At 42.6% G+C, this 57671-nt stretch carries 37 protein-coding genes and 2 pseudogenes (1 of these 39 running past the window's edge); 23 read left to right on the top strand and 16 right to left on the bottom strand.

Annotated features, from left to right (window positions below):
- Both gltS and Q4546_RS13710 read right to left on the bottom strand, forming a co-directional pair.
- Positions 1–728 carry the 5' portion of a sodium/glutamate symporter gene (gene gltS, locus Q4546_RS13715; RefSeq protein ID WP_076538815.1) on the bottom strand. Its footprint begins 496 nt before the window's first position, so only the first 728 of its 1224 coding nucleotides appear in the window; the start codon lies at positions 726–728; its stop codon lies beyond the left edge, outside the window.
- A gap of 567 nt (positions 729–1295) precedes the next feature.
- Positions 1296–1505, bottom strand: a complete 210-nt coding sequence (locus tag Q4546_RS13710) for a molybdopterin-binding protein (protein ID WP_076538818.1) — start codon at positions 1503–1505, stop codon at positions 1296–1298.
- A gap of 462 nt (positions 1506–1967) precedes the next feature.
- Between Q4546_RS13710 and Q4546_RS13705 the strand changes: the two genes are divergently transcribed.
- Positions 1968–3176: a tetratricopeptide repeat protein gene (locus Q4546_RS13705; protein ID WP_102530675.1), complete on the top strand. Its 1209-nt coding sequence runs from the start codon at positions 1968–1970 to the stop codon at positions 3174–3176.
- Positions 3177–3250: 74 nt separating this feature from the next.
- Here Q4546_RS13705 and Q4546_RS13700 read toward each other — a convergent pair whose 3' ends face one another.
- Positions 3251–4258 carry a class I SAM-dependent rRNA methyltransferase gene (locus tag Q4546_RS13700; RefSeq protein ID WP_303446435.1) on the bottom strand — a complete coding sequence of 336 codons (1008 nt, stop codon included), beginning with the start codon at positions 4256–4258 and terminating at the stop codon, positions 3251–3253.
- 430 nt (positions 4259–4688) lie between these two features.
- On the opposite strand from Q4546_RS13700, the gene Q4546_RS13695 reads away from it, so the two are divergent.
- A complete protein-coding gene (locus tag Q4546_RS13695; RefSeq protein WP_303446434.1) occupies positions 4689–6647 on the top strand; it encodes a tetratricopeptide repeat-containing diguanylate cyclase in 1959 nt (652 codons plus the stop codon).
- 1 nt (position 6648) lies between these two features.
- Here Q4546_RS13695 and Q4546_RS13690 read toward each other — a convergent pair whose 3' ends face one another.
- The 3 genes from Q4546_RS13690 to arfB form a co-directional block, all read right to left on the bottom strand.
- Positions 6649–7041, bottom strand: coding sequence for a DUF3859 domain-containing protein (locus Q4546_RS13690; RefSeq protein WP_102437633.1), 393 nt, complete (start codon positions 7039–7041; stop codon positions 6649–6651).
- A gap of 37 nt (positions 7042–7078) precedes the next feature.
- Positions 7079–7522, bottom strand: coding sequence for a type II 3-dehydroquinate dehydratase (gene aroQ, locus Q4546_RS13685; protein WP_076538836.1), 444 nt, complete (start codon positions 7520–7522; stop codon positions 7079–7081).
- A gap of 129 nt (positions 7523–7651) precedes the next feature.
- Complete coding sequence (arfB, locus tag Q4546_RS13680; protein WP_076538839.1) at positions 7652–8068, bottom strand: alternative ribosome rescue aminoacyl-tRNA hydrolase ArfB; 417 nt, start codon at positions 8066–8068, stop codon at positions 7652–7654.
- A 172-nt stretch (positions 8069–8240) separates the two neighbouring features.
- On the opposite strand from arfB, the gene Q4546_RS13675 reads away from it, so the two are divergent.
- The 7 genes from Q4546_RS13675 (at position 8241) to Q4546_RS13645 (ending at position 16556) form a co-directional block, all read left to right on the top strand.
- Positions 8241–8594: an STAS/SEC14 domain-containing protein gene (locus tag Q4546_RS13675; protein WP_102437635.1), complete on the top strand. Its 354-nt coding sequence runs from the start codon at positions 8241–8243 to the stop codon at positions 8592–8594.
- A gap of 36 nt (positions 8595–8630) precedes the next feature.
- Positions 8631–8816 (top strand): DUF3012 domain-containing protein, encoded by a 186-nt coding sequence (locus tag Q4546_RS13670; protein WP_102437637.1) that lies wholly within the window; start codon positions 8631–8633, stop codon positions 8814–8816.
- Positions 8817–8974: 158 nt separating this feature from the next.
- Positions 8975–9385, top strand: coding sequence for a hypothetical protein (locus Q4546_RS13665; protein WP_241903494.1), 411 nt, complete (start codon positions 8975–8977; stop codon positions 9383–9385).
- Positions 9386–9610: 225 nt separating this feature from the next.
- Positions 9611–10978, top strand: a complete 1368-nt coding sequence (locus Q4546_RS13660) for a TolC family protein (protein ID WP_241903495.1) — start codon at positions 9611–9613, stop codon at positions 10976–10978.
- A gap of 162 nt (positions 10979–11140) precedes the next feature.
- Entirely contained in the window at positions 11141–12490 is a 1350-nt protein-coding gene (locus Q4546_RS13655) for an efflux RND transporter periplasmic adaptor subunit (protein WP_241903496.1), read from the top strand.
- 13 nt (positions 12491–12503) lie between these two features.
- Positions 12504–15671 carry an efflux RND transporter permease subunit gene (locus Q4546_RS13650; RefSeq protein ID WP_102437641.1) on the top strand — a complete coding sequence of 1056 codons (3168 nt, stop codon included), beginning with the start codon at positions 12504–12506 and terminating at the stop codon, positions 15669–15671.
- 252 nt (positions 15672–15923) lie between these two features.
- Positions 15924–16556, top strand: a complete 633-nt coding sequence (locus Q4546_RS13645) for a hypothetical protein (RefSeq protein WP_102437643.1) — start codon at positions 15924–15926, stop codon at positions 16554–16556.
- A 112-nt stretch (positions 16557–16668) separates the two neighbouring features.
- On the opposite strand, the gene Q4546_RS13640 is transcribed toward Q4546_RS13645, so the two are convergent.
- Both Q4546_RS13640 and Q4546_RS13635 read right to left on the bottom strand, forming a co-directional pair.
- Positions 16669–20610: a rhombosortase-dependent M36 family metallopeptidase gene (locus Q4546_RS13640; RefSeq protein WP_303446433.1), complete on the bottom strand. Its 3942-nt coding sequence runs from the start codon at positions 20608–20610 to the stop codon at positions 16669–16671.
- Positions 20611–20945: 335 nt separating this feature from the next.
- A pseudogene (locus tag Q4546_RS13635) lies at positions 20946–21107 on the bottom strand (ISAs1 family transposase); the annotation flags it as partial.
- Between the two features lie 864 nt (positions 21108–21971).
- Between Q4546_RS13635 and Q4546_RS13630 the strand changes: the two are divergent.
- The 6 genes from Q4546_RS13630 (at position 21972) to Q4546_RS13605 (ending at position 32059) form a co-directional block, all read left to right on the top strand.
- Positions 21972–23528 (top strand): ammonia-forming cytochrome c nitrite reductase subunit c552, encoded by a 1557-nt coding sequence (locus Q4546_RS13630; protein ID WP_303446432.1) that lies wholly within the window; start codon positions 21972–21974, stop codon positions 23526–23528.
- Between the two features lie 401 nt (positions 23529–23929).
- Positions 23930–24304, top strand: a complete 375-nt coding sequence (locus tag Q4546_RS13625; RefSeq protein ID WP_102436565.1) for a BlaI/MecI/CopY family transcriptional regulator — start codon at positions 23930–23932, stop codon at positions 24302–24304.
- Complete coding sequence (locus Q4546_RS13620; protein WP_241903462.1) at positions 24301–25527, top strand: TonB family protein; 1227 nt, start codon at positions 24301–24303, stop codon at positions 25525–25527. Before Q4546_RS13625 ends, Q4546_RS13620 begins: the two co-directional genes overlap by 4 nt.
- Before the next feature lie 138 nt (positions 25528–25665).
- Positions 25666–25935, top strand: a complete 270-nt coding sequence (locus tag Q4546_RS13615; RefSeq protein ID WP_102436567.1) for a hypothetical protein — start codon at positions 25666–25668, stop codon at positions 25933–25935.
- A 455-nt stretch (positions 25936–26390) separates the two neighbouring features.
- Complete coding sequence (locus tag Q4546_RS13610; RefSeq protein WP_303446431.1) at positions 26391–29225, top strand: hypothetical protein; 2835 nt, start codon at positions 26391–26393, stop codon at positions 29223–29225.
- A 161-nt stretch (positions 29226–29386) separates the two neighbouring features.
- Positions 29387–32059 carry a TonB-dependent receptor gene (locus tag Q4546_RS13605; protein ID WP_303446430.1) on the top strand — a complete coding sequence of 891 codons (2673 nt, stop codon included), beginning with the start codon at positions 29387–29389 and terminating at the stop codon, positions 32057–32059.
- A 339-nt stretch (positions 32060–32398) separates the two neighbouring features.
- Here Q4546_RS13605 and Q4546_RS13600 read toward each other — a convergent pair whose 3' ends face one another.
- Positions 32399–34333: a radical SAM protein gene (locus Q4546_RS13600; protein ID WP_303446429.1), complete on the bottom strand. Its 1935-nt coding sequence runs from the start codon at positions 34331–34333 to the stop codon at positions 32399–32401.
- Between the two features lie 547 nt (positions 34334–34880).
- On the opposite strand from Q4546_RS13600, the gene Q4546_RS13595 reads away from it, so the two are divergent.
- Positions 34881–35885: a hypothetical protein gene (locus Q4546_RS13595; protein ID WP_303446428.1), complete on the top strand. Its 1005-nt coding sequence runs from the start codon at positions 34881–34883 to the stop codon at positions 35883–35885.
- 47 nt (positions 35886–35932) lie between these two features.
- On the opposite strand, the gene Q4546_RS13590 is transcribed toward Q4546_RS13595, so the two are convergent.
- From Q4546_RS13590 to Q4546_RS13580, 3 genes are all read right to left on the bottom strand, one after another.
- The gene (locus tag Q4546_RS13590; RefSeq protein WP_303446427.1) at positions 35933–36520 is read right to left on the bottom strand and encodes a protein tyrosine phosphatase family protein; all 588 of its coding nucleotides are present in this window, start codon (positions 36518–36520) and stop codon (positions 35933–35935) included.
- A gap of 23 nt (positions 36521–36543) precedes the next feature.
- On the bottom strand, positions 36544–37557 hold the full coding sequence (locus Q4546_RS13585) for an aldo/keto reductase (protein WP_102436579.1): 1014 nt from the start codon (positions 37555–37557) through the stop codon (positions 36544–36546).
- 80 nt (positions 37558–37637) lie between these two features.
- Positions 37638–38000 carry a DUF4156 domain-containing protein gene (locus Q4546_RS13580; RefSeq protein ID WP_303446426.1) on the bottom strand — a complete coding sequence of 121 codons (363 nt, stop codon included), beginning with the start codon at positions 37998–38000 and terminating at the stop codon, positions 37638–37640.
- Between the two features lie 166 nt (positions 38001–38166).
- On the opposite strand from Q4546_RS13580, the gene Q4546_RS13575 reads away from it, so the two are divergent.
- Positions 38167–38484, top strand: a complete 318-nt coding sequence (locus Q4546_RS13575) for a GRAM domain-containing protein (protein ID WP_102436583.1) — start codon at positions 38167–38169, stop codon at positions 38482–38484.
- A gap of 115 nt (positions 38485–38599) precedes the next feature.
- Here the strand turns inward: Q4546_RS13575 and Q4546_RS13570 are convergent, their stop codons facing one another.
- The 3 genes from Q4546_RS13570 to Q4546_RS13560 all read right to left on the bottom strand — a co-directional run bounded on the left by Q4546_RS13570 (position 38600) and on the right by Q4546_RS13560 (position 42908).
- Entirely contained in the window at positions 38600–39526 is a 927-nt protein-coding gene (locus tag Q4546_RS13570; RefSeq protein WP_102436585.1) for a manganese-dependent inorganic pyrophosphatase, read from the bottom strand.
- 178 nt (positions 39527–39704) lie between these two features.
- Positions 39705–42080 (bottom strand): aminotransferase class V-fold PLP-dependent enzyme, encoded by a 2376-nt coding sequence (locus Q4546_RS13565; RefSeq protein ID WP_303446425.1) that lies wholly within the window; start codon positions 42078–42080, stop codon positions 39705–39707.
- Between the two features lie 366 nt (positions 42081–42446).
- Positions 42447–42908, bottom strand: coding sequence for a YhcH/YjgK/YiaL family protein (locus Q4546_RS13560; protein ID WP_102436589.1), 462 nt, complete (start codon positions 42906–42908; stop codon positions 42447–42449).
- A 158-nt stretch (positions 42909–43066) separates the two neighbouring features.
- Here Q4546_RS13560 and Q4546_RS13555 point away from each other — a divergent pair, with 158 nt between their 5' ends.
- From Q4546_RS13555 to Q4546_RS13530, 6 genes and pseudogenes are all read left to right on the top strand, one after another.
- On the top strand, positions 43067–44122 hold the full coding sequence (locus Q4546_RS13555) for an alpha/beta hydrolase (protein WP_303446423.1): 1056 nt from the start codon (positions 43067–43069) through the stop codon (positions 44120–44122).
- Positions 44123–44460: 338 nt separating this feature from the next.
- Positions 44461–45063 carry an LON peptidase substrate-binding domain-containing protein gene (locus Q4546_RS13550; protein ID WP_102476537.1) on the top strand — a complete coding sequence of 201 codons (603 nt, stop codon included), beginning with the start codon at positions 44461–44463 and terminating at the stop codon, positions 45061–45063.
- Positions 45064–45240: 177 nt separating this feature from the next.
- Positions 45241–46206 (top strand): pseudouridine synthase, encoded by a 966-nt coding sequence (locus Q4546_RS13545; protein WP_303446422.1) that lies wholly within the window; start codon positions 45241–45243, stop codon positions 46204–46206.
- Between the two features lie 120 nt (positions 46207–46326).
- Positions 46327–46554, top strand: a pseudogene (locus Q4546_RS13540) (pseudouridine synthase); the annotation flags it as partial.
- A gap of 74 nt (positions 46555–46628) precedes the next feature.
- Complete coding sequence (locus tag Q4546_RS13535) at positions 46629–48134, top strand: EAL domain-containing protein (RefSeq protein ID WP_303446421.1); 1506 nt, start codon at positions 46629–46631, stop codon at positions 48132–48134.
- Between the two features lie 351 nt (positions 48135–48485).
- Positions 48486–49475: a lipid A deacylase LpxR family protein gene (locus Q4546_RS13530; RefSeq protein ID WP_241904054.1), complete on the top strand. Its 990-nt coding sequence runs from the start codon at positions 48486–48488 to the stop codon at positions 49473–49475.
- 94 nt (positions 49476–49569) lie between these two features.
- Here the strand turns inward: Q4546_RS13530 and Q4546_RS13525 are convergent.
- Positions 49570–57671: VCBS domain-containing protein (locus tag Q4546_RS13525; RefSeq protein ID WP_303446420.1), on the bottom strand; the 8102-nt coding region annotated here is incomplete at its 5' end.

Raw genomic sequence — 57671 nt, 5'->3', positions numbered from 1 at the left:
AATTTGCCGAACCACTTAGCCCCTGCCACACATAGCAGCAGAATGAATAGCACTTCTAAAATTTTCTTACCGGTAACGCGATCAATTTCTAATTGGTCATAGGTTACTAAGTCAGGATGATCTACGTGATGATTACCACCCACACCATATGAAGAAACAAGATTATGTTTATTGATAAGGCGCTGGGCAACTGGACCACCAATAATACCGCCCATGACTAGACCAAAGGTGGCCGCTGCCATGGCAAACTCTAAAGTATTAATACCATAGTTGTCTTGGAAGGTTTGCGCCCAAGCAGCACCCGTGCCGTGACCACCTGATAAGGTAATTGAACCAGCGATTAAGCCCATTATCGGCTCTAGCCCTAAAGCGCTGGCTAAGCTAACGCCCACCGCATTTTGAATAATGATATATAAAGATGCAATGCCTAAAAAGACAATGACCTTAGTACCGCCTTTCATTAATAGCTTATAACTTGCCGCTAACCCCACGGTACTGAAAAACATCAGCATCAAGGTATTTTGCATTGAAAGAGTAAATTCTAAACTGATTTTGTTGAAGTGTAATATGGTGATTACGCCTGCAACGATAAGTCCACCCACGATGGGTTCTGGGATATTATATTTTCTGAAAGAAGGTACGTGTCGATTAATTGTATGGCCAATGAATAGTACCAAAATTGCCACGAGGAAAGATTCAAGCTCTCCAATAGAATAAACAGTATTCATGGAACTCCTTTTGTTTTGCACTGAATGAGTTACACAATGTGATTAGATATCACAATTAGATATGCATAAATATTTTGCTTTAATTTATTAGTTATATTGATTATAGAGGAACTTAGCGGTAAATATCATGGGGATTGCCTTAAAAGGCCAAGTGTCGTTCATTTGTTGAGCTGATTTAACAAGTTATTAAAAGCTAAACCCTTGATGTTAATTGTAAAGGTGGTTTTGTTAGCTTAATTGCACTGCTTATGTTGTGAATTTGCAGGTGGAGAATCTGAGTTTTGAGGAATAAAAAGTCACTTTAGTGACTGTATCTGGCTCTGTTTAAGATAAATAATTGCCGCTAGACTCAATCAAAGCAGATTACATAGTATGTTTTATGGTGTGTGCTATTTATTCTAAAACTGAAAAATTGCTCATTGGAGTGGTTTGCCGATGCTGATGTTTATAGATATATGAGCGAAATAAAAGGAAGTTCATTTCGCTCATATAGCGCTGGCTAAAGCGGGCTAATAGGTACTTTTATGTACTTTAAATAAACCTGTAACAGCCAAATGGTAAAGGGTATTAATCAACAGCAACCATGACATTGCTAGCTTTAATAATCGCGTAAGCATTACCGCCCACAGTTAAACCAAGTTGCTGACAAGACTTTTTAGTGACTACTGATGTGATCTCAACTCCTGGTGCAAGTTCAATGACCACTTCATTGTTTACAGAACCCTCTTCGATTGAGGTGATTTTACCAACCAGTGAATTACGAGCGCTGATTTTCATAATATTTAAATTTCCTATTAATGAGTCAATATGCTGATATTAATTATAAAAATAAGGTATTTATAATTTTTAAAGCGAAATGTATGGCTCGTTCCACTGTGCGTAAAAATGAACCATGAGCCTAAGTTTAATTGATAAATTCAATTTTGCTTGTTCAGAGGTTAACTTTTGCGAGGGATAAGCGCGAAGAAATAGTAAAACTTAATGGGTTAAACGATGAGCGTTATTAAGGGTAAATAATTATAGGGCTTAAGGTGAAATGCTCAATTAATCAAGTGTTTACACTTAAGGTGGTAAGTACTAGACGTCATCAAGTATAGGCTTCCTTTATCAGGATTGGGCTAATGAATGTATTTGTCTCATATCAAAATCATGTTAGCTTAATTTTTACACATGTGAGTCGCTACATGTGCTGAGTGATTAAGTTGAGTGAAGATATGCTTAAGGAGAAGGGTTTACAGGATGTTTATCAAACAAGAGATATACCGATTTAGTATCGTTGTCATCAGTCTATTGAGCTTATCTGCGTGCAGTTCAATGTCCCAAAAAAACTTATCAGTTGATGTGAAAATGCCTGCTGCGAGTAGTTTACTCCAACTTCAAGCCAGCAAATATACTGTGCCATCCATTGAGAGTTTGACTCAACTAACACCGATACAAGAGCGGGAGTTATTGGCGTTTATTGCCGATGAAGAAATTGCTGCTTTACCCAATAGAAAAAAAGTGAGTCAATTTATTGGTCAAAAAGTGGTTAATTTTAACTATGAAGGTTCAAACTTTAATGCCAGTGATGCGTGGTTAAATAAATCTGGTAATTGTATGTCTCTAGCTATGTTGACCTATGGCGTCGCAAAATTCTTAAATGTTAAAGCTGTTTTTCAAGTAGTGCATAGTGCGCCCCTTGTGACCGTCATCACCAAGGATTTGATGGTGTCATCGGATCATGTCCGTACCTTTCTTTATGAGGTTGATAGCAGTGATTCAAAATCAAATTTATATCTATATGGCGGAGAGTTCTCTGTGATTGATTACTTTCCTGATCGTAACGACCGCAATGGTGGCGTGGTATCAGACAGTCAATTTTTAGCCATGTTTTACCGTAATTTAGCTGCTGATGCCTTATTGGATGATAAGCTTGAATTAGCTTTTGCGTTAATGCAAAAAGGCCTGTCATTAGCACCGGATTATGTACCCTTGATTAATATGATGGCAGTAGTACACCGCCGTATTGAAGCCTATGATATTGCCGAAGCCTATTATCAGTATGGTTTGCAATTTAAGCCTAACTCACTAAGTCTATTAAGTAATTACAGCTTTGTTCTGAATTCTCAAGGTCGAATAGATGAAGCGCAGAGTATTAGTCAGCAATTATTGGATCTGGAAAATGAAAGCCCTTATGGCTGGTATAGCATGGGAATAGAAGCGTTAGCGTTAAAAGATTACCGAGCAGCAGAGATATTCTTTAGAAAATTCATCAAAAATAGCCCTTATTTCCATCAGGCCTATTATGAGTTAGCCAAGGCGCTCAATGCACAGGGAAAACCCTATGCAGCTAAGCAGAGCTTGAAAGAGGCGTTGACGTTAACATCCCTAGGGGAAAACCAGCAGAAATATTTAGCCAAACTCAATTGGTTAAACTCAGTTGCTAGAAAAGGGCTTGCTGAGCAGTAGGTTATTACGATTTAAAAAGAAAAAGCCAGCTTGCATCATAGAGGTCAGCTGGCTTTTTTATCATTATGAATTAATTAATCAATAGTTAGTGCGACAATCTTAAGGGGATGGTTGTCATCAAAAGAAGGGAAGTCTTCATGGCAATTTAACCATTCAATTGAGCTGACACTGCGGTCTTGTTTTTCAACACAGCGCACTAAGCTGTTGAGCCAGGCTTCTCGTTCCACTTTGGCGACATTGTTACAGCACACTATGGTGCCACCACTTTTTGTTGTTAGCATTGCAGGCTTAAATAAACCTTGGTAATCATTAATCAGATCAACGGTGCCAAATGGGCTTTTTGCAAAACGTGGCGGGTCCAGAAAGACTAAATCAAATTGAGTCGCGGCTAGCTTGGGATATTTAGGTAATTTTTGCCCGCGGCGGCCACCGACCTTAAGACCAGCTAATTGACGCAGCGCAGGAAAAGCATCGCTTTGAATAAACTCACAAGTATCTGCTACCTCATTGAGCTCAGCATTCCTTTGGCCTGCAGCCAAAGCAAATGATGAGAAATCCACATTAACTGCCCGAGTTGCACCGCCCATGGCTGCTGCAGTGCCAATACCGCAAGTGTATGAAAATAGGTTTAGCACGGTTTTGCCTTGGCTATTGGCTCTTACATATTCTCTACCGATACGCATATCGAGAAACAATAACGGGTCTTGGCCTTCATGGCGTAATTTTGAGGTGAACTTGATGCCATTTTCTTGGATAACTTGCTCTGAACAGGCAAAGTCATTGAAGTCATCAGCAAGATTATTTTCAATGCGTGAATTACGTTTAGCACGGTCATTGTAGATAATAGGTAACTCAATATGTGCGTTAAGGACTTCAGTTATTTGCGCAAGCTGTTGCTCAGTTAAGGTCTGATGGAATGTTTGAATGAGCCATGCATTACCATAACGGTCAATATTAAGACCATTTTCGCCTTCAACTGTGCCATGAAATACCCGAAAACAATCGGTTTGTTGAAGCGCTGCTTGTTTAAAAAATTCAGCGCGTTGATTAATGGCGTGAGTAAGAGAAGACTGCAATGACATAATTGTGCTCGTTAGCATTAAAAAGGCAAAAAGGGATTATATCAAGCTTCGAGTTACTTGTCGGTATGTGTTACCGCTTCTGAAGGAGGATTTATATGCCCTCTGTAACAAGCACTGAAATCAAGCTCTCATATTTATTTTTAAAAGTAACAAATTGTAGCCTTAGCCATATTTTTCATCGAAAATATCCACACTCTTTAACGAAATCTGTTACCTTTTCACATCCTGTAAATATCTGAAAATAATCGAAATAGTTTTTTATATTGTAATTGTCGAGCGAAATAGCAGATGACTCTAAGTTGGGGTTGTAAGACCATTTATGCTCCGTCAACTCAAGAGTATGCCGTAGCGGTTCTCTGCTTTAGTTATTCCAAGTATTCGCTATTTGATTAATTTTTCGATTTAGTTAGTTGTAAACGACGAGGTTCATTTGAATCATCTGCTGCGCCATTCACTATTACCCGTATTATTGCTTTTTTTTTGCGGTATTTTTTCGACCGCAGCAACTGCAGCAAAGCCGCCAGTTTTCGATTTATTAGATGAGATTGCCAGCATTGAACACGGGCCGCAATTAACGGCGTTATATCTTGGGGCTGATAAAGACCCTGAAGGCACCTTAACGGCTTTAGAGCAACTAAAATCCCAAGGTGTTATCGATGGTAATGACTATTTTAAAACCATTTATTATCTGATCCTTTATAACGTTCAATTTGTACTGTCTGATGTTGAGGCGGCAGAAAAAACCACTAAAACCTTATATCAATTTGGCCTAGATAGCGGCCAAGACTGGATTATGGCTGAAGGCTTAACCATTAAAGGCACCTTGGCGGCGAGAAAAAGTGAAGGTAAAAAAGCGCTGCGACTTATAGAGCAAGCGATTAGCTTAGCTGAACAACTGCATTATAACCGCTTACTGGCTCGTGCACTTAATGTTCGCGGCATAATTCACTCGCGAAGTTTAGCGTATGAATTGGCGATTGAGGATTATCAAAGAGCGATTAAACTGGCTGAAACCACCAATAATAGCGATTTTGTATTTAAGTTATATTCAAATATATCAGTGCTTTATTCTATGGTTGAAGATTGGCCTAGCGCGATTGAATACAATAAAAAAGCCACTGAGTTATATCTTAAAAGTGATAATGTCAGCTTTGAGTACTTAGTGATCCTATACAGTAATGCTAGTAACAATATGCTAGAAATTAATGATATAGAAGCGGCGACCCAATACAGTGAAAAAAGCATTGCCGTGGCACGGGAGTCCAATAATAACCAGCTTATTGTCAACGCCTTAATGACCCAGACCCACTTATTAATTAGTCAGCAACTCTTTGCTGAGGCTGAGCCAGTGGCAATGGAATGTGTTGAGCTCGCGAAGCAAGTGCATGATCAATTACCTTATAACGAATGCTTAATGGGTCTCGGCGAGGTCAGTTTATTTAAGGGTGATAGCGCCACTGCTGGTGATTATGCCAACAATGCCATGGCAGGGCTTAAGGCCATTGATAACCAAGACTCACTATTAAAGTCCTATGAATTATTGGCGCGAGTCTATCAAGCACAGCAGCGATACCCTGAGGCCATTGAGCAATTAACCACTTATTATGAAGGCACCCAAAAGCTGCTTTTCAATCAGCGTGAAGAACAGTTATTTGCCTTAAAAGCCTTGTATGAAGGCCAGCTTCAAGATGAAAAAATTGCCTTATTAACCGCAGAAAATGAACTGAAGGCCGCCACTCTTGATAAAAAAGAGCTACAAGAAAGAATATGGTTGTTAGCTTTGGCTATTTTAGCTATTGGCTTAGTGTTATTAATTAGACGTTACTTTTTAAGTGAAAAGAACATCGATAGCCTGCGAACATCAAATAAAAGTTTGTATAAAGCTTCAAATAACGATCAACTCACAGGACTACACAACCGCCGCTATATCGAGCACTTTATTCATCATGAGCTAACCGCATTTCCGAATGCTTATTATTGTATGTTGATGATTGACTGCGATAACTTTAAAAAAGTGAACGATAATTATGGTCATGATACTGGGGATATCGTGCTCACAGAAATTGCCAAGCGTTTATCGAACAGCATTCGTAAAGGGGATGTATTAGTACGATGGGGCGGTGAAGAGTTTATTATATTATTGCAAGTTGACGAAGCCGACCCCACCTCTCTGGATGAAGTGTTAAGCCGTTTTAATCAGGCTATTAGCACTGAAGCCGTTATAACTCCAGCTGCTGATTTAGTGGTGACAGTATCGATTGGCGCAAGTCGACCGACAACAGCCAAAAGGCTAGTCGAAGAGTGGGATTCAATCCTCAAACTTGCCGATACCGCGTTATACCAAGCTAAACAAGCTGGACGCAATTGCGCGGTTATTGCGGAAAAATAACTTATTCAGGCAAATGCACTTTAAAGGTTTTATCGGCGATAACTTTGCCGTTTAGCTCTAGGGTCATGCGCCAGTTGCCGACTTTGTTGTCAATTGGCGCCCAAATACAGTCTCCAAGGTAAAACTTCCAATCGTTTTCTTTGATGTACACTTCACCATCGAAAGGCGCTTGAATATTGCCTTCTGCATCGGGAATATCGGGGTGATAAATACAGTAACCTAACACTTGATTTTTGGCTTTGCGAATACGGGTGACAAAGCCAAATTCAATGTCTATTTCAGCAGGCACATGTACGGTGGCTTTTAAAAATCTTGGCAGTTCATCACTATCAGAATCCCATTGACTGAAAATCCCCGCTTGAATAATACTGACATCTGCTTTTAATTTACTCATATCTTGTAGATCTCTATAGCTAACGCTAGTCCTTTCTTTAATCCTTGCTCAGCTGGCTAATAGCGGCTTGCATTGCAAACTCATAGCCCTGAATGCCTAAGCCGCAAATTACCCCGACCGCTTTATCTGATAAATAAGAATGATGTCTAAAAGGCTCGCGAGCATGAACATTTGAAATATGGACTTCAATAAACGGAATATTCACCCCAAGCAGTGCATCGCGCAGGGCGACACTGGTGTGGGTAAAGGCGGCAGGATTGATCACAATAAACTTGGCATCAGTGGCATGAATCGCATTGATAAGTGCATGTTCGGCATTAGACTGGATATGATCAAAGTCTAATTCGGCACCATGGGCTTGAGACTGACACTTTGCCACAATGGTGTCTAAGTTATCGCTGCCATAAAGGCCTGGCTCACGACGGCCTAATAAATTTAAATTAGGGCCATTAACTAGTAAAATCTTGGCTTTGGGCGTCATGCACTTTCCTTAAAATTGCTACTGATGAGTATTGATAATACCGAATAAGGTTAATTTATCATGTAATTATTGCCATAAGTGGATAAATTTTCATGGCTGTATTAAGGCGAGTTTGAAAACGATTGCAGCTTAATAATCAGATTTGTTTTTTCGTAGCGCTTTCGTAGCGCCGCGCTGCTTTTTGGCATCGACTCTGCGGCGTTGACTGCCTTTAGTTGCTTTGGTGGCAATACGTTTTTTTTGCACTATACCGACACTTTTTACTAGCTCAATAAACTGCTCTAATGCCAGCTGACGATTAAAATCTTGGCTGCGGCTTTGTTGGCATTTTATGATCACTTTACCGCTCTTAGTAATGCGATGATCGGCTTTGGCCAATAGCTTTTGCTGATAAAACTCAGGTAGCGATGACTGACGTATGTCAAAAATAATCTGCGCTGCAGTGGAAACTTTATTAATGTGCTGCCCACCAGCGCCGCTTGAACGGATAAATTGCCATTCAATTTCATTATCTTCGATGCTGACGCTGTTGGTTATCTTGATCATTATATGATTCTACTTTTTACCATTTACTTGGGTCTATTTAAGGGGGCTGATTCGAGTTTATTGTTTGTTACCACTTGAGTTTAACAAACTTTTGTTTAGTACTGCGGATAAGATTTGTTACTATCAATAATTATCTAGAAACTAGGCCACATTGACCGTTTGGAGTTGCTTTATGTTGTGCCAAATCCCCGATATCGCTAAAGGCGTTATTAGCTTATTCGTTAGTGGGCGTTTATCTACCCAAGACTATCGCACTCAACTACAACCTTTAATCACAGACTATCGCGAGCAAACTGGTAAGGTTTTCTTATACATAGAGGCGGACGTGTTACTTGAAGGTTGGGATGTCAGCTCCTTGTCTGGGGGCGATAAAGTGCAATTACCCCATTTTGATGCATTAGTGTTTGTCGGCGGCCCTGACTGGGTTGGTAATGCGGTAAATTTACTCGGCCCTTTTATGCAGGGCGAAGTGGCATGGTTTCCACTTGAACAAAAGCAGCAAGCCATAGCTTGGCTACAACAATAATTATATTTGGTTAATTATCTCAAGGAAGTAGAAAATATGTCAGTGACACAATCATATTCAAAAATCGCCGCTGTATTAAGCGCAGGTTTATTAATTATCGGTCTAAGTGCCTGTTCACCAGAAGTAGGCAGTGAGGCGTGGTGTAAGCAAATGAAAGAAAAACCTAGCGGTGATTGGACTGCTAATGAAGCGGCTGATTATGCGAAGCATTGTGTATTTTAATTGATTTTTTAGCATGATAATTTGTGATCTAAGTATTGCTTGATGAATTTAATGGTCGCGAGTGGTGAACTTTCAGTTACACTCGCAGTCATATTTACCGATTCAGTTACACAACTTAATCGCTAAGATTTAATCACTCAGAACCACTAAGGTACGCTTTGCACTCATTGGTCGTTATTCAAAAATATGCCAAGTATATGATCGCCGTTATGTTACTGCAGTTTTTCAGTACTAACTTTGGCGGGCATCAACTGCATCTTGGAGAAAGCGAACAAGAAGACGTAAATCATTCACATTTGGTTTTTTCTGCCCCAGTAGATATTTGTGATAAGAATGATGTTGATAGTTTATTTGCCGTAGCAGACCATCAACATGCGACCAATGATAATACTCAAAACCAAAGCTATGAGCTTTGTTTAGATTGTCAGTGTCACGGTGGTTCAGCCACTGCCATTGGCATTGTGGCTAATCTGCTGCCAAGTATTCCCTTTTCTGAATCACCAAAAACCTTCATTGAAGATTACTTACCGCCTGAATCTCGTCTAAGTTACCGCCCCCCTATCGCATAAATCCTTTTTGATTTTTATGTGATTAATATTATTTCTCACCATTATCTAATTTGTATCAATTCAGCTCAGTAGTGCCATCTAGTCTTTATTGGCTAAATGAGAAACTGTGTATGTGTCTGTCGCTTTTAGCAGTACTAACACACTGAACTTAGATAATTTTTTACTGAAAAATATTAATCGTAAATTTGACAATAGCGTTTCAGTTAATACTGAAATCTAGGATTTATGATGAGAAAAACCCTCATTGCGACTGCAATTGCGATACCGCTATTTGCAGCTAACGCGCATAGTTCGACACCTGATGTCGACAAAAATATTGGCTCTAATGGGAGTCTCGCGGCACTAACGCAATCACAAACAGCAGTTCATTCAAGTGTGAATGTGTGGCTCCCCGAGTTAATGACGCAATTTGAGCAACTGCCTGAGGTGAGAGCCCAGAAAGTGTTGATGAAGCAAACTAAGCTGGCGTTAACTTCGGCAGATAATGCCATTTATAATCCAGAGCTTGGCTTGGATTATCAAAACGCCCCCGGTGATGACACTTACTCAATCGCAGTGAGTCAAACCATTGATTGGAGTGATAAACGCGGTGAAGCGGTTCGAGTGGCACAGTTAGAATCTGAAATGGTGCTAGCGTCAATTGAACTTAACCGCAGTCAGTTATTATCGCAGCAGTTACTGGCATTGGCTAACCTACAACAGAATCAGAAATTGTTGGCATTTAATCAGCAGCAATTTGATTCAGCCCAAAGGCAATTAGCGCTTGCTAAACAGCGTGCTGAAGTGGGCGATATCTCAATGGTTGAGCTGCAACTGATGCAATTGGATGTGGCCAATAATGCTGCTGACTTAGCGATTGCAGAGCAAGAAATGCTCAACGCAGAAACTGCCGTTTATGGCCTATTAGGGCCAATATTATTTTCAAACCCATCTCAATCTGCTGAAGTCATGACCCATAATTTACTGAATATTGACTACCTTGCCTTAGCTAAAATTCCGAGTTTTCAATCGGTATCGCCGCAATTGCCAGCATTAAAAAGTGCTTATCAACAAGTGATGCTCACCAAGCTGACAGTAAACCAAATGAAAGCTGATCTCGCTGAAGACCCAAGCATTAGCTTAAGTGCTGAGCGCGAAGGCAGTGACAATAAGTTTGCTGTTGGTGTCTCAATTCCATTGCAAATTCGCAATAACTACAGTGATGCAATCGCCACCGCCAGCGAAGATATTAGCATCGCAGAGCAAGCTTATTTAGTGGAAGAGCGACTCATGCAGCAGCAATGGATGCAATTTAATCGAGCGGTGCCGCGGTTGTTACAACGATATCAGCAGTGGGAGGATTTGGTGCAAAAATCAGGTCAGGCTGCATCCTCTGCTTTATCGACGCAATGGCGTAGTGGCGATATTGCCACCAGCGACTATTTGCAAAGTCAGCAGCAAATGAGCAGTAGCTACATTGCCGGCTTAAGGCTGGAGGCAAGCTTGTATGAAAATTGGCTTGCTTGGATGGGCAATAGTGGTCAGCTTGAGCAAATATTGCGTGAGCAATTGACCTCAAGGGATATGACCCAATCACTAAAAATAGCCAATTAAACCCACTATATTAGTTACTGAATATTAAGCATTCTTATGTTGTTGATTGACGTTTATGAACCGATAAACAGTCGCAAATGAACGCTATCGCAAAGCGTTATCAATAACCGCTTTTATATCAGTAAACCCCCGCAATAACTGCGGGACACATAGGTAATAAAGATGAAAAATATGCAACTAAATCCTTCTACACAGGCGATTTATCAATTTAAATCGGATGACATAAGTGCGACCTACTCAAACCGTCTCAAAGGTGGTTTTTTAAGAAGTATTAGCTTTGGGTTATTGATGGCTGTGACTGTTGGTATGGCTGTTGGTATGAGCGGATGTGTTTACGCTAATACGGATGCTGCACAGGCAAATATCCACAGCAGTGAAGAGCATGCTGCAGAAGCTCATGTGACAGAAGAGCAGGCTCCTGAAAATAATGAACCCCAAGATGAAAAAGGCGTAACTGAGACAGCTGCAGCTCTAGTCGAAAAAAGTAATGACACAGTCGATGATCACAGTGATGAAGCGCTGGTATTAAGCGAACAGCAACAACAACTTGCTGGTATTAATGTTGTCAGCCTCAGTGCTGGCACGTTTAATTTAGATGATGTTGCTACTGCCACATTGATTGTCGATCGCGATCGCACCATGACCATAGCGCCGCAATTAGATGTCAGAGTATTAAAGCGCCACGTCGTACCGGGGCAAGAAGTGACTCTAGGACAAGTACTGTTGACCTTAGGGGGGGTCGCAGTTGCGCAAGCTCAGGCTGATTATATTACAGCGGCCGCTGAGTTGAGCCGAGTAAATCGCATGAATAAGAATACCGTAACGGCCAGTCGGCGCTTACTGGCTCAAGTTCAAGCCGAGTTAACCCGAGCAAACCTTGAAGCAATTAAAATGTCGCCTGAACAGATAGTGGCGTTAACTTCAAAGCCGAGTGAAATAGGTAGTTTCAAATTACTGGCACCCATTAGTGGCCGTGTTCAACAAGATGTCGCCATGTTAGGGCAAGTATCTGCAGGCGGTGCGCCATTAATGCAGTTAACTGATGAGTCGCACTTATGGGTTGAAGCGCAACTGTCAGCTATACAAGCTGATGGTATTGAATCTGGCGATAAAGCCATGGTAAAGGTGGGCAAGGTCTCGATTGAAGGCACGATTATTGGTCGTTCGCATGAACTCAACCCGATTACACGTACCGAGCAAGTGCTTGTCAGTATCAATAATACTGAGTACGGCTTGCATGCAGGGCAATTTGCCGAATTATATTTACCTAATGCGCTTAATGGCGGTGTGGTGTTACCCGACGCAGCACTAACTCGCGGCGGTGATGGAGATTGGCAGGTGTTTATTCAAGTTGAGGATGGCTTTGAAGCGGTAGAAGTTGAAGTCGTTGAACGTCAACGTGGCATGAACATGGTTACCGGACTGGCACCAAACAGTCAGGTAGTGATTAGCGGTGCTTTCCTGTTGGCATCTGAATTGGCGAAAGCCGGTTTTGATATCCACAACCACTAGGAAGGAATAAGCCATGTTAGCTAAATTGATAGAGTCTGCCATCCGTAACCGATTGCTTGTCGGCTTAGCCTTGCTATGTATCGCTGTAGCCAGTGCGTTTATGTTACCCAAACTCAATCTCGATGCTTTTCCGGATGTCACCAATGTACAAGTCACTGTCAATACCGCGGCTGAAGGTTTGGCGGCAGAAGAAGTTGAAAAACTGATCAGTTACCCGGTTGAATCGGCAATGTATGCCTTGCCTGCAGTGACTGAAGTGAGGTCATTATCTCGCACCGGTTTGTCGATAGTGACAGTGGTATTTGCTGAAGGCACCGATATTTACTTTGCTCGTCAGCAAGTGTTTGAACAACTGCAAGCTGCCCGTGAAATGATCCCAGACGGCGTCGGGGTGCCAGAAATTGGCCCTAATACGTCAGGGCTAGGGCAGATATATCAATATATTTTGCGTGCAACACCAGAGTCAGGTGTCGACGCTGCAGAGCTTCGTAGTCTTAATGATTACTTAGTCAAATTGATCATGATGCCAGTGAGTGGTGTCACTGAAGTGTTATCTTTTGGCGGTGATGTTCGTCAATATCAAGTACAAATTGATCCCAATAAATTGCTCAGTTATGGCCTGACAATGCAGCAAGTCACCGATGCATTAGAAAGCAATAACCGTAATGCGGGCGGCTGGTTTATGGATCAAGGTCAGGAACAGCTAGTTGTTCGTGGCTACGGTTTATTGCCTGCTGGTGATGCAGGGCTTAAAGCCATTGGCCAAATTTCATTAACCGAAGTCAGCGGCACGCCTGTACGGGTAGCAGATATTGCGACAGTGGCTTATGGCAGTGAAATTCGTGTTGGCGCCGTGACTATGACTAGAAAGCAAGATGATAAAGTCGAAGTCTTGGGTGAAGTGGTCGCGGGTGTCGTACTTAAGCGCATGGGCGCAAATACTAAAGCGACCATTGATGATATCAGTGACAGAGTGGCCTTAATTGAACAATCGCTACCGGAAGGCGTATCGTTTGAGGTGTTTTACGATCAATCTGATCTGGTTAAACAAGCAGTGACGACCGTGGTGAATGCTTTATTAATGGCATTTTTCTTTATTGTCATCATCTTAGCGTTATTTCTAGTCAACATCAGAGCGACCTTACTGGTATTACTGTCTATCCCGATCTCTATTGGTATGGCACTACTTATCATGTCGTATTACGGCATGTCTGCTAACTTGATGTCTTTGGGCGGTTTAGCTGTTGCCATCGGGATGTTAGTTGATGGCTCAGTGGTGATGGTTGAGAATATTTTCAAGCATTTAACCAGAAAGGAAGGCACCTTAGCGGATGGATCAAATACTGATTCCAAAACGACTGACTTAACATCTACCGTTGCCAAAGTGATGAAAGCAGCTAAAGAAGTATGTAGCCCAATCTTCTTTGCTACTGCGATTATCATTGTGGTATTTGCTCCGTTATTTGCACTTGAGGGGGTAGAAGGTAAATTATTCCAGCCAATGGCGGTAAGTATCATTCTGGCGATGATTTCAGCCTTGTTAGTGGCATTAATAGCCGTACCCGCGATGGCGGTATATCTATTTAATCGTGGCGTTACCATCAAAAAAAGCGTGGTTTTAGCGCCGATTGAAGCAGGTTACCGTAAATTACTCGCATCAATCATGAATCGTCCAGTGACAGTGATGGGCACCGCCGTGGTGTTGTTTATTGCCAGCATGATGTTAGTGCCACGTTTAGGCACAGAGTTTGTCCCTGAACTTGAAGAAGGCACCATCAACTTACGTGTCACGCTTGCGCCAACGGCAAGTCTAGGGACATCGCTCGACATTGCTCCTAAAATTGAAGCCATGCTAATGGACTTTCCTGAGGTGGAATATGCGCTAAGTCGTATTGGCGCACCTGAGCTAGGCGGCGATCCTGAACCAGTGAGTAACATTGAAATATACATTGGCTTAAAGCCCGTCAGTGAATGGCAAAGCGCCAGCGATCGCTTTGAGCTACAACATTTGATGGAAGAAAAGCTGAGTATCTTCCCTGGATTATTGTTTACTTTCTCACAGCCTATTGCCACCCGCGTTGATGAATTATTGTCAGGGGTTAAAGCGCAATTAGCCATTAAGATTTTTGGTCCAGATTTAGATGTGCTATCTGAAAAAGGTCAACAACTTACTGAGCTTGTCAGTGCTATTCCTGGCGCTGTAGATGTATCACTTGAGCAAGTCAGTGGTGAAGCGCAATTGGTTATTAGGCCACTTCGCGATCAACTGGCTCGATATGGGTTAAGTGTCGATCAAGTGATGAACCTTGTTAGCCAAGGTATTGGTGGTGTGAGTGCTGGCCAAGTGATTGATGGTAATGCACGCTACGATATTAACGTACGTTTAGCGAAAGAGTACCGTAGCTCACCTGATGTATTAGGTAATTTGATCATGATGGGCGTAAATGGCACCCAAGTGAGATTAGGGGAAGTGGCTGAAGTGGGCGTTGAAATGGCGCCACCGAATATTCGCCGTGATGATGTGCAAAGACGTGTTGTGGTACAAGCAAACGTTTCGGGTCGTGATATGGGTTCAGTGGTTAATGATATCTATGCCATTGTGCCGCAAGCTGAATTGCCTGCAGGCTATACCGTTGTCGTTGGCGGTCAATATGAAAACCAACAACGCGCGCAACAAAAATTGATGTTAGTGGTGCCAATATCAATTGGCCTAATTGCCTTGTTATTGTTTTTCTCCTTTGGCTCGATCAAACAAGTCGCCTTGATTATGGCTAATGTGCCGTTAGCCTTGATTGGTGGTGTAGTAGCGCTTTATGTCACGGGCACTTATCTGTCTGTGCCTAGCTCTATCGGGTTTATCACCTTATTCGGCGTTGCGGTGCTAAACGGGGTGGTGCTGGTGGATTCGATTAACCAACGCCGGTTAACTGTTGAAGCTACTGACGGTGATGAAAGTCTATTTGATAGCGTCTATGAGGGCACTGTTGGTAGATTACGTCCGGTATTAATGACCGCGCTAACCTCTGCTTTAGGCTTAATTCCCATCTTGATCTCATCAGGTGTCGGCAGTGAAATTCAGCAACCCTTAGCGATAGTGATTATCGGCGGACTGTTTAGTTCAACCGCACTGACGCTGTTGGTATTACCGACTATGTATCAGTGGATCTATCGCAGAAAGTAGCCAGCTTTAAGTCAGGTAACAATTTTCCTGTATGGGTGTGAGTACTGTAACTACCAGTGTAGTTGCAGTGCTCCGGCTTCTCTATTGGTGATTAATCATCATCAATAAGGCGTTTATAAGCTCACTGAATCGACAAAACTGTCTCGTTTTAATTCATATATTTGGGTTGAACAAATATAAGTTTGCGTATTTGTTACTTTGACTAAGGCAGGGTAAAGTGGAAGGGAATAATCTATTTCGTTAAGGGAAGTAATGAAAAAAGTAATTATGCTAGCGTCATTGGTCGCACTTTGTGGCTGCAGTGCTGATAAGCCTCAAGAAGTGGAAATTAACTCAGCCGCTAATTCTGCCATTAACTCAGCCGCTAACTCGGACATTAATTCAGACATGAACAAGGCTAGTAACAAGAGTACCAGTAAGGAAAGTGAGGCAAACCCCGCGACGTTAAATGCTGTCGATACAGTAAGCCTGACAGAACCCCTGACTGCCAACATTGAAACTGAAAAACAGAAAAAGATCAACGCTTTATCTACAGCTCAAACTTCTGCAGCAGGTGAGCCATCTCAGTATTCTGTGGCAATCAATAATGAAAAATTTATTACGGATAATGTGGTTATCAAAACCGGTCAGTCACTGTTTAATATGCAAATGAATGACTACGGCGTTGTGAAAGGCTCTTTTGTTATTATCTCAACTGTCACTCCGCAGTGGCTTGAAAGCGACTTTTCTATAGATAACATAGCTAAAGAAACCTATCGACTTGCTCCCCATTCTGCTGATGAAGATTTGTATGCTTGGTATAAACAGTTAGCCAAAGATGTGCGATTTAGCGTGGTTGAGTTAGAGGTCGACTATAGTGGCAAAGCTCATGTTCCGGAGTTTTAAATGCTAATTTTTAAATACGAGTTTTAAAATACGACAGTAAATAAGATTTTAAATCAGCGAACAAATAAAAAAGCCACAACAAGTTGTTGTGGCTTTTAGCATTTATTAATCCTTATTTACGGCGACGAAGCGCTGCAAATGGTAATAATATCAATCCTAACCAACCCATAGAGCCACCACCAAAAGGTGATTTAGCTTTTGGGGTCTCTGTTACAACTGGAATGTCACTAACCGTCACAGATATAGGTGTTACTACATCAGCTACACCATCATTTACAGTCAATGTAAACTCAAGTGTTTCAGAACCAGAGTCAATTAATGGTGCTGTAAAGCTTAATTCAGCCGTATCTGTAGTGGTGAATGTTACTGCAGTACCAGCGGTTTGTTCCCACACATAGGTTAAAGTATCTGCAGCATTAGCATCAATTGCTGTCGCAGTGAAGGTCACTTCTTCACCTTCATTAACTTCTGCGGCATTTGCCATGACCGAGACGCTTGGTAAACGGTTTTCACACGCGTAAGTGTCACCTGCGACTACATCTGAGAAAATGCTCGTTTGGATATTGCTAAAGGTTATATCATCAATATACCAACCTGCAGCAAATCCTGAGAATGGGTCAGGGACAACGGCTGAGTCAGTGGCTACGCGGAATCTAAACTGTACTTGGTTACCGTTGAGTGATTCACCAAAGTTAATGGTTTCAAAACCCCAGTTTATACCTGAGTACATGTCACGGTCAGCAATAGCTGCTTCTGTATATTCAAGGCCAGTATCCGTATAACCGTCGCCTTCAAATGTGGCGCCAGCCTCGATAACATCTACCCAGTCACCACCATTGATACTGACTTCAACTACTGCGCCATCGAAACCTTCTTCTAAATTATATAAATGCCAGAAACTAACGGTGTAATCCCCTGCGAAACCCACAGTCATTGGGCGAGTTTCATAGGCGACATCTGAAGTAAAGCTATTGCCTGTTGCTGAGATGAGCCCATCGAACTCATCCCATTGATCTAAACCGAAAGTGCCACCAGCCATATCACCGCCAGCCATCACATTCTCGCTAAAGTCATTCAACCTAGAAAGGGTGTTAAGATCTTCGTATTGCTCTGTACCCGTTAACTCGCGAGTTTCGAAGTCGACGTTAACCGTTGTTGATAGCATATATTCATCAGCTTCAGCTCCCTCGGCAACATCAGGTACAAATTTCAGTACTAGCTCTTCGCCTGTTCCTGCGTTATCTAGGGTAAATTCTAATGGTGAACTGGTTGCTGAGCCAAATAGCGCAATATCATCAAAGCTAATAACTCCTTCATTGGCGAAGGTGACAGTATGATCACTTTCAACCATAACAGTCCCTGTCAGGCCTGCTAATGCTTCAGTACCATTATTCTGAATAGTGAAGCTAATGGTGCCAGTTTCACCCTTATCAAGAATGTTATCGCTTGAACAATATCCTGACATCAAGCCTTCGTAGTTGGCATTGAGCATGTGTTCACTTACTGCGTAAGTGGCTAACTCAGTTTCATATGACTCAACAACACCTGCGTGGTCGGTGGAGAAACGGCTTGGTGACTTCGCGCCGACACCCATTCCGCGTCTAGCGAAAGCGGCTAAGATCACTTTATAATCTTCAATATCGTTAGCATAGGCTGCAGCAAGGAGTGCATCACGACCTTCGGTAAAGGTTGGCGCCATTGGCATCATTTTATAACCGGCAACTAAGTAGTCTTTCATCAAGCTCTTAGCTTCGTCGAAGGTATGACGTTCATCGTTAACTAAGCCGATAAATGAATCCCACAACATTGCAGCGTAGACAGAGCCCGAACCATGGACTTGTGGATTTCTTTCAACATAAGCAAATGTCGATGGGTTAATGTCCATATTAGTTGAATATGGGAACTCACGGATACCGTTTACAAAGCTTGCTACATAAGTAGTATCGCCATATGCGCCAGCGTAATCCTCGTTACCTGCTACTAAGTTATCTGCAGCATCTGAGCCAAATAATAATGCATGGAAGTCACCAAAACCTTCACCCATAGAACGTGCTTGATTACTGCTTAAACCCGAACCATTACCGACTAAACGGTTACTGATGTAGTGCCCCCACTCATGGGCAACAATGGCGTTATCCCAAGAACTGTCTTTAAAGTTACGGGTTAGGTCATTCTTGAACATTTCAATAGAAACAGTTTCATTTGCATCTAAAAGCGCATATATAGCAGCGCCGTCACTGAAGTTAATACCCATGCTTGGAATTGTGACTGTATCGTCAGCTCCGCCCATTGGTGCAGGGGTACCATCATCGATGTTGTTGGCAATAATCACCGCCACTGCGCCAGCGTCTTGGGCATTTTTAACTTTCACGGTGAAGTTACATGCGCCGCGGTCAATAATGGCAATTTTACCAGCAATATCAGCGCCATTCACAGAAGCTTCACAGCCATCTCTAATTGGGTCAACACCATCTTCAATACGAACTAAATCGCCCGAGATCTCATAAACATCGGCACCAAAACTTGAAAATTGGACAATGTCTAATAAACCCAATGCAGCGTGAGAAGTGATGGTTAAACCATAATCAACGCCGTTTTCAGCTTGAGTGGTTTCCCATAAATACATCTGCATGCGTGGTGACGCACCATCAGCAGGGGTCGACATGTTAGCGTTATCAAAGCCTGAGTTATCTTGTACTTCTACATTGAGCGGATCGCCTTCAATACCACCTCGATCATAGTTTACAGCTTGGGCATTACCTGCTGCTTCATCAAAACCATGATCATAATAATCATTGTGTAAGTAGTTGTTCATGTAGAACAAATTAACAATAGCGGCTTTGCGGTTGTTTATTGAGTACTCAGGTTCATTGACATTGTATACATAATCAAATGTGTTAGCGCTGGTGGTTTCTGCTTGGTAATCACCATTGGTGAAGCCTTGAGGTGCTACAGCATCAACATAGGCATTCACATTGTTACCTGAGGTAGTTGTTGCATCATCTGCTAACCAAGGGTCCATTGTGCTAATTGGCCCGTGGCTTAAACCTACTAATGGTGCATCTAAGTAAGGTGCGGTTAGATAAGCGTCAACATCGCTGCCTTCTGGAGCTGGCATCACATTGCCGTGTGGGCTATCCCAAGGCTTGCCGTCAGCATCAGCGTAGATACGGTAATCAAAATCAGCGGCATGACTGGTTAAGTTTTTCGTAAATAGGACTTCACCGGTTTTAGCTGAAATGACGTAGCTGAAATACTCAGACTCACGGCTATCCACAGAGCCTGTTTCAATTTCGACGTAGTGGGCAGCAACTAAGTTGTTTTTATATTCAAAGAATACTTTCTTTGCGCGAGGTTCACCCACCAACACTTTATCATTAGCTGTGTTAGTCACGGCAAATGTTTCATATTTTCCATTCGAAGACTTTGAGGCTAGGGTTATTGCGTTACTGTTGCCACCCATTGCCTTAAATGCAGCGTTTATTGAATTGGCAGCATCACCAAATGCAGAGTCAGTATTCTTTAAAATAGAAGCTGCTGACTTAGTATTGGCTGAAGAACTAAAGTAACCAGAAGAAGCAACAAGGTTTAGTTCTCTGTCCATCATGACATTGAATTCACTGTTAAATACTTCAACACCGGCAATTTCTTGCTTATATTTAGCAATAATCGGGCCGCGACCCATATCATGAGTATTTGCTAGAGCCGCTTGAGCCAGTCCTCTTTTAGCTGATGACATACCCGTTAATTGAGCCAAATAAAAATCGGCGGCATAAGCCGTTTTGTTGGCTGTTTTTAGGGCGCCTAAGTTTGGCGTAGACTGATTTTTACCAGCCCATTGGAATGTGGTTTTACCTAGCTGAGCATCAAATTGATTTTTCATACCGCTGACGGTCGCGGCATTTTCAATTTTATTATACTTTTTAACAAGTTGAGCTTTATCAAATGATTTATAGTTTGGTGCCTCGTTCAATTCAGTGCTTAAAGCACTAAATGACATACTTGAAAGAGTTGCACCAATAACGGTGGCTATTGCTGTTTTATTAAAGTTCATGTCTCATCCTTAATCCTTAAAATTTTTACGGCCCCTCTATAAACTGAGGGTGTACAATTTGTAACATAAGATAGGTTTGTGTTAAATAATTGTTTTTTGCGGATTATCGGCTATATGTTTTTTGTGGGATTGGTGACTTGATTTAGATTTGTTACGCACGCACGCATAGTGTTGTTTTAGTTGCAAAAAATACTTTAATGCTCACGGGGTAATAAATCATCTAACATAAATTTTTACTAAAATTTATGTTAAAAAATGGTAGGGTCGGGTTAGTGTAAAGTTTCTATTACTGGAACTAATGGAGCGATAAAGGAGCAGGGTGAGAGCATGAGTGTTTATTTTTTGCTCAAAGCTTTGCAACCAGCCATAAATACCTTCTCAAAATAGTCGATATTCATAGCTGCTATCTTTTGTTTCCGACGAATACTCGCCTTCTTTGTTGTTTCCGCACGCAACATGCTTAACGTTATATGCCTCATGCAGGCCAAATTCTCCGCCGGGATCTTTCAGCTTGCTAAAATGTTGAGAAAATGCGTCGGTACTCATGATTGCTACTCTAGAAAAAGAGAGCATATGATCACAGCTCAACCTTTAGGTCAAATCAGATTTTATTGTTCATAAAACGTTCGCGAACTCCCCATGGATAAAGGAGTCACTTGAAGGTGAATTAACATTGGCAATATTAGCTGGTGTGATGACTAAACTGACTGGCTAACCCAGTTAAGTCGCAAGTATTTTGTTTGTGATACCAATCTCACCGCGGCTAATGAAACTCATCATAAAATTGCTGAAGCAAGGCGCGATTGCCATTAAGTATTAATTTTAAAATTAATATTACCTTCACCTTATAAACTTAATACTAATTAATTATTGAGTTTATTAGTTCTGCTAGCAATTGATTATTAGTTATCTGCTATTTTATTGGTTTGATATATGACGTTCTATTTTTAATGAGTGTATGAATTTCTGTTTTTCTCATTTTTTGATCTGTCAATTAAAATCCTGTCTATTTAAGTTTGAATTAAGCTTTTATTAATGTTTATTTAACACTTGATGGCGTATTTGGTTTCAATGTATTAGTTATTGATTATTTTTTATTTTTTATTGGCGGCTACTTTTTAAAAGATAGATTCATGATTCATTCAAAGGTTTTTTATATAATAGTATTATCAATACCTCAAAAGTAGTATTGCTTTGATGCAAGGTTATTGTATTGGATTAGAACATTGTCACATTAATGATTTAAATAAATGTGAGTTTATATTTCCTGTGATATTACTTATTAAACTTTAATAAGTAAGTATTAAAGTTATAGCAATTGATGAATGCTAATAAATATAAATAAAGTTCCATTTGGAGTGATGATGAAATTACAAAAGCTAGCGCTAGCGGTGATGGTATCTGCAGTTTTTACAGGTACTGCAGTTGCTAAAGATGTTGATCTATACAAGAGTGAAAACTGGCAGCAAACCTTCCCTGAGCAATATAAAACTTGGGCTGAAACTGAGCAAAGTACCCCAGCCAATGGCGAGCTTGACGATCTTTTAGCGGCTAACCCAAACCTTGTTTCGGCTTGGGCGGGTTATGGTTTTGCTAAAGACTATAACCGTGCTCGTGGTCACCATTATGCATTAACAGATATTATTAAAACTCTGCGGGTAGGCCACCCTGTTGTTGGTCATGACGGCAAAGTGGTTGGTGAAGCAATGGCTGCTAGTTGTTGGTCATGTAAAACCCCTGATGTTGCTCGCATGTATGACGAAGTAGGTGAAGGTAAATTCTCTGACAATGCTTGGTCAACTTGGGGTCATGAAATGTCTAACACAATCGGCTGTGCTGATTGTCATGAGTTAGGTAAAGAAGAGCTTAGATTGAGCCGTCCGTATGCCGATCGTGCGATGAAAACAATTGGTAAAGATTTCGCTAAGCAAGATTCAATCATGCAAGCTAGCCAAACATGTGCTCAGTGTCATGTTGAATACTATTTTGATGGCACTGATAGCAAAAAAGTGAAATACCCAATGGATTACTGGGTACCAGGCGTTGAAACAGATTACAAAAAGTTTGTTAATTACACAGGTACTGACGGTTTATATGTAGGTTTTGCTGCTGAAGCACAACTTGCGTATTTTGACCAACGCGGCTTTAAAGATTGGACCAACGCAGTATCTGGTGCGCCAATGATTAAAGCGCAGCATCCAGAATTTGAAAACATGTTAGATAGAACAGAACATGCAATGGATGACCATTTAGAGTTTGGTTGTACCACTTGTCATATGCCGAAAGCGACTAACGCTAAAGGCGCTGAATTCTCTAACCATAAAGTGACTTTTGAAGCTGATAAATTGCCAGCAGACTGTCAATCTTGTCATGAAGCCGGTGACTTTAAAGAGATCCTTGATGAGCGTAAAGCTGAGATCACTAAGTTACGTTTCGATGCTAATGGCACCGACCCACGGTTAACTGAAGTACACTTTAAAGCACAAGCTATTTGGGCTGCTAATGGCATTAAAGGCCTAGAAGCTGGTCAAACTATTCCACAAGCAAAAGGCAACTATGAAGCTGCACTTAAAGCGAAAACACCATTAGCCGGTGAAATGAATAGCTTACTGACTAAAGTCAGAAATGCGCAATGGTTCTGGGATAGTGCAACAGCATCTCACGGTATTCATGCGCATAACCCGACTGAAGCAGTACGTTTGCTTAAAAAATCTAATAGCATTTTAGATGCAGCATTGACTGAAGCTAATGCATTACTAGCCAAGTACGCACCTAGCTACAAGTATGATGCGACTAAGTACGACACTAAAGCGAAGGTACAACCTTTAGTGGGTCTTGACTTAGAAGCAATGCAAGCGTCTAAAGAAATATTCTTAGATAAGCGCGTTAAAAAAGAATGGCCAGCAGAGCTTAAGTAAGCTCGCTAGTTGATTGAAATGAAATAGACTTTCCATACTGTTTATTTAAATTCAATCACAGTACAGATAGCCATTAAAACCAATGCCAGTCGATGTAAATCGACTGGCATTTTTGTTTTGATTTACATCACTTTATTGTCGCTTAAGCTGCATTTTCACTTACTGGCATGTTGGCCATAGTCTCCATTCACGAATATAGCTGTTCAAAAAAACTGCAAATAAGGTGTTGCTTAATTAGGATTACGATTGTAATCTTAATTGGAGATTACAACCGTAATCCTAATGTTTGAAGCAAACTTTATTGAAAGAAGCAGTATTTCAAACATCTTTTATCCAACACTGCATTGAAAAAACAGTATTGAAAAAATAGCATCGAAAACAAATAGCATTGGAAGTAAACGATGAAAGACATCAGCAATAGCGAACTATTAGTCCTTAAACAACTTTGGCAACGGGCACCTTTAACATCAACTGAAGTGGTTGATGCTCTGGCATTAAGTCATGACATGCATGAAAAAACCGTTAAAACCTTAATTAACCGCTTAGTAAAAAAGCAGGCGATTAGTTTTGAGAAGCAAGGTCGGGTTTACCATTATTCACCATTGATTGTTGAGCATGACTACACAGCTAAAGAGTCCGAATCATTTGTTGAACGTATGTTCTCTGGCAAGTTAACCCCTTTAGTGGCGGGTTTTGCAAAGAACAATAAGTTATCAGCTGAAGATGTTGCTGAATTAAAGTCATTACTTGATGATTGGCAGCAGGAGCAAAAATGATGCTGAATTGGTTTATGGAACAAACCGTAATATTAACGCTATTTTGTTTACCGATGATGGTGTTTCATCGGGTTATTTTGGCAAAAATCGGTGCCCATTATACTTATGTGTTATGGAGTTCAGTGCCGATACTATTGCTAATTTCAGTAGGTCAGCTGTGGTTTCCTGAGGGCTTTATGCACCTAAAGCTTTCATGGTTGTCATTGCCTGAGCCTGCTGCAGTCATGCAGCATTATCAAGTGCTTGCCACTGATACTATCAAGCTATCTTCTATGCTCATTAGCTCACTGTATCTCGACTACTTATACATCGCGATTATGAGCTTGTTATTATTGAGTATGGTGTACCAACAGACTCAATTTAATCCCATTGTGGCCTCAGCGGTTAAAGTCGCTGAAACCAATAAGGGGGTTGATATATTGGCTCATGAATCCGTTCAGTCTCCAATGCTGGTGGGGTTATTGTCACCTTGTATTCTGGTGCCGTTAAATTTCAAATCATTAGATATTAATCAACAGCAAGCAATCATCGCTCATGAAGCGTTCCATCATCAGCGTAAAGACTTATGGTGCAATGTCATTGGTTGTAGCGTGCTATTGATGTTCTGGTTTAATCCGTTGATGTGGTTTGCTTACAGGCGTTTTAGACATGACCAAGAGTTGTCGTGTGATGCTCAAGTAACATCAGAAATGGATAAAAATAATAAAATTGCCTATAGCCATGCGCTATTGGCCTACTCGCAACATGTTCCTTTGAGCATGTTACACACTCACTATGGAGATAAAACCATCTTAAAAGAAAGGATTATACAGATGAAAAAACAGCACGGAAAAAACACACTCGTCATCATGGGGATCACCCTAGCATTAGGTATCAGTGGATTAATAATAAACCAGCAAGTTCATGCCGGTTCACAAGCTAAGCAAGCGGAGACACATGTTGTCCCTACAATGCGTATAGACCCTATTTATCCTGCTAAAGCGGCAACTGCAGGGCTCAATGGCTATGTGCAACTGGAGTTTGATATTAGTCAATCCGGTAAAGTGTCGAATGTTGCAGTGATTAAGTCATCTCCTACAGGTGTATTTGACCAATCAGCTAAAGATGCCTTATCACAATGGGTTTATAACGAATCAGAAAATGGCGTTAAAAATGCACAAGTGCAGCTTGATTTTGTCATCCATGAGCCTGCTGCAGATGTAGAGCGCATTAAAGTGAACTAATGATAAGTGTCAGCAATACTCGTTTTTTTGAGTATTAACTGAGAGGTTTAGCTTGATCACCTAAACCTGAATTGATCATAAATTAGCATGTGATATATAGGTTGTTGGTTAAGATAAGGCTTATTTATTATCCCCATCATGATGGCTTACACTGATTTACTTAACCCTGATGCCGGTTTAATGGCGTTTACGTTTGCCATAGTGCAAACCGCGACCTTTATTGTCGTGATAGCCATTTCGATAGAAGGTTATCTATTACGACCGCTTAAACCGATTGAGCGAGTGCTGGCAATAGCCGTGGTACCTTGGGTATTGTTTAACCCGTTAAGTACTGGCTTTGTGGGCGTATTAGTGATTTTAGGTCTGATTGGCGTGCAGTGGAAAACACGTGCTGTGGTAGCGGCTTAAATCGAAATAATAGCGAACCAGTTTATTCTAAAATACTGTTATTAAGCAGTATTTTTAGGCTATTTTAATAAATCGGTTTGTTGTGTATCTTGCGTTTAATTTTCATTCCAACCTCAAATCTGCTTAGGCTAGTAACAATTGTCTAATTGAATGATGACTATATTGATAATTCAATTATTAATGATAAAACGTCACTTATTCAACTCAAAAAACAGACTTTTTCAACTCCAAAAAACACACCACAAGACACCTAGGTAAAATAATTGTTAATAATGTGACAATAAAAAGTAACTCAAACCGCTCAGTAAGTCTCTGTTTTTATTATCTATTAATATTTATATCATATTAGTGAAATTTCACTGTCATTTTAACGCAGTCTTTTTGTCATTTTTGCGGGTTAGTTTGTCGTCCATTGAAACAACTTAACTCGCTTACACCCGTCTTCGGAGATGACAATGGAACTGAAAAAAATGTTTAAACTTAGTGCTGTATCAGCTGCGCTTTCTGCAACCTTATTACTTGCGGGCTGTGGTGGCGATATCAATATTGATACGGGTTCACAAGAGCCGACTAACCCTACAAATCCAACGGATCCAACCACACCGACTGAAACGGACCAACAACTTGCTTACGGCGGCTTTGCAGAAAAAAGCACTACGATAGCGGCTATCGATGGTAAAGAAGTGTGGGTGTTAACAGGCACACTGGCACCTTCTACTGCAGCTTCAACAGTAAAGGTAGGTGGTCAAGATGGCGCGAACATCATTTTAGGAAACGATGTGGTGTGGATGCTTGATGGTGCAGTTATCGCTGGCGGCGATAAAGCTGACTCGGTTGAATTATCAATTATGGCTGGCACTAAAATTATTGGTGGTAGCGAGTCTTATTTAGTCATTAGCCGTGATTCAAAAATTATGGCCGAAGGCACAGCTGACGCGCCAATCGTATTTACTTCCCTTGAAGCGGCGCTAGGCCAAACTGGCGAAGCGGGTCAATGGGGCGGCTTAGTAGTTTTAGGTAACGCACCTGTTAACTCATGCCCTGATTTAACCAGTTGTGATGCTGCATTTGAAGTGGGTAACCACAACTACGGTGGTGATAACACTGAAGATAACTCAGGTGTTATTCAGTATGTTCGGGTTGAGTTTGGTGGCTTTAAAATCAACGACACCCAAGAAATGAACGGTATTAGTTTCGCGGCAGTTGGCGCAGGTACAACTGTTGATCATATCCAAATTCATAAAAATAACGATGACGGTGTTGAGTTTTGGGGCGGTAACGTTTCGCTTTCACATGTGGTGTTAACTGAAAACTTTGATGACTCTCTAGATTGGACTAACGGTTGGCAAGGTAGTGCCCAGCACGTTTATATCCGTCAAGAGGATAACGGTTCAAACCGTGGTATCGAAGGTGACAGCAACAGCAGCGCTGATGCTGAACCACAGTCTATGCCTACATTAGCTAACTTCACCATTCAAGTGGCTAACGGCACTAACAGTGGTGGTGATGACGCTGAAGGTATTTTACTGCGCAAAGGCACGGCTGTTAACGCATACAACATGCTGGTTAAAGGCGATGTTGATTCTGGCGAATGTTTAGAAATCAATGACGACAATACAGTTGATACCGCTGAAGCTGGCAACTTAAACATGCAAAACAGCTTAATCGATTGTGTTGAGCCGTTTAAGAGTGCCAAGGTTGATGCTGATAAAGGTTACACCAAAGCTTACGACGTTGAAGCTTGGTTTATGGCCCAAGAAGGTAACTTAGCCGGTGCTGCAGATTTATCAGGGTATATGCCTAATTCATCTTCTGTTGCTTTAACTGGCGGCGCAGCTGATTTAGCTAACATGGATGACCGTTTAGATGATGCCCAATATATCGGCGCATTTAATGGCAGCACTGACTGGACGGAAGGCTGGACCACGGCCATTCATGAAGATGCAGCGCCTGCACCAACTGAATTACCAGTTTTAACATCTTGCCCTGTAGGCACAACTTCAGAAGATGTGGTTGCAGGCCTTTATAAAGATGACAGCGTGACTTTAGTCTGTTCAATCGAAGGTAACATCACCACCAATACAACACTGCTTGCTGGTCAAAACGTGATGTACAAAGTAGATGGCGGCGCGGTGATTGTAGGTGGTGATAACGCAGACTCTGCAACACTGGCAATTCAAGCGGGTACGCAATTATTTGCGACCGACAACAGCTACATCGCCATTAGCCGTGGCTCTAAAATCATGGCCCAAGGCAGTGCTGAGCATCCAATCGTTATGACCTCTCAGCAAGATGTAATAGCTGGCGCAGAAGGTGAGCGTGGTCAGTGGGGCGGTTTAGTTATTCTGGGTAATGGCGAAACCAACAAGTGTCCTGATAAAGACAACTGTGATGTGTCATTTGAAGTGGGCGACTTCCCATACGGCGGTAATGACAATGCTGATAACAGCGGTCAAATCAGCTATGTGGTAGTCAAATACGCCGGCTTTAAAGTCAATGATACCCAAGAAATGAACGGCATCTCATTTGCGGCAGTGGGCAGTGGAACCCAAGTTGACCATATTCAAGTCCATGCAAATGGCGATGATGGTGTTGAGTTTTGGGGCGGTGCAGTCAATCTTAAATATGTTTACCTAACGGATAACTTTGATGACAGCTTAGATTGGACTAACGGCTGGCAGGGTAAAGCACAGTACGTGTATATCACCCATGAAGATGGTCAAGCTAACCGTGGTATTGAAGGCGATAGTCATAAAGGCACTGACGACACGCCGATTTCAAACCCAACTATCTCTAACGTAACAATTCTTCCTGGTGCTGATATTGAAAATGCCAGTGGCGATAAAGGCGAAGGCATCATTCTTCGTGTTGCTACTCGTGCATCAATTCACAACCTATTGATTCAAGGTCGCAAAGGTGCAACTTCTGAGACTGAATCAGGTGAGTGTTTAGAACTAGACGGTACTTACGCAGGTCTTGTTACCAACGTTAACGATGAAACATTAGTGATGTCTCACTCTGTTATCGACTGTAACGAGCCATTCAAATACAGCTCTGACAACACAGATACAACCGATGCGGTAGACACGCAGGCCTGGTTCTTAGCTCAAACAGGTAACTCTGCTCAAGAAGTGACGTTAACTAATGGCATGCCTGCTGGCACTGACACTGTGTTATTGGGTACGGGTCTTGATATGAGTACGACTGACACCTTCTTCGAATCAACTGATTATATCGGTGCATTCGATGGCCAAACTGATTGGCGTGAAGGTTGGGCTTTTATTAAATAAAAGCGAGTAGTAAACCTTAGGCATCGGGGAGTGAGTACTCCTCGATGCTGCTTAAAGTCCGATTAGATAATCAAAATAGTTAGTTAAATTTACATTAATTGTCACCGGTGTATCACATCTTAGTGGCGCGACCTGAACTGTGTACAGGATTGAAAAACGTTATGAAAACCAAGCCGAGTTTTATCGCTAATAAGCTAAGCCTAGCTGTTGTTACTGCTATTTCTGCAGCTTCTCTTTTTGCAACACTACCAGCTTACTCGGAAGAGACACCAGCTTATGATCCTGGTGAAGATTTCCCTATTGAAGTGATTGCCGTGACGGGTCGTTTACGCAGTTCAGCCTCTGAAGCGATGGAAGAGCGCCGCGAGCAACCTGCCGTGGTGGATATTATGGGCGCGGACCAAATATCTCGCACCGGCGATAGTGATGCAGCTTCAGCGCTGCGCCGTGTTACCGGACTCACGCTTAAAGATGGCAAGTTCATTTATGTACGTGGTTTAGGTGAGCGCTATTCTAGTACATCATTAAATGGTGCGGTTGTACCATCGCCAGACCCTACCCGTAATGTGGTACCGCTGGATATGTTCCCAGCCTCTATCATTGAATCTTTATCAGTACAAAAATCCAGTTCAGCCAGCACGCCAGCTGCATTTGGCGGTGGTCATGTTGATATTCGTACTAAATCTATTCCTGCAGACTTTTTCTTTAAAGCGTCAATAGGTGGCCGTTATAACACTAATGATAGCGATGACACTTATACCTATAACGGTGGCGGCGATGATTGGACTGGCCAAGATGATGGCACTCGGGCAATGCCAAACAGCATTAACGAGGTGACCAATCAATATGGCGGAATTAGCCCCATTGATATTGTTACTGGTTCAAATGGCACAATTGATTTTGCCAGTGCTCAAGCCATTAACCGTGGTTTAGCCAATGATATGTATCGCGACATGACGGTATTTACTGAAAGTACGGACCCTGGAGTTCGCGGTAATATCGCCATTGGCGATCGTTGGGATATCACTGACGATATTATTTTTGGTGCTATGTCTGCCGTTTCTTATAAGCAGCAAGCTGAAAACTATACCAAACGTGAAGTCGAGCTAGATGGTGATGAGAACAAGGTACAAATCGAAAACTCAAAAGACGTCATGGGTACCGATTCAATAGTACAAATGTCAGGTATGCTTAATTTAGGTTTAGAAATTGGTTACGACCATAAAATTCAAACTTTCTCGACTTATTTACGTGATACATCTGATGATGTGTCAGTGGCCATCGAAGAAACCATCGATACCATCGCCGAGCCTAATGCATTGCAGGTTTATGATATTGCTTATGAAGAACGTAACCTTATCAGTAACCAAATTCAAGGTGAGCATTTCTTTGAATATCTGTGGGATTTAGAAGCCAACTGGATGTATTCAAACGCCAGATCAAAGCGCTATGCACCGAGCGAATTATCTTACACTTACAATGTAATACTTGATGATGCTGATAGCATTACTAGCCGTAACTTAAATACCCAAGATGCGCCTAAATATGTTTATAGCCGCCTTGATGATAATACCGAAAACTACAAATTTGATTTAACCCTACCCTTTGAGTTTGGCATGAAAGTGCTAAAAATCAGTGGTGGTTATGAGTACTTTGAACGTACCCGTGAAAGCTATGCCACGCGATTGGGATTTGATGTCGGCTTAAGCCCAACAGACCCCAATGGCGATATTCTAGCGGGTGACTTTGACAATATATTTTCTGATGACAACATTGCCAATGACACGCTTGATTTAGAATTAAAAGACGCCTCAACCGACACCGAAGATTATGTCGCCGCTGAAATGATAGACGCCGGTTTTGTCAATTTTGATGTGGATTTTGATGATGTATGGCGCTTAACCGCAGGTGTGCGTTATGAAGATTTTCGCCGCGTGACATTGCCATTAACCCCAGATGGTGAGATTTCAGATGAAGGTGGTCGTTACGATATTGAAGACTACGCAATTGCAGAAGACGGCTGGTTTCCTTCATTGGCATTAACCTGGAAATCATCAGATGAAAGCCAATGGCGCTTTGGTGCCAGTAAAACCTTGGTTCGCCCAGACTTACGTGAAGTGGCGCCAGTGCGGTTTCAAGACCCAATTACCGGATTTGATTTCTTTGGTAACCCAGAACTTGAAAGCTCAGATATCTATAACCTAGATGTACGCTGGGAATACTACTCAGAAGATGGCGCAAACTTAAGTGTTGGTGGCTTTTATAAAGACGTTGCAGCACCCATAGAAGCGATTCAACGTATCTCAGAAGCGGGTCGTCAGCTTAAGTTTTACAACGCTGAGTCAGGTTATATCTACGGTATCGAAACTGAGTTTTTACATGACTTAGGCTTTATTGGCAGCAATGGTAGTGTTTGGGAAGACTTTTTCGTAGCGGGTAACTTAACCCTAAGTGACTCAGAAATTGAAATTGCCAGTAATGGTGAAATTGACCCAACCAATAATAAGCGCCGCATGACAGGCCATTCTGAGTGGGTTGCCAACATGCAGTTAAGCTTTGATTCGTCTAATGAGTCTCACAGTGCAACCTTAGTGTATAACGTGTTTGGTGAGCGTATTGCTTATGGTGGCCGTGGTGGTTTAGATGATGTGTACGAGCAACCCTTTCACAGCTTAGATTTTAGCTATAGCTTTTTACCTACTGAAAGCTTTGGGGTGAAATTTAAAGTGAAAAATATCCTAGGTGAAACCACCGAATACGACCAACAAGATGTGGTGGTATACGCGAAAGAGCCTGGCACAGAATTCACTCTGCAATTTGATTACCAGTATTAATACTGGAGATTAACAAGAGTGACAACAGGTACTGGTTTTTAGCATTTTTACCTCATCCTTTAAATGCTAAAAGCCAAGTGCACAGTGTGATATCTAGGTGTTTGGAACACGCCAATATCGCACGCTTCTTTATCAGTAAGCGTTATTTAAGACTACGTGACTTAACAAAGAAGTTGGCAGCTTTGCAAAAGGCTGTATGCAGTATGTAAAATAAGCTGTAAAAGTAACAGGCCACTTTCTTTTGGAACAAGAAAGTGGCCTTTTTATTGGCTAGCGCTATTAGTTATAAGCGCTGTGAGTTATAAAATTAGCTCGTTAGCTATGAGCCTTAATAGCAGATCATTCTTCACTGCTGTCGATCAGATTGCTAATCGCTTTTGAGATCAGATCTTTTTTCATGCTAGTGCGAGCGACACCTTGTTCAAACCAAAAACTCATCGGCTGATCAAACCCAATACCATGCATGTAATTGTAAATCGCTTTACGCAGCCCTTCACCTAACATCTCATGATCAGTATCGGTAGGATCGCTAAAATCGACATCATTTTCAGCGAATAAAACTTCAGGGCGATCGCTAAGAGTAATACCAAATTTTTCTGGATTCATACCAACAGGGCTGTGGATCGTGGCCACAAAACGGTGCCAATAGGCAGACTGGAAACAACCTTGCTGCATCATCTGTCGCACCATTTCCAATGAATCCACCGTTTCTTGCTCGGTTTGAGTCGGAAAGCCATACATCAAATATGCGTGCACCATAATACCGGCATCGCTAAAGGCTTTAGTGACTTGGGCAACGCGCTCAACACTGACGCCTTTTTTCATCAGTTTCAATAAACGATCAGACGCCACTTCAAGGCCGCCACTGACCGCGATACAACCAGAGTCGGCTAGCAATTGACAGCGGGCTTGGCTAAAGGTTCTTTCAAAACGGATATTACCCCACCAACTGATCACCACGTTGCGCTCAATTAAGCGTTTTGCAAAGGCAAATAAGGTTTTTGGTGGCAGCGCTTCATCGACAAAATGGAACCCTGTTTGTCCGGTTTCTTCAATGAGTTGCTCAATGCGATCAACCAGAATATCAGCGCCAGCAGTATCGTAGCGATCGATATAGTCCAAACTGACATCACAAAAGCTACATTTACGCCAGTAACAGCCATGGGCGATGGTGAGTTTATTCCAGCGGCCATCACTCCAAATACGGTGCATTGGGTTGAGCATTTCACACAAAGACAGATATTCGCTCAATGGCAAGCCATCGTATATCGGAGCGCCGACTTCCACCTGCGGGATATCGTGGAGTTCTGGGTTTTCATTAAAGTGAACGTAAGGCTCGCCATTGTCATCTTCGGCAAGGAAGTAAGTTCGCACTAAATCATCGACTTCACGTTGGCCTTGAAAGTATTCCAGCAGGGTGATTAACGGGCGTTCGCCGTCATCAAGACAGATAAAGTCGATAAACTCAAATACCCGAGGATCTTTGAGTGCCCGTAGTTCGGTATTGATAAAACCACCGCCGATGATGATGGGGATCTCTGGATTAATGGCTTTACAGGTTTGGGCAATACGTAACGCGCCGAGCATATTACCGGGAAAAGGCACGGTTAAGGCTACAACGCTAGGTTGGGTTTCTTCTAAATAGTGCTGAACCAATTGCGCTAAAATTTCTGAGCTAAAGGTTGGCTCGTCCATCAAGGTATCGTAAAGGTTATCAAAGCTTGGATTAGCCGCAGCTAACTGCTCGCCATAGCGGCTCACTTCAAAGTAAGGATCAACCCCTTGAGTGATGACGCTGGAGAGATCGTTAATAAATAAGGTCGCGAGATATTTGGCTTTATCTTGAACGCCAAGATTACCAAAAGCGGCTTGCAGTACATCGCCTGATACCGCTTCCATTTGCGCAATGGCTTCAAATGCTGGGCCTTCAGGTAAAAATCGGCGCGAGTTAATCCGCAGTGCAAGACTGGGATCTTTACCCTGTAAAAACCGAATCGCGCTCTCAACAGTCAAATGATAACGATCAAATTCAGCCAGAAAATTATGAATAGCATCAGGTAATTCATCGTCTTCAAAGTGCTCGAAATTAGCTTCCACATGTTGACGAATAATGTCCAGCGCAGGCGCTGTCATCATTTCTAGGAAAAGCTCAATGGCAGGATCACGCTGCTCCGCCTCATAACCTCGAGAACGCAAAAAACCAGTTAAATACGCAGTTGCCGGATAGGGCGTATTTAATTGGGTCATAGGTGGAGTCATTAGAAGAACGGTCATAGCCTGCCTTTAATAGTAAAACTTGAGTGTACTGTGTTAGACAGAATCAGTGCTAACAGAGTCTGCGTGAACTAGGATCAGCCTGATACAGAATCTTGTACAAAGAGTGGCAGCCAATACGGTTGCCAAAAAATAACAGGGGATTCTAACAAATGCGCTATAGCCATTCTACTTCAAAGTTTAGGTTTCAGCGCTGGCTTAGCTAATCCAACTCAAGGCGTATAGGTGAAATAATGATTATTCCTTCTATCTCAGTGGTTTCAAAACAATGCAACATCGAAGATACTTTACCTAGGCGCTTCCATAGGGGAGTTAAAGTGATTGATATTGGCTTACTGCACATTGCCTAATTTTTTATACCAGTTCGTTAGTATGCAAAAGATTCGCTATCGTCACAATCTTGTCTACATAGATGTCGGAACTATCTTGTTGCAATATACCTTTGGGCTAGACCCTTTTGTTTAAATATTAGCAAGGCGGTTAAATATGGCTGCAACTGTGTCATTATCTGGCTCTCGCATCTTGCCCAATGGATTAGGTTTGACACATGGCCGCAAAATTTCAAAATCAATTTTTACGTCTCTGTTTATATTTAGTATTTGCCCTTGCTATTACGGCATGTTCGGTCAAAACCGAGCAAGCTAACATTCGCCAAGTGGGTAATATTACCTATAAAAAAATTGCTGAAGCCAGTGGCTTAGCTTACTCAAAAATTCAGGACGATGTGCTGTGGCTGCACAATGATGGCGGTGATAGCGCCGCAGTGTATGCGGTAAATTTATCTGGTGATTTGCTGGCGACGGTGAACATTGAAGGGGTAAAAAATATCGATTGGGAAGATATGAGTTCGTTTGTTATTAATGGTAACGCGTATCTGTTAATCGCCGATGTCGGTGATAATAGTGCTAACCGGAGTCAATATTTCATTCATATTATTGCAGAGCCTGATGTCAGTAAACTTGCGTTAGCCGCATCTATCAAGGTCACGCCGCTTGTGTCATTGGCATTTAATTACCCAGATGGTCCAAAGGATTGTGAGTCTGTTGCTGTTGATGTGGTTAACCTGCAAATTGTATTACTGAGTAAGCGACAAACCCCGCAAACCCTATATCAATTGCCGTTGCCGTTAGAGTTAGAGTTAGCGCAACCAGTAGCCGTATTACCTTCAGTACCTAGACAGGAAAGAGATACGCTAGTGGCAAAACCCTTAGGTGCGCCGCCAGCATTACCGGAATCATTTTCAGATTATTTCGGCAGTATACGTTTAGCTCTTTTTGCCGGAAATTCGACAGCAATGAGCTTTTCAAAGGATGGCTTATCTGCGGTAGTGTTAACCTATGGTCACGCTTATTACTATAAGCAGCAACAGCCCACAGGCGCTTTATCACTATTATCAACTACGCCAACAATCATTGATTTTCCGAAACTATTTCAAGCAGAAGCGGTGAGTTTTAATCACGATGCCAGCCGTTTTTATATCACCTCAGAGGGCAGCCCAGCGCCAATATATGAAGTAAATATTGCTGCTGTATTGGCGAGTTCTGATCACTAACTACTGAAAGCTAGCTACTGAAAAACTCACTGTTGAAATATCAGTATTTATTGCTGATATTTGCCGCGCACCTCATCGATTAAGCGCTTCCATTGCGGATATTTAGCAAAGCTTTGGGGTAAATCGCCCCAAGGTGATAACGCTTGCATCATGGCATTTTCTGAGTGATCAGCGCCTTGGCTCAGTTGATATAAATAGTAAAAAGCCGAGGCGCGATAATTTAACGCACAATGGACTAAAATCGATTTATCGTTATTGCGCTCCATGATGCTAATAAACTGCGCTACATCTTCCATGGTGGGTTGCTGCCAATCGACTTCAATGTTGTGGTAAACCATGCCAGCATCTGTGACCAGTTTATCTTCTGCCGCTAAATAATTTGAGTTGTTTTTGGGGATTAAATTGATCACCACCTCTACCCCTGAATTTTTAAGCGTCTGAAATTGCTCTGCTGTGGGCAAGCCTGCGGTTATCACTTGGCTGTTATTGAGCTTGAGCGCTTTGATGTTATCAAGCTGGCTTGGGTCAATTTGCGCCGCTGCAGGATTGACTAAACTAACGCTTAATAAGCTACTGGTTACCATTGTCATTAACGCGGCTCCCATGATGCTGTTTTTCATCTGTAATCCTTTCATCTGTAATCCTTGGATTTGAGCAATTACATAACAATGTCATCAATGGCGGCTAATTCAGCTGCACTAAAGTTAAGGTTATCTAGTGCGGCCACCGAATCGAGAACTTGTGCTGGGCGACTTGCACCAATCAAGCAACTGGTTACCGCATCATTGTTAAGGTTCCATGCGATCGCCATTTGCGCTAAAGATTGATCCCGGGTTTGGGCAATGGTATTTAATGCCTGCACTTTGGCGATTTTCTCTGGAGTTAGATCGTTATCAGCTAAATAGATTTGATGGGCTTGGGCTGCGCGCGAGTCTTTGGGAATACCATGGAGGTATTTATCAGTGAGCACACCTTGATCCAATGGCGAGAATACAATTGAGCCAACGCCTTGATCTTTTAATACCTCGGTTAAGCCATCTTCAATCCAGCGATCAAACATATTGTAGCGTGGCTGGTGGATTAATAATGGCGTGCCTAGCTGTTTTAAGATACTGATCGCTTGCAGCGTTTCTGCTGGCTGATAGCTTGAAATACCCACATACATCGCCCGGCCTGAGCGGACAATATAATCTAGCGCTTGCATGGTTTCTTCAATGGGAGTGTCAGGATCCATGCAGTGATGATAAAAAATATCAAAGTAATCTAGCCCAGTACGTTTAAGGCTTTGATCGCAGCTAGCGATCAAATATTTTCTCGAGCCGCCAATACCATAAGGCCCTGGCCACATGTCGTAACCCGCTTTACTAGAAACGATCAACTCATCTCGATATGGCTTAAAGTCTTGTTTGAAAATATCACCAAAGGTGGACTCCGCCGCGCCGTAATGGGGACCATAATTATTGGCTAAATCAAAGTGGGTAATACCAGCATCAAAAGCTGTTTGCAGGATGTTTCTCGCATTCGATTGGGGGTCTGATGCGCCAAAGTTTTGCCATAAGCCTAATGAAATTTTTGGCAAGCGAATACCGCTGTTACCACAACGGGCATAAGCCATTTTTGTATAGCGTTCGTCGCTGGCAAGGTACTGCGGGTTTGGATCGTGGGTAATCATTTATCATCCTACAAATGAATTGTTACTAAATTGAATTAGCTTTGAATTTAAGGCGTGTTTTAAATATCTGTTTTAAATCTTTACTTCAAATCTACAGCACTAGAACAATTATAAGCATTGCCCAATATCGTCACTGAAGTGGTAAACGACTGCGGCTTAAGCAAATAAACCGTATTTGCCCCTAGCGTTAATGCTTCATTTCTCAGCTGATTAATCGCCCCTTGGGTTAAATCCTTATTTGAAATAAACAAGTAATCATACCAATGCCCTTGGGAGCCAATTATTGGCCCTTTTAGTTGGCAATCATCAAGCTGTTGTCCTTGCCATAAAATTTGCACATGTTCGCTTTGATAATGAGGGACGTTAATACAAGCCGTGAGTCCTATTGGCATGAGTATCATTAATAACCCCATTAATCTGGCACTGCGATTGACTGGATTCATATAGGCCTTAAAAATTTGCTGTTAATTACGCCATGTTCATATAGCAAGTCTATACTTAATCAGCAGCGTAGTAGAGTTAAAGTCAACTTACTTGGTTAAGCTTCGCTATGCAATCAGCATGTTGGCGTTCACTGTTTCATGAAAGAGTAAACATAGGGATATACACATGGGTAGCATCAATTTAGCCAATGAAACCGTGATTAAGTCTACTTTTGCTACTGCGCAAAACGGTGCCTTTAGCGGTGATGGACAACTATATTTGACTGAAACACGGTTATGTTTTGAAGCCTTTAATAAAATCTTTGAAATGGGTCCTTATGAGATAGACCTTGAGGATATTGTTAGTGTTGAAAAATGTTGGGGGACCGGTGGTGGAGTGTTACCCCTTACCGCAGATGCGATTAAAGTGGAACTTAAAAACCATCAGTCCTATAAATTTATGGTGGCTGACTCTGCTGAATGGCTGGAGCGATTGAATCGTTAACTCATTACCTTAAGCTATGTGAGAACCGCTTACTGATGAATTTAGGCTAATAAAAAGCTGAATCATTGATTCAGCTTTTTAGTTGGGCGACTCGCTATATTGCTAAAAACGCATATTAAGCGTTAGCAAATACATCTTGTAGCGATGGCACCACTTGCTTCTTACGGCTTAATACACCGTCTAGCCAGACTCGGCCTTCAACGGTTGCTTTACCGTAGGCTTTTTCAGTTAAGTCAGCGTCATCTGAAACCACTAACATTTCTGAGCCTTCTTTCATGATATCGGTTAGCAATAATAATACGCTGTGACGGTTACCTTCAGCTTTCAGCGCTGCGATATCAGCTTCTAAATCAGCTTTGATATCGTCAAATACTGATAAGTCGATAACTTCTAATTGACCGATACCCACTAGGTTACCGTTCATGTTGAAGTCTTTAAAATCACGCATGACTAAGTCACGTGCTGGCGTACCTTCAACAGCTGATTTAACTTTGAACATTTCCATGCCCACAGCTTTGAAGTCTTCAATACCGGCAATTTCAGCTAATGCTTCAACGCAGCGGATATCAGCAGTAGTACAGGTTGGAGATTTGAAAATCACAGTGTCACTTAAAATAGCGCACATCATGATGCCAGCAATGTTAGCTGGGATTTCTACTTGGTAGAAATCGTACATCATTTTAATCACTGTGTTACTACAACCTACTGGACGGATCCAACACTCAAGCGGAGTAGAAGTGGTTAAGTCACCTAATTTATGGTGATCAACAATACCTACGATGGTCGCTTGGGCAATGTCATCTGGTGCTTGAGTTAATTCAGAGTGATCAACGATATACACTTCTTCGCCAGCGTAGCTTGTTTTGTACTCTGGTGCTTCAAAACCAAATCTATCTAAGATATACGCTGTCTCAGGTGAAAGTTCACCAAGACGGGCTGCAATAGCAGGCTCTTCAATTTGATTTTTTAAGTAAGCAAGTGCGATTGCACCGCAGATTGAATCTGAATCAGGGATCTTATGACCCACAACATACATTGCCATTTGGTACGCTCCTATAAATTTTCAGCGATTTTAACAAGAAATAACCGCCTGACCAATCTTTACCAATAAAAAAGCCCCAGAGAACGTCCTGAGGCGATTCAAATCAAGCAATATTCATCTTAAGTTGTCAGCTATTGACTAGTTATTTACTCAGTGGTCAATGCATTCACAATGGCTGTTAACTTAAAGCATAACCACCTTTAAGGTGGGCAATATTATCAAAGCCTAAACGCTGCATGGCTTGGGCGGCCACCATGGAGCGGCTACCACTGCGGCACACTAAAACCCACGGCTTGTGCTTTTGGTGTTGATGCTGCTGAATAAACTGCACTAAGCGGGTTAGTGGCACATTCTCAGTGGTGCTACTGGTGGGTTGCAGCGCGTATTCATGGGGCTCACGAATATCGATGACGCTAACTTGCTGTGCTGATAAAGCGCTGGTTAAGCTCTCTGTGTTGTATTCGGTAATATTCACTTTAGCTGCAGCGTTAGCTGGCAATGCGCCGCAAAGAATTTCACTGCCAGACTCATCACACAACTGACTATCAAGCTGGGCTTTTAGGCTTTCAAATTGGCTTTGGCTTAATTGGCCATTTAAGGTGTTGGCCAGCAGTGCATTACGGCTAGATTCTGCTGCTAATGAGGTAGTGAACTCATTGTTATAGTCATGGCTGGCACAAATCAGGGTGTTGTCACCGATAAGCTGATGCAGTCGCTTAAGGCTGGTAAACATGGCTTTAGCGCAGCTGCTGTCAAAGTTAGTTCTGCCGAGACTGCCCATTAAAATCGTGTCGCCAGCAAAGGCAAAGCGGCATTGCTGGCTAAGTGGTTTAGAGCTTAATACTGCCTTAGGTAATTCATCAGTCGATTTATTAGGTAATTCATTAGATAATTCATTAGATAATTCATTAGAAAATGGGTCACATAACAGCAAGCTAATACTGTCGGCGGTATGGCCTGGGGTGGCAACTTTCAGCAGTGCTTGATTGCCAATAGTGATGTACTCAAACAACTCGCCCGCTTGGGTGACGTTGCTGCAGTTTTGCGGCCAGCCTAAATGATCGCTTAATTGATCCGGCAAATGTTTGTCGGCAAGGTATTGGCGACTAGAGACATGATCGGCATGACCATGGGTGTCGATCACCGCCACTAATTCAAGTTGCTGACACTGCAATAGGGTATCTAAGCGTTCATTTAGTTCTGGCAGTGGATCGATGATGATTGCTTGCTTACTTTGTTGATCGGCATAAATCCAACTACAGCTCGGGCCTGAGCGTAATTGAACCAAACCATTTAATGGCTGTTTATCGCTTATTTCACCACTGTCTAAAATCATACAGCTATGGGTTAATGCATTGGCGGCAGATTGAATTCTGATGCAGGCTTCATCCACCTGCGTTTGAGTCATGGCGGGGCCAAAAGACATTCTGATGGCTGACTCGCTTTGCCACTTGGGTAATCCCATGGCATCTAATACAAAGCTACGGGTGACTTTTGATGAACAAGCAGAGCCTGAACTGACGCGAATATTGGCGGCATCAAATAAATCCATAATCTCTTTGCTACTAAAGCCTGCAATAGCAAAGTTGATGGTTGTTGGCACGCTATTGCTAAAACTGTGGTTAAACACTACAGCAGGAAAAGCACTTTCAAGGGTATCAATTAATTGTTGTTGATAAGCCCTTAAGGTGTCGACATCGGCAAACTGGTTTGTACCCATCGATTGCGAGTTATTTAACAGCATATCGAAAATGACACTTATGGCTGCCATTCCCGGCAGGTTTTCAGTACCCGAGCGCAGGCCGCTTTCTTGGCCGCCGCCAGCAATAATCGGCGTAAATGGAGCACCTTCGCGGATGTAAACAAAGCCAATGCCTTTAGGGGCATACAGTTTATGGCCGCTAAAAGGCGCGTAATCGATACTGGTGTTGGCTAAGTTTAATGCCGTTTTACCCAGTGCTTGGACACAATCAACTAACCAATAAATATCAGGGTTAGCTTGGCGGATGATGCGATCAAGCTGAGTTAAGTCTTGGTAAACCCCGGTTTCATTGTTTACTGCCATGGTGCAAATCATTAATGCATTGGGCGCTTCTTTAGCAATAAAGTCCTGATCAAGATTACCCATATGATCAACGGGGATCGCTTTAATTTCTGCGTTTATTTCAAGAAGGGCATTCCAATGCTTTAAGGATTCTGGCACCGCTTTATGCTCAGTGGCGCCATATAACAAGCTGTATGTTTGATCTTGCTTGAGGCTAGTTTTAGCGGCAGCTTTAGCCGCGACTAAGGCGGAAATGATCGCGGTTTGAATCCCTTCTGTGGCGCCGCTGGTAAAAATTACGGTACCTGTGTCAGCGCCAATCACTTGTTTAGCTTTTACTCGAGTCTGCTCCATTAGGTTTTTGGCTTTAAGGCCGCTGATATGGCTACTACTTGGGTTACCAAATAGGGTTTCCATTGTAGTTAATGCTGCCGTTGCAGCTTGGGGTAGCACAGGAGTTGTGGCATTAGCATCGAGATATATTTGGCTTAGTTCAGTGGCGCTTTTCATAGGGGTAAGACTCGCATGTTGATTAGTTGTTATATAGCTTTTAGTTATAACTAATTTCTTGTGGTTATATTAACAGCTTAATAACAACGATCAAGATCACATTTTTGCTTAGATTAAAAAATACAGCTATAAATTGTCATTTTAGTAAAGAGAGTTTTTAAATTGGTGTGGCGGCAACTTTGTATGGAACCAAAGGTCACTAGAGTGAACTAAGATTTGAAGTTGTTTTGTTATTGATTTTAAGAACGATAAAAAAAAGGAATAAGGCGGTTAGCGCTTATTCCCTTTTTATTTGTGATGAGCAGACTAGGCTTAAGTTTTGCTTCAGATTTTGAAGCAGACGTAAACTCAACAGCTGACTGAAACTCAAACTCTCACTTTGATGACTACTTTTCTGACATCTTTGGCTGTATCACTGGTGCCGGGCATATGCATATCTTCAGGGAAGAAAATCGCAAACATACCCGCCTTTAAGGGTATAAAAGCCGCATTAGCTTTATTGGCTTCATAATCGTACTTACTGTAATCATGCTCATTGTGATAAGGCGCTAACGGCGCTTGATCTGCAAGTGGTAAATAGCCAAATTCTTCTTCACCGCTAACCACAAATTGCACATCAATATAACGCTGATGACTTTCAAAAGACTCGGTGTGTTTCGGCTTAGTTTGGTAATCATTGACGATAGCAAATATATCTTTGCCTTCAATGGGGTAATTACCTAATTCATATTGGCTAAAATCAGTGGCTGCGAGGTGAGCAAGTGCAGTGGCTAATCTTGGGCTAATAGCATGATAAAGCTGATGATTTGCTAGGGTATCGACAATCATGATAAGTCTCTAAAAGTTAAGATAAGTCATTATCGCTTAATTTAGCATGCTGCACCATGACAGATATATTTATACAGGGCTGTGAAAATAATCAGCTTAGACAAAGCGGCGATCAGTTGGTTATGATGATAGTGCGGTTGACATGAATAGGATATCAAGTGGCAGCATTACGATTATTAGCAGGCAAAACGGCATTTGAACAAATTGAACAAAACGGCATACAGCAGTCGATGTTTACTCAATTGTTTGCAGCATCAGGTGGCCCCAAATGGATTGGCGTCGCAGGGCTCGATAAATACTTGTTCAGTGAGTTTTTTAGTGACAGGCAAGCATCACTTTATACCATGGGTGCTTCATCTGGAGCCTGGCGTTTAAGCTGTTTAGCGCAAAAGAATCCGTTAGAGGCCTATCATCGCTTTGAAGACTATTATATCGATCAGCGCTACGAGACTGTGCCTTCTCGTCAAGAGGTGACTGAGCAGGTAGTGCGAATTATTGCTGGCATATTAGGTGCTAATGGCGCCATGGATATAGTCAATAACCGTATTATTCAAAGTCATTTTGTGGTGTGTAAGGCCAAGCATTTAAATGCTGGGCGTTCCAAGGGAAAATTAGCAATGGGGCTGGCTGCTACTGCAGTGTCTAATGCTGTTAGCCGTCGCAGTTTAGCTTGGCACTTTGAAAGACTGGTATTTAGTCATCAGCAAGTTAAATCGCCTTTTTCACAATTATCCGATCTGCCCACCGAGCATGCTCAATTAACTCGCAGTAATATCAATCAAGTGCTGCTAGCCACTGGCTCTATTCCATTACTGCTCTCGCCAGTGACCCAAATCAATGGCGTTAGTGACGGTCATTATTACGATGGCGGCATTACTGATTATCACTTTGATATACCTTTACCTGCCGCAGAAGGCTTAAGTTTATATCCGCACTTTTATCCTTACATGAGCCCTGGCTGGTTCGATAAATCACTAAAATGGCGCCGTGCTAAAAAGCATTATCATAATGCGCTGATCCTGGCGCCGACCCCAGAGTTTATTGCTTCTTTGCCTTACCAGAAAATTCCTGATCGTGAAGACTTTAAAAAGCTTGATAGCGACAGTCGTATCGCTTATTGGCGCGAGTCAGTTAAGCGCAGTGAGCAACTGGCGATTGAGTTTGCCGGCATCATTGAAAACCAGTCGGTGATGAGTCATTTAGAGCGGCTTTAAGCTGCTTTATTGATTGTTTTTAACCTCCTATTTAAGGGTTATCTTAAGCGCTATCTGATCGCTTTTTGAAACTATTTCGTAAAACACCCTGTCTAATAATTAATCGCTTAAGTCTGCGTTATTTGTTAATTACAGCTATCATTAAAAAGAATGATAAGCGGATGGTGACTAGCAAATAAACTATCAAGCACTAAACTTAATTTGCTCATATCTGTGACAACTAGTTGATTATATAGGCTGAAGCGAGCTAGTTGTCATCGGCGATATAAATATGCTGCGCCTTGTGGTGTAAGCCCTAAATGAATATTTATCAGCATTTCTATGGTCTGGAGGCTGCTATGAAAACATTAGAAATGGCCTTGGTTATTCAAGAGGCGGTTATTCTTCCTGGCGGCCGCCAAGAGATCAGAGTGGTATCGCCAAATCAGCTGTTAATGGTTGCTAGTGTGCTGAAAGGAGACTACCGCTTAGCCTTAGCTGCGAGCAAAAGTAGCGGTAAAAGTAGCGGTAAAGGTAATAGCAGTCCGCCATGTTATAGCACAGCAACAGAGTGTGAGATTATCGACTTTCATCAACTCGACGATGACTCATTAAGTATTGTGATTGAAGGTCGCCAAAGGGTAAAAATTCTGTCTGCGGCGCAACTAAGGGATGGAAGTTGGATTGCGCGCACATTAGCCTGTCAAAATTGGCAAGATGAACCCATAGGCGAAAAGTTTGAAATTATTAGTGCCGCTTTAGAGCAATTTTATGAAGTAAACCCAGATTTATTGGAATTATATAATCAGGTGCATTTAGAAGATGCCACCTGGGTAAGCCAGCGTTGGTTAGAAGTGTTACCTATGTATAACAAGGATAAATTACAGCTTGTTGAGCAACCTAATTGCCACAAGACTATGGCTTTTGTGCTGCAGCTATTAAAGTCCCATGTAGATGCCTAAGTTACCGCTTTACAGCAATGACGAGCAAGTCGCTGTGATTGCATTTAACTCGCCAAGTTTGGGTTAACTGTGCTGGATTTTACTTCAAGTGGCTCGTTAACAGGAAAGCTTAGGTTCATTTATATTACTCATGTCCGTTATACTGACGGGATATGTAAGTCACTAATCATTGTAACTATGTCTTCTGATACCTCAGCTAGAGCTGCACAACCTTCTTATGTGGTGTTACCACAACTGACTCACCCTTCGAAAAATGCAGCAGCAAGTTCAACAGCGCCAAAAACCGTGGTGGAATTTTTAGTGTCGCATTTTGCGCAAATCCCACCGCAAGTGTGGTTAAAGCGGATTGAGGACGGCAAAGTGCATTGGGCCGATGGCAGCTTAATTACTGTCGATACTGTCTATAGACCTGCAACAAGGGTGTATTACTACCGCGAAGTTGAGGCTGAAACTAAGATCCCTTTTGTGCAGAAAATTTTGCATCAAGATGAGCATTGTATGCTGGTGTTTAAACCACACTTTTTGCCAGTAACCCCCAGCGGAAACTTTGTTAATGAATGCTTAATCCATAGGCTCAGGATTGCCACCGGCATTGACACTATAACTCCTGCCCACCGCCTTGATAGGCCAACTGCAGGCGTCATGCTAATGACAGTTAACCCTGAGTCTAGGCATGCGTATCATGCTCTTTTTAGTGATGGCAAAATTACAAAGCAATATCAAGCGATTGCTTTGTTAACAGCGGCACTATTGGCACAATCCCAAGCGGGTGAATTAACCTTGCCAATACACTGGACGGTTAAAAATAGGATGGTGCGCTCAACCCCAAGCTTTTTAATGAAAGTGACCGAAGGTGAGCCCAATACCCATTCTGAAATTAGCCTTATTGCCATAAAAGGCGATAAAGGTTTATTTGAGCTGAGCCCGATCACCGGGAAAATGCATCAACTTAGGGTACACATGATGTCGTTGGGAATGCCGTTAGAAAACGATACTAATTATCCTACTTTAGCGCCAAAGAGTGCCGATGATTTTTCAAAACCGTTACGGTTAATTGCTAAATCACTGCAGTTTATTGACCCGATTAGCCATATTGAGCGTCAGCTGAGCTGCGAAGGCTATGAAGCTGAATTTGATCTTTAACCTGCTTGATTAAATGCTATATCAGCATGAGTCACGCGCAGCGATAACTGTTTAGTGCGCTGAATATATGAATTTTATGAGCTGTGACGAACGACTGTCGACCAATGACTCACTATTAGTGGTTTGTTTGAGCTTAGTCCGATTACAGGTAAAACTCATCAATTAAGAGTGCATATGCAAAGCATTGGTATGCCATTGCTTAACGACAGGTTTTACCCTGTGCTACAACCGAAAGGACCTGATAACTTTGCTAATCCACTAAAGTTATTGGCACAACGATTACAGTTTATTGATCCTATTACACAGCAAAGTAATGATTGGCGCTGTGATGAATTAAATTTCAATTAATATAGATATTTACACTACCGTAACAAACTCAGTCAGGTTATATTGTGACTAATTTATAGGATTTAGGTGCTGTCATGGAACGAATCACATATTGCCTGATTTTTTTAGTTGCATTACTTCTCAGTGTTGGTTTATTGCGTGGTGTCGATCATTTCTTGGCCAAGCAAGTCATTGCCCGTGACGCAGCAATTTTAACGGATAAGTTTGAGCACTTAATTAAAACCAGTGCGGCAGAATTAAATACATTACCCGAAATCACTTTTGATTCATTCGAGTGTACCCCACAGGCTGAGGCGCAGTTAAAGCGCACTGTATTTGATGCAAACTTTATTCGTTGGGTTGGCGTAACGAAAGGGTTAAATATATATTGTGAATCTAATGAGATTATTCGAGAAATTCACAATGTGAAACATCATCAAATTAGTGAAACCTATAGTTTAGGCGTATTGGAGTCTGCCACTGAAGAGCAGCTTGAGTTGATCCTTATTCGCAATATGGGGGATATTTTTTACGTCGCGAGTTTAATCCCTTTAGCGCCGAGTTATTTTGTTCCGATGAGCTGCGAGAAATGTTTAGAATATCGATTATCGTTCGATTCGAGTCCTTTTTTAACATTTGGTTTTGAAAGCTTTGATGGTGATTATTACGTGAGTGAGGCGGTTAACTTAACCACTGACTATTTTGACGCAACTTTCGAATTATCTGGTAATCGTGAGTTTTATGAGCAATATACCTACTTTTCTTGGTGGATTGTTTTAATCATTTCCAGCATTTTGGCTGCTTGGGTCTCGTATATCGCCCGTTTATGGTTTAACCATAGTCAATCTGTTCATAGCCAAATTATTCAAGGGATTAAGCGGTCTGAGTTTATTCCTTTTTATCAGCCTATTGTCGATTCTCGCAGTCAAAAAGTCATTGGCGCAGAAGTGCTCATGCGTTGGCAACGGCAAGATGGCAGTTTAATGCCACCGAATCAGTTTATTCCTTACGCAGAAGCCAATGGCTTAATTGTTGATATGACCAAGGTGTTGTTGGCGCATGTTTTTAATGATGTTAAGCAACTTGCGGTTACACGAGAACCATTATTTTTTAGCGTTAATATTGTGCCAGAACATTTAGATAATGATGATTTGTATCAATTGCTAAAAGGCGTTGTTGAATCAGGCGAGTTGAAACAACATCGCATTTCATTAGAAATCACTGAGCGTCATCCTATTAGTGACTTAGTTGCTGCGCGTAAAATGTTAGATAAGTTTTATGCTATCGGCATAGATTTAAAATTAGATGATGCCGGCACGGGTTATGGTGGTTTTAGCTATGTGCAAAATTTAGGGATCAGTACCCTCAAAATTGACAAAATGTTTGTTGATACTATCGGTCATCAAGATAACTTTAATGCGAAAACCATTGAAGCTATTATTTCATTTGCGCAAAAATCCAATTTAAACATCATTGCAGAAGGTGTAGAAAGCCATGAGCAAGTGGCTTATTTAAGTGAGCATGGTGTTTACTCTATTCAAGGCTATGTGTTCTCTAAACCTTTATCATTTGATGATTTTTGTGCTGGTTACAGCCATTAACAGTGAATGATATTAGCGACCAGTGCTTATTTTAACGTATGTAGCCGCGAGTGAATCGCGGCTTTTTATTGTCAGTAATTTAACACTTACATCTGGTAATGTTTGACGTTTTATTGTGCTAAATGAAATGTAAATTGCATAAATATTGCTTAAATTGGAATGCTTTGTAGAGCGGGCTGACTATAAAAGCCGTTGCCGAGGCTGTTTAATTAATGATCATTGAGTGGGGAGGCTAAAGAGGTAAACTAAAATCGCTTACTCATTTTAATGACAGTAATGTTTAGATTTTGGTGATAACTTTACGTTGTCGAGCTAACGTAGTGAACTGACGTATTTGATAAGGGGGGTATATTGAGCAGAAAAAGCCTAAATGCGGCAGGTGTATTGCTGTTATCAGCGAGTTTAGCGCCGATTAGCGTAACAGCAGATCAAATTTATTTTAGCTTCGATAATGATATCGTTACCGGCTCAGATGGTGATTACTCCAATGGTTTTGTCATAGGTTGGCATGCAAAGCCAGAACACAATTTTTCAGCGGCAGCATCGGTCTTTCAATGGCAGTCTGCACTTTTATTCCCCCAACAAACACAGCAAGCACACCGTGGGGCTCAGTTATATAGCCGAATGTGGACCCCAATTGAAATCGCCTATGACTATCCACAATCAGAAGAAAGACCTTATGCAGGTCTATTGGAGTTAGAAAGCTATACCGGTGTGTTTAGCCCATCACTGGCACAAAAAAATTGGTTGTCTGTTGGTGTTATGGGACCTGCGTCAGGGGCTGAAATGCTGCAATCAGTGGTGCATAAAATTACCTCATCAACTAAACCGGGTGGCTGGGATTATCAAATAGAGAATCAGCTGACATTTCAACTTGCCTATGAAGTCGAAGCTTTACTCACTCGTCAGCAAGCATTTGAAAATAGTCAGTGGGATTTAAGCGCATTTAATCATTCGATGGCTGGGAATTTTCGTTCTCAATCGAGTGTCGGTCTCACCTTGCGTTGGGGTGATGACTTAGACCAAACCTTTGGCCAACTTTCAAGTCAGGCTGGTCACTTAGGAAATTATACTCATTCCGCTAACTCTGATGGTAGCTGGACGGCTTATGCAAGGGTGCAGGCTGGATATCGGTTTAATGATTTAACCATTGATGGTGATTTACCCTATGACTCATCGCTTGAAATCAAGCATGAACAAGCGCAAGCAAGTTTAGGGGTGATATGGGCATTTCCCACATGGTCTGTGAGTTGGAGCTTTGATTTTTATAGCAAAGAATATCAATCAGATGTCGATGACTGGCATGGCTATGGGGTGATTAGTTACACTAAAGTGCTTTAATTCTGGTTATAAAAAACGATGTTTAAAAGGCGCACCATGATTCATCATGGTGCGCCTTTTCAGTCTATTACAGAGTTATTATGACTAAAGTTTTTTAGACCTGATTGTGCATGTCATTTAATGCTTGATGTAGCAAATCATCGTCATTAGCCTGATTAGTATCACTTTGATCAGGTTGGTTATTTAAATCTGCCAATAACTCATCTTTATGCTGCTGATGGTTATCATCATCTAACGGGTTTTCAAAAGCGTCGACCTGATTGGCATCTAACATATCGGCATCAGGTGCCGCTAGTGTTTCCGCCACATTAGCTAAATCATTCACTACTGTTGCTTGTGGAGTTGGATTCATATCAGCATGACTAACGCCTACCATCTGTAGATAGTGATCAATAGGAGAACTCGCCCCGGACTGGTTAAGTGAATGAGCACCTTCGGGATGCTCGGGGCTGCTTTCATCATCAGCGCCAATATGCGCTAGCACCTCATCAAATGAAGGTTCATCTTCAGTGATGCTTGCGCTAAAAGTCATTATGTCGTCAGGTACGTCGTTCATGTCCGCTGCAGGTGGCGGAGCGGCAGATGTATCGGGTGTGATTGTCATGCCAACAAGGTGAGTAGAGGTTTGGTTATGACCACTGTGGCCATGAACATAAGTCACATCTACATTCACTTTGACATCAACATTGGACGCATGTGCATCATGATACACAACTTGAAATACGTCATGATGTTCTTCTGAAGTGGTTTGCCCTGCCCAATGGCTGCCGCCTGTCGCCTTATTACCGGCAGTCGGAGCTTGCCTATAAACATAGTCCACGTGGCCAGTTACGGGATCGATGCTTAAGGTACCGTATTGGCCTTGCAAACTGGTTGAAGTATGACCGTGGCCATCAGTGATTGCCCACCCAGCGCCAGATAAACTAGGGCTGAGCTGTTGTATTATTGGAGGTGCAACCAGATCGCCTGAGATATGTGAGCCAATGCTACCACTACCTGTTGGTGTGGGGGGGGTCTTAAAGCTCAAAGTGGGTACAGGGTTAGCGCTATCGCTAATAAACAGAGGGCTGTGTATTGATGCTAAATTACCCGCTAAATCTTGAACAGATGCGGTGACATCAACCGTTCCCCCTGGCAGCGCCTGAACCTCCGCTGCGGTTAATGAAGTGTGCCAAGCGCCTTGAGTTACCACGGCTTGATGTTGCTGACCCGCAATCGTTACTGTAACCGTTTGCCCATCTTCAACGCCAGATACTGTACCGGTTATATCAACCGCTTGCTGGTGTTCGCTGGCTTCAATGATATTGTCGCTAGTGATTGGGTTAACCCTAATGGCCGCGTTAGTATCGGTGCTGTAGTGATGATTATCCGTCGCAGTAGCGTTGTTTCCTGCTGTATCCGTTATGGTGACTGATGCGCTAATGTTGGTGTGGCTGCTCAGTTGATTGGCTGGGATGTCGATTGAGAATCTATGTTGTGCATCCACGGCGCCAGTGTAAGTGTGTGTGCCTAGTGTAAGGGTGATATTGTCGCCAACGCTGACTTCACTCCCCACAGTACCAGTGACTGGCACGCTGCCACTGAGCTCGGCCTGATTGAGCACGTCATCAGCAGTGATAGGGTCAAGGCTAATGTGTGGCGCTGCTACATTAGTGTCTAGCGTAAAATCAATACTGGTGGCTTTTGATGTGTGCCCAGCGCTGTCAGTTTGCCTTACCTGTAGCTGATTAAGTCCCTCGACAGGAGTAAATTGGCTGCTCCAATGGGCACCACCATCTGTGGAATACTCCACCTGCATTCCAGCGGTTTGACCTGAGATGCTAAGCGCCCCATCTTGAGTGATCAAGTCTGTGGCCGAGCTGCCGGTATCATGGGCCAGCGAGACTGCTAATGGCGCAATAATGATCGGGGCTTGATAAGGGTCTATATGAATAGTTAAGTTGTTCTGACTATTGTCTGCATAATCACCATTCGTGTCTGTGACGCGGTAGATAAGATTAGGCACTTGCCCGCTAAATTGACTGTTAGGGGTAAAGGTGTAGTCGCCGTTGGCTGAAATTGCGATAACCCCAACACCAGTAATGTTATGAGTTTGCCCAGCTTGAACCGTTACATAGTGATGCGTTACTGGGTCTTGAAATTGCACATCATGAAGCACTAACTGTGCGCCATCATCAACATCCGTAGCCCCCTGCAGTAAGTTGCCTGTAACGGGGCCGTTATTCTGCTGAGAATGTGGATTAAAACTGTGGATGATTGGACGATCACTGGTGCCTGTGACGACGACTTGAGCTTGCTGCTGCGATGTCTGCACATTGCTACCAGCTCCTTGTTGTAGCTCATACTTAATGTCAACTTTTAAGGCGATGCCGTTGGCCAAATGGTTGTAGCTATTGTGCGCCGGATCGACCTGTAATGTATGGCCGTCGCCGGCTAGCATAAAGCCATCGGGTACCTGATTAGTGTAATGAACACCGTCGGTCGAAAATTGCATGTGGCTTACAGTGCCACTGCTCAGTCCACCGAGTAAATCGAGAGATTTAACCGCGCCACCTTCATTAACGCTCACGCTTGGCGTGTCATCATGGCCATGAATTTGCACATTGATGGTGTGGCTAGCAGTGCCGTCCGGTGAGGTAAGGGTAAAGCTTTCGGTCACAACTTGCCCGGCAACCAAACCATTAGTGGTAGCGAGTGAATTGTCTAAGGTATAAGACCAATTGCCTTGCTGATCCATTGACAGATAACCATACTGCCCCGCTAACTGGCTGATTGTGGCAAACTGATTTTCGCCACTGTCGACATCTGTCAGTGTTAACTGCCCCGTCAGACGACTCGTTGCACCATCTTCGAAGATATCGACGTTCGATGATGCTTGTGACTGGCCATTGATCAGGGCTGAATCGTTCACCGCTGCGAGCGTGGTGCTAGCTCCTGTGTGGGTCACACCACCGTGTGCATCCTTAACGTCATAGCTAAAATGGACATCGCCGTTATAGTCTTTTTCTGGCGTAAAGGTAAAGGTGCCATCGCCATTAATTAATATCGAACCATGGTCGGCGTGTAGGTTTTCAATGGATAATTTGCCAATATCGTTATCATCGATATCAGTTGTGTTAGCAAGTAGCAGTGCTGGGGTGAGGACAATTTTGCTATCTTCTAAGCCATTTGCTAAACGCACTTCAGCCGAGGCAACTGGCGCATCATTGGTGCCATGAACGGTCACTGTGATATCTTTTTTAGCACTGCCATCGATAGATTCAACGGTAAAGGTTTGCTGGAAGCTTTCCCCTGCGCCTAAATGTTGGACTTTATCATTGTCAATATAGTATGACCAATGGCCCTTTGCGTTGATATTGAACCGACCACCTTCGGCGGTGGTGATGGTTTGTGCAATAAAACCGGCTTGGTCGTGATCCGGGTCAATCACGTGTAACGTGCCGCCACTGCTGAGCTGATTAGTGGTATTGCCAAAGGAAGTGTGATCTTCGTAAACATGATTATTGAGGCTCGAGTAGGGCGTCACTGCAATTTTTGCTTGGTTATCTTCACCGGTCACCTTCACCATAATGGTGAGCTTTTGACCATCATTGGTTTCGATTTCGTAGGGGAGCTCCATCGACTCGCCAGCATGTAGGCTACCAATGAGATCGTCCGCATGACGATTGGTAACAGCTTCTAATCTGAATTGATAAGTGCCATTAGGCCAAACATCAAGGTGACCAGGCTCAAACCCTTGGCCTAAATACTTCCCGCTAAAAACAAACTGAGTGTTATCACCACTATCAGGGTCAATTAGCTGAAGCTGGCCTCTATAGAATTTAAATTCACTATCCAGCGCTTGTGTTTCAGTGAGCTGAATGACATTAGAAACCAGTGTGGCTTTATCATCTGTCCCGGCAATCGTAAGCGTGGCGGTTTGTTGCGTACTTCCACCATGGCCATCTTCTACTTGATAAGTGATAGCGAGTTGTTGCGACTGACCATTGGCCAAATGGTTAAATGCGGGATCAGTGGCATCAACAATCAATGTATGTCCATCAGCATCTAAGGTGATACCTGCGGGGATTTTCCCTGCCTGAGGTTGACCATCGATGGCATATTCAAGGTGACTGATAGTTAAAGCGTCGCCCTCTTTATCTGTGGCACCTAATAGCAGATTGAGGGTGTGATGATTATCGGCCCCCTCACTGACACTGTCGGTTAAAGGCGTCACATCAGGGTTGTCGTTAACCGCAGCCAAGTTGGTGGTTGCACTGGTGTGGGTCACACCACCGTGGGCATCTTTGACGTCATAGCTAAAATGGACATCGCCGTTATAGTCTTTTTCTGGGCTAAAGGTGAAGGTGCCATCGGCATTTAACGCAATAGCACCATGGTCAGCCTGTAGGTTTTCAATGGATAGTTTGCCAATATCGTTGTCATCAACATCGCTAGTATTAGCCAGAAGCTGTGCTGAGGTGAGGACAATTTTGCTATCTTCCAAGCCATTCGCTAAACGTACTTCAGCTGACGCAACTGGCGCATCATTGGTGCCATGAACGGTCACTGTGATATCTTTTTTAGCACTTCCATCGATAGATTCAACGGTAAAGGTTTGCTGGAAGCTTTCCCCTGCGCCTAAATGTTGGACTTTATCATTGTCAATATCGTATGACCATTGGCCCTGTGCGTTGATATTGAACCGACCACCTTCGGCGGTGGTGATGGTTTGTGCGATAAAACCGGCTTGATCGTGATCGGGGTCAATTACGTGTAACGTGCCTCCACTGCTGAGCTGATTGGTGGTATTGCCGAAGGAGGTGTGATCTTCGTAAACATGATTATTGAGGCTGGAGTATGGCGTCACTTCAATTCTTGCTTGGTTATCTTCGCCAATCACTTTAACCATGATTGTCAGCTTCTGACCGTCACTGGTTTCAACTTCATAGGGGATCTGCATTGATTCGCCAGTTCGCAAACTAGCAATATGGTCATCTGCATAGCGTTTGTTGGCTCCTTGTAAACTAAATTGATAAGACCCGTCTGGAAAAACATCAAAATAACCTGGAGAAAAACCTTGAGCCAAATATTTACCACTATGGAGAAATTGTGTGTTATCGCCACTATCTGGATCGATAAGCTGGAGATTTCCTCTGTACACATTATGTTGGCTATCTAACGCTTGCGTTTCGGTTAATTGAATAACATTAGAGACCAGTGTGGCTTTATCATCTGTCCCGGCAATCGTAAGCGTGGCGGTTTGTTGCGTACTTCCACCATGGCCATCTTCTACTTGATAAGTGATAGCGATTTGTTGCGACTGACCATTGGCCAAATGGTTAAATGCGGGATCAGTGGCATCAACAATTAATGTATGACCATCAGTATCTAAGGTGATACCTGCGGGGATTTTCCCTGCCTGAAGTTGACCATCGATGGCATATTCAAGGTGGCTGATGGTTAAAGCGTCGCCCTCTTTATCTGTGGCACCTACTAGCAGATTGAGGGTGTGATGATTATCGGCCCCCTCACTGACACTGTCGGTTAAAGGCGTCACATCAGGGTTGTCGTTAACCGCAGCTAAGTTGGTGGTTGCGCCGGTGTGTGTTACACCACCGTGTGCATCTTTGACGTCATAGCTAAAGTGCACCGCGCCGTTGTAGTCTTTTTCTGGGGTAAACGTAAACGTACCATCGGCATTGTTTAGAATAGAGCCATGGTCAGCATGCAGGTTTTCAATGGTTAGTTTACCGGCGTCATTGGCATCCACATCGACGGTATTCGCTAATAGTTGCGCGGTGGTTAAGGTTTGGCGTGTATCTTCACTGCCATTTGCAAGCACCACTTCAGATGAACAGTAAGGTCTGTCGTTACTGCCGTGAATGGTGATGACAATATCGTGTGTTGTACCATCTTTTGAATGGACTGTAATCGTATCGGTTAAGCTTTGCCCTTCACCAAGTTGGTCAATTGCAGTGCCACGCGTTGTGGGTCTAGCACCTATACCTGATATATGCCCAGCATCGGCATGGTAATGCCAGGTGCCATCGGTGAGTAAGATTAGATCGCCATAGGTGCCGTGATAGTCGTAACCATTGCTGCCTTGGCGTTCAAATCCTGACTCGCCTACATCGGGGTCTGTGATGGTCAGCTTGCCATCAGCATAGAGTGTTGTATTGCCAAGTGTGGCTATGCCTGAGTGAGCATAGTCAGGTGACATGTCGACACCCGCGCTGCTTTCGGTTATTGAACCAGTATCAACGCCAGCGATTTGGGCAGCATCGCCAACCGCCGAGAGCGTCGTTGATGCGCCAGTGTGGGTCACACCACCGTGGGCATCTTTGACGTCATAGCTAAAATGGACATCGCCGTTATAGTCTTTTTCTGGGCTAAAGGTGAAGGTGCCATCGCCATTGTTTAGAATGGAGCCGTGGTTGGCGTGTAGGTTTTCAATGGTTAGTTTACCGGCATCGTTTTTATCGACGTCCACGGTATTGGCAAGTAGTTGTGCTGTCGTCAGAGTTTGGCGGGTATCTTCGCTGCCATTTACAATCACAACTTCAGATGAACAGTAAGGGCGGTCATTATCACCATGAATGGTAATAACAATGTCGTGGGAAGTACCATCTTTTGATTGGATAGTGATTGTATCAGTTAATGTTTGTCCTTCTCCGAGTTTATCTATAGTAGAGCCAATAGTTGTTTTTCTATTGCCGACCCAATCTACGCTGCCAACCGTCACGTCATAATGCCAAGTTCCATCACTGTTTAACAATAAATGTCCATATTGTCCGTGGTATGAATTGTTCCAAGCACCGCCTTTAGAGTCAAACTGTGATTCACCAGTATCAGGGTCAACAATATCTAACTTGCCATCAGCGGTTAATGCAGCTTGTCCAAGTTTAGCCATACCAGGTTGTGCATAATCTGGTGACATATCGCCAAAACTGCCATGACCTTCATCAACGTCACCTGTTGAAATTCCAGTAATAACAGCTTTATCGTCAGTGCCATTGATGGTGACTGTGATCTGTTGCTCGGTGCCATCTATAGAATGAACGACTAAGGTATCAGTTACCGTTTCACCTGTTTTTAAACTTTGAATAGATGGTTGTGAATTATCAGCCGTATAAGTCCAGTGACCTAATTCATTTAACGCCAGTGAGCCAAATTGTCCTTGTTGTACTGTGGCTTGGAATTGATTTTGACCATTATCAACATCAGTAACGGTTAATGCGCCATCAACATGCAGTTGTCCTTGATGGACGTCTTTGTCTTCGGTTAATTGTGCTGAACTTGTACCGCCAATCACCGCTTTGTCGTCAGTACCGTTAATGGTCACAGTGATTTTTTGCTCAGTGCCGTCAACGCTATGAACTAACACTGTATCGGTAACTGACTCACCGGTTTTTAAACCTTGAATGGCTGTTTGTGAGTTATCAGCGGTGTAAGTCCAGTGACCTAATTCATTGATTGATAGAGTACCAAACTGACCTTGTAGTGAGGTGGCTTGAAATTGATTTTGACCATTATCCACATCAGTAACAGTGAGGGCGCCATCGACGCGAAGCTGCCCACCATGCACGTCTTTATCTTCAGTTAAGCTGGCGGTTGAGGTACCCGCAATCACCGCTTTGTCGTCAGTGCCGTTAATGGTCACAGTGATTTTTTGCTCAGTGCCATCAACGCTATGAACTAACACTGTATCGGTAACTGACTCACCGGTTTTTAAACCTTGAATGGCTGTTTGTGAGTTATCAGCGGTGTAAGTCCAGTGACCTAACTCATTGATTGATAGAGTACCAAACTGACCTTGTAGTGAGGTGGCTTGGAATTGATTTTGACCGTTGTCGACATCAGTAACAGTGAGGGTACCATCTACTCGAAGCTGCCCTTGATGAACATCTTTATCTTCAGTTAATTGTGCTGTTGAAGCACCCGCAATCACCGCTTTGTCGTCAGTACCGTTAATGGTCACAGTGATTTTTTGCTCAGTGCCGTCAACGCTATGAACTAACACTGTATCGGTAACTGACTCACCTGTTTTAAGGCCTTGAATGTTCGGCTGCGAGTTATCGGCGGTATAGGTCCAGTGACCTAATTCATTGATTGATAGAGTACCAAACTGACCTTGTAATGAGGTGGCTTGGAATTGATTTTGTCCCGCATCAACATCAGTAACAGTGAGTGCACCATCGACGCGGAGTTGTCCAC

It is taken from the genome of Shewanella sp. 4_MG-2023, assembly GCF_030548015.1.
In the GTDB taxonomy this organism is placed as follows: domain Bacteria; phylum Pseudomonadota; class Gammaproteobacteria; order Enterobacterales; family Shewanellaceae; genus Shewanella.
The sequence above is the reverse complement of the archived record's forward strand: the minus strand, read 5'-3'. Positions and strand labels throughout refer to the sequence as shown.

Bases quoted from the DNA above. Each gene is read 5' to 3' on its own strand.
- Q4546_RS13710 (WP_076538818.1), bottom strand. From the start codon at position 1,505: ATGAAAATCAGCGCTCGTAATTCACTGGTTGGTAAAATCACCTCAATC.
- Q4546_RS13705 (WP_102530675.1), top strand. From the start codon at position 1,968: ATGTTTATCAAACAAGAGATATACCGATTTAGTATCGTTGTCATCAGT.
- Q4546_RS13700 (WP_303446435.1), bottom strand. From the start codon at position 4,258: ATGTCATTGCAGTCTTCTCTTACTCACGCCATTAATCAACGCGCTGAA.
- Q4546_RS13690 (WP_102437633.1), bottom strand. From the start codon at position 7,041: ATGAGTAAATTAAAAGCAGATGTCAGTATTATTCAAGCGGGGATTTTC.
- aroQ (WP_076538836.1), bottom strand. From the start codon at position 7,522: ATGACGCCCAAAGCCAAGATTTTACTAGTTAATGGCCCTAATTTAAAT.
- arfB (WP_076538839.1), bottom strand. From the start codon at position 8,068: ATGATCAAGATAACCAACAGCGTCAGCATCGAAGATAATGAAATTGAA.
- Q4546_RS13675 (WP_102437635.1), top strand. From the start codon at position 8,241: ATGTTGTGCCAAATCCCCGATATCGCTAAAGGCGTTATTAGCTTATTC.
- Q4546_RS13670 (WP_102437637.1), top strand. From the start codon at position 8,631: ATGTCAGTGACACAATCATATTCAAAAATCGCCGCTGTATTAAGCGCA.
- Q4546_RS13660 (WP_241903495.1), top strand. From the start codon at position 9,611: ATGATGAGAAAAACCCTCATTGCGACTGCAATTGCGATACCGCTATTT.
- Q4546_RS13655 (WP_241903496.1), top strand. From the start codon at position 11,141: ATGAAAAATATGCAACTAAATCCTTCTACACAGGCGATTTATCAATTT.
- Q4546_RS13650 (WP_102437641.1), top strand. From the start codon at position 12,504: ATGTTAGCTAAATTGATAGAGTCTGCCATCCGTAACCGATTGCTTGTC.
- Q4546_RS13645 (WP_102437643.1), top strand. From the start codon at position 15,924: ATGAAAAAAGTAATTATGCTAGCGTCATTGGTCGCACTTTGTGGCTGC.
- Q4546_RS13640 (WP_303446433.1), bottom strand. From the start codon at position 20,610: ATGAACTTTAATAAAACAGCAATAGCCACCGTTATTGGTGCAACTCTT.
- Q4546_RS13630 (WP_303446432.1), top strand. From the start codon at position 21,972: ATGATGAAATTACAAAAGCTAGCGCTAGCGGTGATGGTATCTGCAGTT.
- Q4546_RS13625 (WP_102436565.1), top strand. From the start codon at position 23,930: ATGAAAGACATCAGCAATAGCGAACTATTAGTCCTTAAACAACTTTGG.
- Q4546_RS13620 (WP_241903462.1), top strand. From the start codon at position 24,301: ATGATGCTGAATTGGTTTATGGAACAAACCGTAATATTAACGCTATTT.
- Q4546_RS13615 (WP_102436567.1), top strand. From the start codon at position 25,666: ATGATGGCTTACACTGATTTACTTAACCCTGATGCCGGTTTAATGGCG.
- Q4546_RS13610 (WP_303446431.1), top strand. From the start codon at position 26,391: ATGGAACTGAAAAAAATGTTTAAACTTAGTGCTGTATCAGCTGCGCTT.
- Q4546_RS13605 (WP_303446430.1), top strand. From the start codon at position 29,387: ATGAAAACCAAGCCGAGTTTTATCGCTAATAAGCTAAGCCTAGCTGTT.
- Q4546_RS13600 (WP_303446429.1), bottom strand. From the start codon at position 34,333: ATGACCGTTCTTCTAATGACTCCACCTATGACCCAATTAAATACGCCC.
- Q4546_RS13595 (WP_303446428.1), top strand. From the start codon at position 34,881: ATGGCCGCAAAATTTCAAAATCAATTTTTACGTCTCTGTTTATATTTA.
- Q4546_RS13590 (WP_303446427.1), bottom strand. From the start codon at position 36,520: ATGAAAGGATTACAGATGAAAAACAGCATCATGGGAGCCGCGTTAATG.
- Q4546_RS13585 (WP_102436579.1), bottom strand. From the start codon at position 37,557: ATGATTACCCACGATCCAAACCCGCAGTACCTTGCCAGCGACGAACGC.
- Q4546_RS13580 (WP_303446426.1), bottom strand. From the start codon at position 38,000: ATGAATCCAGTCAATCGCAGTGCCAGATTAATGGGGTTATTAATGATA.
- Q4546_RS13575 (WP_102436583.1), top strand. From the start codon at position 38,167: ATGGGTAGCATCAATTTAGCCAATGAAACCGTGATTAAGTCTACTTTT.
- Q4546_RS13570 (WP_102436585.1), bottom strand. From the start codon at position 39,526: ATGGCAATGTATGTTGTGGGTCATAAGATCCCTGATTCAGATTCAATC.
- Q4546_RS13565 (WP_303446425.1), bottom strand. From the start codon at position 42,080: ATGAAAAGCGCCACTGAACTAAGCCAAATATATCTCGATGCTAATGCC.
- Q4546_RS13560 (WP_102436589.1), bottom strand. From the start codon at position 42,908: ATGATTGTCGATACCCTAGCAAATCATCAGCTTTATCATGCTATTAGC.
- Q4546_RS13550 (WP_102476537.1), top strand. From the start codon at position 44,461: ATGAAAACATTAGAAATGGCCTTGGTTATTCAAGAGGCGGTTATTCTT.
- Q4546_RS13545 (WP_303446422.1), top strand. From the start codon at position 45,241: ATGTCTTCTGATACCTCAGCTAGAGCTGCACAACCTTCTTATGTGGTG.
- Q4546_RS13535 (WP_303446421.1), top strand. From the start codon at position 46,629: ATGGAACGAATCACATATTGCCTGATTTTTTTAGTTGCATTACTTCTC.